The organism is Micromonospora sp. NPDC005206, from assembly GCF_040608175.1.
In the GTDB taxonomy this organism is placed as follows: Bacteria; Actinomycetota; Actinomycetes; order Mycobacteriales; family Micromonosporaceae; genus Micromonospora.
This window is the reverse complement of record NZ_JBEXHU010000023.1, coordinates 54246-110245: the sequence shown is the minus strand read 5'-3', so window position 1 is coordinate 110245 and position 56000 is coordinate 54246. Positions and strand designations below refer to the sequence as shown.

The window sequence follows — 56000 nt, the reverse complement described above, 5'->3', positions numbered from 1 at the left end:
GACCGGGCTGCTGCTCGCCCGGCTCGGCTGGGACCTGCCCACCGCCGCCGGCCCGCAGGCCGCGGCCGCCGGGCAGCCGGTCGGCGCGGGGCAACGCCCCGGTGGTGCGGGCCCACAGCTCCGCGATGCCGGCCGGCAGCACGCCGCTGGGCCGCCGCGCGCGGGCGGCGGCCCGTGGCGGGACGCGCCGGCGCCGCAGCGACGCCGGAGCTCCGATGGCTGACCGGCGCGGCCAACTGGCCGCCCGGGTCCGGGGCACCCTCGCCGAGGCTCTGGGCGCCACCCGTACCCGGCTGTCCGCGGCACAGGCGGAGCTGACCGCCGCGCGGGACCGCCTGGCCCGGGTGCGCCGGGCGGCCGCCGCCGTACCGGATCGGGTCGGCGGCCAGCGGGACCACCGGCTGGCCGAGATCGACGCCCGGCACGCCGCCCGGATCGCCGAGCTGGCCCGCCACGCCGCTGACGCCGCCCGTCGGGAGGCGCCCGGCTGCGCCGGCGCCGACTGGCCGCAGTGGACACCGACGCCCACCCGCCGGGCCGAGTCGCCCGGTGCGCTGCGTGTCGGCACGGTCCGGATCGACGACGTCGACCCGGTGCCCGCGCTGGTACCACTGCTCGACGCCGGGCACGTGCACCTCTCCGGGGACGACCGCGCCGGCTGCGACGCGGTGGTGGCCGCGCTGCTGCTGCGGGCCGTCGGCCGCGCCGACCCGGGCGCGGTACGGCTGATCGGGTACGACCCCGAGCACCTCGGCGGCGGCCTGGCCGGGTTCGCCCCGCTGGGCACGGCGGGGCTGCTCACCTTCGTCGGCCCCGGCGGGCTGGGCCCCCTCCTGGACGGCCTCGTCGAGCAGATCCGCCGGATCAACGAGACCGTGCTGGCCGGCGAGTACGGCTCACTGCGGGAGCTGGCCACGGCGACCGGCCGCCGCCCGGAACCGTGGCGGGTGGCGGTGCTGCTCGGCGGCGACGAGCTGAACCGGCACGAGCGCGGGCAGCTCGACCGGGTGGTGCGGGCCGGCGCGGCGTGCGGTGTGCACCTGGTGGTCCGTGGCGTGCCGCTGCCGGAGGACCTGACGGTGACCCGGGTGGTCGCCGAGGCGTCCGGCGCCCGGATCGGCGGTCCGTCCGGCCTGCCGGTGCGGCTGGACCCGCCTCCACCGGCGGCGCTGGTCACCGAGACCTGCCGGGAGGCTGCCGCGCGGGTGAACGCCGGCCCGCCGCCGGCACCGTTCGCCGACCTGCTGCCTGCGCCGGAGCTGATGTGGCGGGAGGACTCCGCCGCCGGGCTGACCGCCCCCATCGGCGAGGGCCCGCAGGGCCGGCCGGTGCGGTTGACGCTGGGCGACTACCCGCCGCACGCGCTGATCGGCGGGCCGTCCGGCACCGGCAAGACCAACCTGATCTTCGCCTGGATCGGCGCGCTGGCGGCCCGCTACTCCCCCGCCGAGCTGGAGTTCTACCTGCTGGACTTCAAGGAGGGGGTGTCCTTCGCGCGGTTCGCGAAGGGCCGGCGCGACCCGAGCTGGCTGCCGCACATGCGGTTGGTCGGGATCAACGTGAACACCGACCGGGAGTTCGGGCTGGCGCTGCTGCGGTTCCTCGCCGAGGAGCTGCGCCGGCGGGCCGACGCGGCCAAGAAGCACGAGGTGACCAAGCTGGCCGAGCTGCGCGCGGTCGACCCGACGGGGCACTGGCCGCGGATCGTCGCGGTGGTCGACGAGTTCCAGATGCTGCTGGCCGGCCGGGACGTGGTCGCCCGGGAGGCGGCGGACCTGCTGGAGGACCTGGCCCGGCGCGGCCGGTCGCAGGGCATCCACCTGGTGCTCGCCTCGCAGGACGTGCGCGGCATCGAGGCGTTGTGGGGCCGCCCGGCGCTGGTCGCCCAGTTCGCCCTGCGCATCGCGCTGCCCAAGGCGTTACGGATCCTGGCCGAGCGCAACGACGCGGCGCAGTCGCTGCCCCGCTGGCACGCGGTGGTCAACGCCGAGTCGGGCATGGTGGAGGGCAACGAGATCGCCCGGATCCCGGCGGCCAGCGACTGGGACACGTGGAGCGGACTGCAGAACCGGCTGTGGCGGATGCGCCCGTCCGACGCGGCGCCGGCCCGGCTCTTCGACGGCGACGCGGTCCCCCGGCTGGCGGAGGCCCCCGACTTCCGGGCGCTCGCCGCTCCTGCCGACGGGACCGCGCCGCGCAGCCCGGTGGCCCTGCTCGGCGAGATCATCGACGTGCAGGCCCGCTCGGCGGCGCTGCGGCTGCCGCGCGCCCCCGGGCGCAACCTCGCGGTGCTGGGCACCCGGGTGGACGAAGCGTGCGCGGTGCTGGACGCTGCCGCCCGGTCGCTGGCCCGCCAACATCCGCCCGGCACGGCCCGGTTCTCCATCGCCTGTCTGGACCCCGACGCCGACCCGATGGCCCGCGCTCTCTACGACGACCTTGCCGACGACGCCGCCTGGTACGACGAGGAGACCGTCGGTGAGCTGATGGCCGAGACGGCCGATCGGCTGGCCGGCCCCGGCAGCCCGCACTACCTGCTGCTGTTCGCCGTGGACGCGGCGGCCGGGGCGTTGGCCGCGCGGGCAGGCAGCCGGACCGGCCTGGAGCAGCTGCGCCGGGTCCTGCACGACGGGCCGGAACGGCGGACCCACGTGCTGGCCTGGTGGCGGGGGGTGGCCCGGATGCGCGCCGACCTGGGCGGGCCGGCCGCGCGCACCGACCAGATCGGCGCCTGGGTGGCGCTGGACGCGCACGGCGGCGAGCTGGGCGCCTCGCTCTATCCGGGCACCGGCGGCCCGGACTGGTATCCCCGCCCGTGGCGGGGGCTCTTCTTCGACCGGGCGGTGCACCGCACCGGGCAAGTGATCATCCCCTATGGACCGTCACGATGAACCAACCGGTGGCCAGTGAGACGTACGCGGCCCAGCTGCGGCGACTGGCGGAGCTGACCGCCCGGGTGCGCGAACAGCGCGCCGAGGCGCACACGTGGTACGACCGGCAGTGCGCGGCGGCCGACCGGGCTGTCGCCGACGCCGCCGAGCAGGTGCGGCGCGCCGAGGAGGAGCTGGTCGCGGCGCGCGAGCAGCAGGAACGGGTGGACGCGGAGGTGGCGCACCTGTGGCAGCAGTTGCGGGAGCGGCTCGGCGCCGGCGCCCGTCGCCTCGGTGGCCCGCCCACCCCGGTCGACGGTGGCGCGACGGACCCGGTGCTGCTGCTCAGCCGGGCCCGTGACCTGCTCGACCGGGCCGGCCAGCCGGGTGAGCTGCCCGGCTCGGTCAACCCGCTGCTGGCGCTCTGCGGGGTGGCCGGCGCGGTGCTGGCGTACGCGCTGGGCGCCGGCGCGCGTGCGCTCGGCCTCGGGTACGGCGGCGACCTCGCGGTCGGGATGCCGGTGCTGGCGCTGGTGGTGACCCTCCTGGGGCCACTGGTCGGCCTGGTGCCGGCGCGAATGGCGGCGGACCGCCGGCACGCGGTGCTCGGGCCCCGGCCGATCACCGTGGTGCTCGGCGCCGGCCTGCTCACCACCGCGCTGCTGCTGGTGCTCGGCCGCTGACCCGACCAGGCCGGCCCGACCGGGCTGGTGCCCCCGGCGGTTCGCGTTCAGGCCGGGACCAGCACGGCCTCGCGCAGCAGGCGGCGGGCCAGGGTGACCCGGTCGGCGTCGTCGGGCAGCCCGGGCAGGTCGCCAACCCGGGTGACCGCGCCGCTGAGCAGGACGCGGACCGCCGGCTCGCAGTCGGCGGGCAGGGTGATGGTGCGGTCGAACAGCCGCAGCGCCACCGTGTCCGTCCCGTGCGGCCCGAGCTGCCAGCGTAGGCCCGGGCGCAGGGTGAGCAGGGAGTCGGCGTCCAGTGCGGCCAGCGCGCCGGCCTGCGCGAGCGGCCGGATCGGCGCCGGGCGGGCGGCCGGCCAGGCCCGCTGCCGTAGCCGCGCGGCGACGGCGCCCGGATCGACGCGCAGCAGCCAGTCCCGTAGCGCCTCCACCGTCTCGGTCAGCTCCGGTTCGATGGCGTCCGGGTCGGCGACGTCGGTGCCGAACGGCAGGCTCGCCCGCAGCCGCTGGTCCTCGGCTGCGAGGGTGAGCAGCTCCTCGACCAGGGCGTAACGGGTCAGCGCGCGGATGCCGATGGTCAGGTGCAGGGAGCTGGCCTCCTGCGCCTGCGCGCTGTGCAGCCAGCCGCGCGGCAGGTAGAGCGCGTCGCCGGGGGCGAGCACCACGTCCAGCGCGGCGGGGCCCTGCGCGGTGGCGCCGACCTCGTCGGCGCGGCCGCCCCAGGGCTGCTTCTCCAGTGGGTCGGGCAGCACCGGCGGGTGGATTCGCCAGTGCTTGCGACCGTCGACCTGGAGCACGAACACGTCGTGGGTGTCGTAGTGGGTGGCGAAGCCCTGGCTGCCCGCGGGGGTGAGGTAGGCGTTGATCTGCAACGGTTGGCTCAACGCGAGGCCCAGGTCGCGGGCGAAGTCGATCAGCGGCGGCCACATCCGGTGCAGGCCCTGCAGCACCAGGGTGGCGCCGGAGGCGTACTGCTCCAGGACACGCTCGTCGAGCACCTGGTCGCCGATCTCCGCGCCGGCGCCGCCACCGCCGGTCCAGCGCGCCGCCGGGACGAGCTGCCCGTCCCTGGCGACGCGCAGGAAGGGGGTACGCAGACCGCGCCGGCTGAGCAGCTCGTCGGCGTCGGCGGGGCTGAACAGGTCGGTGAAGCCGGCCGGGTCGGGCAGCTCGGCGGCGCGGGACAGCAGCGGGGTGTGGCCCCAGTGCGCGGCGGCGAACTTGGCCGGTTCGACCGAGACGCAGCGGGCCAGCGCGGCGGCGGAGCGCACGGACGGAACCGCCGGGCGACCGTGGCCGCCCGGCGGGTCGAGACGTGTCATGACGCTGCCGTCACCGCGCGCCGCCGTCGGCGCCACCGTCCTGCTGGCCGGGGGTCGCACCGCCGTCGGCCGGGCCCTCCGCGCCACCATCCGCGCCACCGTCCTGGCGACCCGGGGTCGCACCGCCGTCGGCCGGGCCCTCCGCGCCACCATCCGCGCCACCGTCCTGGCGACCCGGAGTGGCACCGCCGTCGGCCGGGCCCTCCGCGCCACCATCCGCGCCACCGTCCTGGCGACCCGGGGTCGCACCGCCGTCGGCCGGGCCCTCCAGGCCGCCGCCGCCCGTGGTCTGCATGTCGTCATCGTTGAGTGCCATCGGTACTCCCTCGGGTGTGCCGCCCCGCCGTACGCCGGGGTTCGTCGTGCTGCGGGTGGTACCCCACGCGCGATCTTCTCTAACCCACACCGTAGACGCCGAACCGGGGCGACACGGGCGGTTCACCGGGCGGCGCGGATCGGTGCCAGGATGCAGGGGTGATCCTGGTGGGCACGTCCGGCTGGCAGTACCGGGACTGGCGCGGCCGCTTCTATCCGGAGGGGCTGCCGCAGCGGCTCTGGTTGGAGCACTTCTCGGCCGGGTTCGCCACCGTCGAGGTCAACAACGCCTTCTACCGGCTGCCCGAGCGGGACACCTTCGCCGCTTGGCGGGCCCGGACACCGGACGACTTCTGCGTGGCGGTGAAGATGAGCCGCTACCTGACCCACATCAAGCGACTACGTGACCCGGCCGAGCCGGTGGCCCGGTTCCTCGGCCGGGCGACCGCGCTCGGTGACCGGCTCGGCCCGGTGCTGCTGCAACTGCCACCGAACCTGCCGGCGAACGTCGACGCGCTCGACGCGACGCTGCGGCTGTTTCCGGCCGACGTGCGGGTGGCGGTGGAACCACGCACCGCCGACGGACGCGGTAGCCGCCCCGCACGGCTGAACCCGCCCGACGGTCGTCGGGCGGGCTCACGGCGTCACGGCAGCATCCGGGCCAGGTCCTTGGGCATGGTGTCCTTGACGTCCTGCCATTCGCCCTGGGTGACGTGCCGGCGCAGGGTGTCGAGCACCACCTGCGTCACCCGCTCCGGACCGCCCTCGACGTCGTACGGGAATCCTTGGCGCACCTCGTAGAGGAAGTCGTCCCGGTTGAGCTTGATCGGGACGTCCGAGGGGTTCCAGCCGTCGAAGTAGATCCCCCGGACCAGGATCGGCAGCTGCTGGGCGAACTCCACGCTCTCGTTCACCGGCAGCCGGTCCCGCAGCAGGTGCAGCACCGTGCGCAACGCCGCGTACGACTGGTTGCGGCGGTCCTTCGGCCAGCCGTAGGCGTTCTCGATGTCCTTGAGGATGAGGTTCGTCTTGTCCAGCGAGGACTCGAACGCCGAGATCATCGTGTCAGCCATCGGTCGACCCCCGTTCCGCGGTGTCCCACCGCTGGTCGTCCCTGCGCCGTGGCGGCCCCGCCGGGCCGCGTCGGGCCCGTATCGGACTGCCCTGCGGCGCGCGCCGGGCGTTGTCGGCCGTACCGACCACGTGCAGGACGGCACCACGCCGTCTATCCGCCACCAGTCGAACCGTCATCCCCGTCACCTCCGTGTCGTCTCCGGCGCCGGCCGCCGTCACGACCGCACGCACCTGCCAGCCTGCCCGTCCGGTGGGTGACCCGGCCCCACCCGGAACGGGTGAGCCGGACGACGCCGGTCAGTCCGTGCCGAGCAGCCCGGCGAGGGTCTTCGCGTTCGTCTGCGCGTAGTCGCGGTAGCAGTTGTTCATGAGCACGTGCGTCTGCCCGGCCTCGTCGGCCAGCTCGCGCAGCTTCGGCGCCCAGTCGGCCAGCTCCCGTTTGGAGTAGTGGTAGCCGAACTTCTCGTGGATGTCCTTGCTGGTCCACTTGTCGCTGTGGCCGTGGAAGCGCATCACGGCGAGGTCCGCGGTCGCGGCCAGCACCGGGGGCAACGACGAGCGATGGCCCTGCGGCATGTCCACACAGACGTACGGCAGCCGGTGCTCCCGCAGGAAGGCGAGCGTCTCGTCGGCGTTGGCGCCGTCGAACCAGGAGGCGTGGCGGAACTCGTAGACCGGCCGCAGCGGCGCGCAGCGCTTCGCCACCTCTAGCAGGTACTGCTTGTTGTCCCGCTTGATGGTGAACCAGGGCGGGAACTGGAACAGCAGCGCTCCCAGCTTGCCCGCCTCGACCAGCGGGTCCAACGCGGACAGGAAGCGCGTCCACACCTCCTCGTACGCCTGCGCGGGCAGGTCGTCGGGGTAGATGTTCTTTTTGTCGGTCTCCGGGCGCAGGTCCTTGTAGAGCGCGCTGACCCGGGTGGGATGACCGGTCAGCAGGCTGAACGCCTTGATGTTGAACGTGAAGCCGGCCGGGGTGCGCTCGGCCCAGAGCCATGCGGTCGCCTCGGCGGGCGGCGAGTAGTAGGTGGCGTCCACCTCGACCAGCGGAAACTGCCGGGCGTAGTACGCCAGCCGCTTCTCCGGCGTGTCCGCGGTCTGCGGATACCAGCCCGAGTCCAGCAGCGTGCGGTCGGTCCAGGACGCGGTTCCCACGAGGATGTCACCCATGGGTGGAGTCCATCGCGTCGTGGACCGACCGGCAACCGCTGGCGTCGCTCAGGCCGCCCGCCGCTCGCGGGTCTGCTTGCAGGCCACGCAGGTGGTGGCGGACGGGAAGATCTCCAGCCGCTCCACGGGGATCGCCGCCGAGCAGCCTTCACACCAGCCGTAGGTGCCCTCCGCGAGCCGGGCGAGGGCGTGCTCGTACTGGGCGCGGCGGTCGAGGATGGTGCGCAACAGGGACTGCGCGGTGTCGCGCTCGGCCGTCTTGGTGCCGCTGTCGGCCTGGTCGTCACCCGCGGTGTCACCGACCTCCACCAGCCGCAGCACCTGGCTCTGCAGCACGGCCTGCTCGTACTCCGCGGACAGCTCGTCGTAGCGCGCCTGGAGGGAGAGCCGGATCTCATCGATCTCCGCCTGGGAACGGCCCGTACCGACCGTGTCGTGGACGAGCATCGCTGCCTGCCTTTCCTGGGCCTGGTCTAGGTGAACCGGGATGCCGGCGGCACCTGGCCCCGGTCACGGTCGCATCTGGTGCGCGGGCGGTCACCCGCGCTCTGTGAGCCGGGCGAGTACCCGCCCGGGCAGTCGAGCAAACCGGCGAATTTGACCGAGACTCCGGGCCGGCGGCGGCAACGTCCGCGAGCGTTATACCTCTGAGGTATATCTATGACTCTGAGGTATAACGCTCGTGAGCGTGTTGGGCTGGCACGAGGTTGGGCCGAGGAAGCAAGGGCGCGTGGCAGCCGGACAGCGATGAGGTGCCGCGGCCGCCGGTTGTCAGGCGTCGGCGCCGGGCTCCACGAGTGCCGGGCGGCGGGGGTCGTCGGCCCGCACCACCACATCGGCGAAGCTGGCCGGGACGACCTCCTCGGCGTACCGGTCGAAGGCCGGCAGGGTCCAGTCCTGGGCCGGTTCGGTACGTCGGCGCAGCGCCGCGGCGGACAGCTCCAGGTGGATGGTGATGTCGAAGGGCAGGCCGCCGCCGAGCAGCAGCGCGCCGCTGACGAGGACCACGCCGCCCGGCGGCAGGTCGACGTAGCGGGCGCGGCTGGCCCGGTCGGCGACGGCGTCCCAGAGCGAGGGGAGCAGCCGCCCGGTGCCGCTGGGGCCGGCCGGGTCGAGGACCTCCCGGCGCAATCCGGCCTCGTCCACCCAGCCCTCGTAGTAGGCGTCCGGGTTGGTCCGGCCGAGTTCGAAGCGCAGCGACGCGGGACGGAGGAAGTCGGTGGCGCGTACGTGCAGCACCGGACGGCCCCGGGCGCGCAACGGTTCGACCAGCGCGGCGGCCAGCTCGTCCGGGCCGGCGGCGGGGGCGCCGTCCACCGCCACGCGCAGGCGCGCGGGCCCGGCGGCGGCGGTCGCGGCGTGGGTCGCGGCGTCGGTCAGCCGGCCGGTCAGCTCGGTGACGAGCAGGTCGGGCGAGATGGGGCGGATGCGCACCCTGACCATCCTGCCCCGGGCCGGGCGGGACGCCGGCGCCGGTCAGCCGGTCAGCCGGTGCGGTCGATGGTGACCCGGGCGTCGTCGGCCAGCCGGTAGCCCACGCCGTAGACGGTGGTGACCAGCGGGACGTCGACGCCGACCTTGCCGCGCAGCCGACGCACGTGCACGTCGACGGTGCGGACGCCGGCGTGCTCGTAGCCCCAGACGGCGTTGAGCAGTTGCAGTCGGGTGAAGACCCGGCGGGGATGCCCCACCAGGTGCAGCAGCAGGTCGAACTCCAGCCGAGTCAGCGGCAGCGGCTCGTCGTCGCGCAGCACCGACCGGGACGAGGCGAGGATGTGCAGGGCGGGAATGGTCGGGCTCAGTGCTCGGGCCGGCGACCGGTTGGCCGGCACCGCGTCGGCGCGGCGTTCGACCGGGACCGAGCTGGTGATCACAGCCTCGCCGCGTTCCAGCAGCTCGCGGGCCGCCTCCAGCAGCCGGCGTGCGGGCGGTGTCAGCGACTCCTCGCAGGCCAGCGGGATGGACAGCGTCACGGTGAGCACGGGCGCGGCGGTGTTCGCCGGGCGGCGCTGGCCGCCCGGCGGTCGACCGGGCACCGCGGGTTGGGACGTATGCCATCCGGCGCGCGACGAGGCGGGGCTGACCGACATGGTCCTCCTTGGCTGGTCCGGGTATCTCCCCACGGCCCGGGACGCCGCTTCATCGATGCTTCCCGGCGCCCGGGCGAGGGTCAAGAGGCGGCTGCGTTGCATGAATGTGACAATTGACGAACACATCGGAGCCACGTGCTCGCTCTGCGTACGAGGCTAGATGATTACAGCAGAGCCGCCCGGATGACCCGATACGGGGGTCCCCGTCCGGTTCACCGCCGCCCGTTCCGCCGCCCGCGGATTTGAAAGTCGAGGGATGTTCAGCGGTTGCGGTCCACGCTGATCCACAACTCGTCGGCCAGCCGGTAACCCACTCCGTAGACGGTGGTGACGACCGGCACCCCGGTCAGCTTGGCGCGCAGCCGGCGGACGTGCACGTCCACCGTCCGGGCAACCGCGTGTTCGTAACCCCAGACGTTGGCCAGCAGCTGGAGGCGGGTGAAGACCCGGCGCGGCCGCTCTGCCAGGAACAGCAGCAGCTCGTACTCGATGCGGGTCAGCGGGACGACCCGGTCGCCACGGCGGACCATCCGCGAGCCGGCCAGGATGCGCACCTGGTCCCCGTCGGCGGCAGACGGCTCCGCGCTGTCGGTGGGGGCCGGTCGCGACGTCGGCGGGACATCGGCGACGGTGCGCAGCCGGCCCTCCCCCGCCTCGGCCAACTCGCCGAGCAGCTGCACCAGCCGGGTCAGCCGGGGGCTCAGCGGCCCCGGGGCGAGGTCGAGGGTGATGGTCAGGGTCGGGCCGGTGCGCGGGCGGGCCGGCGTGGCCCGGTCGGGACGGCGCGCCGGGTGAGGGCGCGCGGGGATGGCGACGACGGACATGGTGCCTCCTGAGATGGCGGTACGCCCGCCACGCCCGGTGCGGCGTGGCGGTCAGCGGCGTGCCGGGCCGGCGGTGACCGGGGACGCGAGGGGGGACGCGCGGTGCAGCGGCGTCGGGCCGAGAGCGGGCAGGCCGGCGATGCGCCAGGCGGCGAAGCCGCCGGCCACGTCGGTGGCCCGGTGCAGGCCGATGTCCTGCAGGGCGGCCGCGGCGAGCGACGAGGTGTAGCCCTCCTGGCAGAGGATCACCACCGGCACGTCGTAGTCGACCGCCTGTGGCAGGCGGGCCGGACAGCGCGGGTCGAAGCGCCACTCCAGCACGTTGCGCTCGACCGCGAGCGACCCCGGCACGACGCCGTGTGCGGCCCGCTGAGCGGTCGGGCGGATGTCGACCAGCAGCGCGCCGGCTCGGTAGGCCAGGTGCGCCCGCTCCGGGTCCAGCCGGTCGAGCCGGGCGCGCGCGGCGGCCAGGATCTCGTCGACGCCCCGGGAGCCCGGCGGCGGCACGGGGGCCGGGCAGCGCTCGGCGGTTACCTGCATTCTCGGTTCCTTCCGGTAATGGGGGTGGATGGTGGCCGTCCGGTCACCAGGACCGGCCGGCCTCGGCGACCTCGGCGACCCGCAGCCGCCCGTCGAGGAGGTGGTAACGGGTCATCCGGCGCGGCGCCGGCCGGTAGACGTGCACGCTGACCGCCGGCGTCGTGCCCCGGTTGGTCACCGTGTGGACGTGGCGGGGGCCGAAGCGGCGACCGGCGCCGGCGGGCAGCACGCGTGGGCGCAGCCGACCGCCGGCGACGATCTCCTCGGTGAGCGCCCCGGCGACCACCCGGAACGCTCCGGCGGAGCCGCCGTGGTCGTGCAGGTCGGTGCCCTGCCCGGGCAGCCAGCTCAGCGCCCACACCTCGTGCTGGGCGTCGGCGGCCAGCCGGGCGTACCAGCGCTCGTCGGGGTCGAACCGCAGCGTCACCGGCCAGTCGGACGGATCGGCCCAACGGGCTGCGAGGGCGAGCAGGTCGGGCTCCGGGCGGCGGTGGGTCATGACGGTCCTCGCGGGTCGGTCGGCGGGTGCCCCCGTACTCTAGCCGGTAAACCCTATAGGTTTAGTAGGTAATTCCAGCAGGCGGGACGCCGGTCACGAGGGCGCCGACTCAGCGCAGGACCGGCGGGTCCACCCGGTAGCCGGGCAGCGACGGCCACCGCACGGTCAGCACCACCGAGGCGTACTCGGCGTACCAGGAGTGGTCCACCCCCCGGGCCCACACCACGTAGTCGCCCGACGCCGCCAGCCGCACCGTCCGATCCGGAAGCTCCACCCGGAACCGTCCCTCGATCAGCACGAGCAGCGTCGTCCGCCGTTCCCCGGTCGCCCACCGCGAGCGGGCCTCCCCGGGCGGGTGCACACCCCACTTCACCTCGACGTCGGCGCTGTGCCGGACCTCCCCCGGCGGCGCGAAGTGCCCGAGCAGCCATCCCGCGTTGCCGGCGCCGTCGACACCGGCGTTGCCCACGTACACCGTCTCACCCATCGGACCCTCCCCCAGCACGCCGGCCGAGCAACCTATCAGGGCCCACGCGACTAACCTGGACCGGTGACCGAGGACCTCGACGCCGAGACGCTGGCGTTCGCGCACCGGATGTTCGACCTGGCCCGCTCGGGCTCAGCCGAGGAGCTGACCGCCCAGGTCGACGCCGGCCTGCCGGTGAACCTGACGAACGACAAGGGCGACACGCTGCTGATCCTGGCCGCGTACCACGCGCACCCGGACACCGTCGCCGCCCTGCTGGCTCGCGGCGCCGACCACTCCAGGATCAACGACCGGGGCCAGACGGCACTGGCCGCCGCGGTCTTCCGCAGCAGCACCGACGCGGTTCGCGCGCTGCTCGCCGCCGGCGCCGACCCCGCGCACGGCAACCCGTCCGCGGCGGAGACCGCGCAGTTCTTCGACCTGCCGGAGATGACGGAGCTGCTGCGGGCCGGCTGACACCGGCCCCGCCAGCCCGGTATACAGGGTCGGTGGAAGATCCCCTGCCCGAGCAGATGCGCGCCGCCGGCTCCGCGCTGCTGGCCGCGCTCGACGCGACGGCCCGTGACCGCGCCGTGCACCCGTTCGACGACGAGACGGCCCGACGCTGGCTGGAGTACCGGCCCCGGCCCCGCCCCGGCGCCTGCCTGGCGGAGCTGGACATCGCCGGGCGCAAGGCCGCGCACCGGCTGCTGGCCACCGCGCTCAGCCCCTCGGCGTACGCGCAGGCCATGGCGATCGTCGCGCTGGAGGAGGTGCTGGACCGGGCCGAGGGCTGGCAGCGGGGGCGGCACAGCGGCGACTACTGGATCGCGGTGTTCGGCGATCCGGAACACGACGACCGCTGGGCGTGGCGGCTGGAGGGCCACCACCTGTCGGTGAGCATGACCGTGGTGGACGACCAGGTCTCCCCCGCCCCGGTCTTCTTCGGCGCCAACCCGGCGGCGGTCCGGTACGCCGGCCGGCCGGTCTCGCGGCCACTCGGCCCCGAGGAGGACCTGGCCCGCGCGCTGCTCGACGCGATCGGCCCGGCCGAGCGGGCCGCAGCGATCATCGCCGACGAGGCCCCGGCGGACATCATCAGCGCCACCCGCGGGCGTGTCGACACCCCGTTGGAGCCGCTCGGCGTGCCGGCGAGCCGACTGGGGCCCACCGGCCGGGCGCTGCTCGACCAGGTGGTCGCGCTGTACCTGGACCGGCTGTCACCGGAGCTGGCGATCCGGGAGGCACGCCGGCTCGACGGCGGCCAGCTGCACTTCGCCTGGGCCGGCCCGACCCGCCCCGGGCAGCGGCACTACTACCGGGTGCAGGGCGACGACCTGCTGATCGAGTACGACAACACCACCGAGAACGGCAACCACGCGCACACCGTGCTCCGCCGCCCGGCGAGCGACTTCGGCGCCGACGTCCTGGCCGCCCACCACCAGACCGACCCCCACTGACCGGCTCTGACCGGTGGTGGGTCAGGGGTGGGTGGCTTCGATGAGGAAGCGGTGGGCGTGGGCCACGAACGGGCCCTCGGTGGTGATCCGGTGGTGCAGGGCTCGCAGCTGTGGCCGGTAGCGGTCCACAGTGAAGTCGGGCACCGTCCAGATCACCTTGCGCAGGAACCAGACCACCGCGCCGATGTCGTGGAAGACCGCCCGCAGTGTGGCCCGGCGCAGGTCCACCACGGTCAGGCCGGCGGCCCGGGCGGCGGCGACAGCCTGCTCGGGGTGCCGCTGGGTCGGCGGCGGCAGCGGGCCGAGCATCGCCTCGCTCACCTCCCGCATGGTGCCCGGCCCGATCTGCTGGGACAGGAACGTGCCGCCCGGACGCAGCACCCGGGCCGTCTCGGCCCAGTCGGTGCGGACCGGGTGCCGGCTGACCACCAGGTCGAAGGAGGCGTCGCGGAACGGCAGCGGCGCGGCCGGGGTCACCGCCACCACCGTCGCGCCGACCCGGCGCAGGGTGCGCCGGGCGACCTCGACGTTGGGCGGCCAGCCCTCGGTGGCCGTCAGCAGCCGTGGTGGCCGGGGGACCTCGGCGAGCACCTCGCCACCGCCGGTGTCCACGTCTAGCGCCGCGTCGGCGTGCGCCATCCGGTCGGCGACCAACCGGGCGTACCCCCAGGGTGGGCGTTCCTCGGTGGCCCGACCGGCCAGCCAGTCGAAGCCCCAGCCGTCGACCGGCTCGGCGGCCGCTTCCGCGATCAGGTCCTCGACGTCGCGCTCAGTTTCCACGCCGGCCAGCCTCGCCGGCCGCCCCCACCGCTGGCAACGCATTTGCCGCCGCGCCGTCCGCTCGCCGCCCGCTCGCCTGGCCGGCCGCGCAACGCGGTGATCCACTCCGTATCGCCGACAGCGGGGCATCCCTCGGGCCGGGACACCGCGACATCGCCGACACCGAGTCGATCATGCCGAGCGCCGTGCGTGCGCGGGTCGCGTCAGGGGCGAGGGCGGACGACCTCGGCGGTGGAGCCGGCCACGCCGCCGAGCGCGTCGAACGTGCCCGCCTCGGTACGGCGCGGCCCGTCGAACTGGCGCATCAGCCGGGCGCCCAGGTGCACGCCGACCCCGCCGACGGCCAGCGCGACCAGCTCGGTGAACAGGATCGCGGCTGACGCGCCACGCTGCGGGGAGTGCGCCCGGATCAGGCAGGTGAGCAGGAACATGCCCGCCATCGTCGCGTTCACCAGGTTGAAGGCGACGGCGGTGCGGCGGGTGCGGTCACCCGGCACGTCCCACAGGTCGACCATTCCGGCGATCGCGGTCATCGCGGCGGCGAACAGGGCGGCGACGCCGGTCCAGTAGCCGACCTCGCCCAGGAAGGCCGGCCCACCGATGACGTCGGTGAGATCGAAGACGGTGGCGCTGACGAAGAGCCCGAGCGGGAACGTCACCAGCATCGGTTGGATGGGGTGCCCCTGCACCCGCAGCCGGCTCTGCATCGGTCCTCCCCCGGGTCGGCGCAGCTCACCAGTACCAGAGTGCTACCCGAGCCTTACAACGGCGAAACAACGCCATCGGACTCGCCACCGACCGGGAGAACGGGCGCCCCGGCCGCGCCCTCGACGCCGGACTGCCGGAAGCAGGCAGGGCGCGGGCCGGCTGGGTCAGGTGTCGCGTTGCCGGGAGACCGTCCGGACCAGGCGCTCAGCGACCTCGCGCAGCGGGATGGCCAACGAGGACGCGGCGGTACGCAACACCTCCAGCGCCTCGGCCGGCGGGCACCCGCGCTGCGTCATGATCACGCCGACGGCCTGCCCCACCACCCCCTCGTGCAGCAGCGCGGCGTCCCGCTCACCGGCGAGGGCGAGCTGGCGGCCCCGGTCCCGGACGGCGGCCAGCAGCAGGCCGGCGTGCTCGGCGAGCAGCATCGCGGTCAACTGGTGCTGCGGGGTGAGCAGGTCCGGCGCGGCGGCGTACAGGTTGATCGCCCCGATCACCTGGTCGTCGATGTCGACCGGCGCGGAGATCACGCCGCGGACCCCGAGGTCGCGGGCGCGCGCCGTCCAGGCCGGCCACCGTGGCTCCCCGGCCAGGTCGACGGCGAGGATCATCTCCCGGCGCCGGATCGCGCTCATCGCCGGCGAGTCGGGCCCGTTCCGCAGGTCGTCCAGGCCGGCGAGCCGCTCGTCGGAGGCGGCCACCCCGGCGGGCTCGCCCGCGCGCAGGGCCGTGAACCCGCACCAGCGCACGCCGGCGACCGCGTCCCGGGTGACCCGGACCAGCGCCAGCAGCGCCTCATCGAAATCGGTCAGCGTGATCAGGCCGGCGGTGAGCTCGCGCAGCAGCACGGCGGTCTCCAGCACACCGAGGCTCTGCAGCACCGGCTCCCGCGTGTCCAGGTTCACCGGTCCACAGCCCCCGTACGCCCCCGCGCACACCCAGCGAGCCTCGTCACCTGTGTCATCGTCTGCTCTCTCCCGGACTGGACCGACCAGCCCTACTACCCTCGCAAACCCGGGTCGAAACGGCGTAAATCGGGGTCCCTGTTGCGCGTACGCGCAACAGGGACCCCGAAAGCCGCTGAGCCGTCGCGTCAGCGCGGAGCGCCGCTGAGCCGCCGCCCGATCGCCGCGATCAGCCGGTCCAGCTCGGAGCCGAACGGGTTGTCGTGCACCAGGTACGTCCAGGTGGCGGTCGGCCGGACCAGCGCGCCGTCGTCCGGGTCCCAGTCCTCGTCAAATTCGGTCTCGGCGAACGTGGCGAGGGTGCGGGCCTCGATCTCCGGCACCAGGTTGTTGAACGCCGGCACCGCGGAGCGGTGGAACTCGTCCAGCGGGTCGAGCCGGCCCAGCGCGCGCAGGTGCACGCCCTCGCGGACCTCGGACAGCTCGGCCAGGTGCTCCGCCCAGAGCCGGTCCAGGTGGTAGAGCGCGATCGACCGGGCCGCCCGGGCGAGCACGTCCTCGTCCATCTCGCCGGCCTTCTCGGGCATCTTGTCGAGCAGCATCAGCGCGGCCACGTCGCTGGTCAGCAGCCGCTCCCGACGCAGGGCGAGGGCCTTGCGCTGCTGCTCGATCACCACGCTGTAGCGCCACGTGTTGCGGTGGATCTCGTGGTTGACGCCCTCGGCGACCCGCTGGGCGTGCTCCACCGCGTAGTCCACCTGGTCGTCGGTGACCAGGCCGTCCGCATTCATCCGCGGCGACGCCGGCACGGCGTCGGCGGCGTGCCGGACGACCAGGTCGTCCTCCAGGCTGACGAAGAAGACCGAGCCACCCGGGTCGCCCTGCCGGCCGGCCCGGCCACGCAGCTGGTCGTCCACCCGACGGCTGTCGTGCCGGCCGCTGCCGATCAGGTATAGACCGCCCAGCTCGGACACCCGCTCCTGGTCAACCTGGTCGCTGCCGCCGAGCCGGATGTCCACGCCACGGCCGGCCATCTGGGTGGAGACCGTCACCGCGCCGTACGCGCCAGCCTCGGCGATGATCGCCGCTTCCTCGTCGTCGTTCTTGGCGTTCAGCACCACGCAGGGCACCCCGGCCGCGTTCAGCCCGGCGGCCAGCCCCTCGGACTCCTTGACGTCCAGCGTGCCGACCAGCACCGGCCGCCCCGCCTCGTGGCAGCGGCGGATCTCGTCGATCAGCGCCTCGTCCTTCTCCGCCCGGGTGGCGTAGATGCGGTCCGGCTCGTCCTCGCGCACGCACGGGGTGTTCGGCGGGATCACCGCCACCTCGAGGCCGAAGAACTCCCGCAGCTGGTCGCCGACCAGCACCGCGGTGGCGGTCATCCCGCAGACCTTCGGGTAGAGCGCGATGTACGCCTGCATGGCGATGGTGCCCAGCACCTCACCCTCGGCGGTGGCGTCCAAGCCCTCCTTGGCCTCGACCGCCGCCTGGAGCCCGTCCGGCCAGCGGCGGCGCTGGGCCACCCGGCCGCGCATCTCGTCGATCAGCTCGACCGAGCCGTCCCGGACGATGTAGTCCACGTCGCGGTGCAGCAGGGCGTGCGCGTGCAGCGCCACGTTGACCGCGGAGAGCTGTGCGACGTGCTCCTCGTCGTACAGGTCGATGCCGAGCTTGGCCTCGACGGCGGCCAGGCCGGCGGCGGTGAACGCCACGCTGCGCCCGTCCTCGGGGATCGTGTAGTGCTTGCCCCTGCGCAGCCCGCGCACCAGCGCGGCGGCGGCGTGCACCGGGTCCTGCTCGCCCGGCACCGAGCCGGCGAGGACCATCGGCACCCGGGCCTCGTCGATCATGATCGAGTCGGCCTCGTCCACGATCGCGGTGGCCAGCGGCGGCTGCACCCGGTCGGCCACGTCGGTGACCAGCTGGTCGCGCAGGTAGTCGAAGCCCGCCTCGCTGACCGAGACGTAGGTGACGTCACAGGCGTACGCGTCGCGCCGCTCCTGAGGGGTGGAGGCCTCGTTGACCCAGCCGACGCTCAGGCCGAGCAGGGTGTAGACCGGCTCCATCCACTGGGCGTCGCGGCGGGCCAGGTAGTCGTTGACGGTGAGCACGTGCACCGGCCCGTTTCCGAGCCGGACGTGCCCGTACGCGGCGATCGCGGCGGTCAGGGTCTTGCCCTCACCGGTGGCCATCTCGGCGACCTTGCCGGACAGCAGCGACATCGCGCCGAGCAGCTGCACGTCGTACGGCCGCTGGTCGAGGCCGCGGCGGGCGGCCTCCCGACCGACCGCGCAGATCTCCTCGTAGTCGGTCGCCGCGCCGGCGGCCTCGGTCAACTCGGCGTCGTCCAGCGCGGCGAGGTCATCCTCGCGCGCCTCGATCGCCGGCAGCAGTTTCTCCAGCGGAGCAAGATCCACCGTCGAGCCCGGGCGCTGGAGGAACCGCCGGAACTTGCTCTTGAACCGTTGCGACACACCCATGAGCGGCAACGGTACGCGATTCGAACCGGCTTTTGCCGCCCGGCCGCCCAGCCACCGGCCGCATGTCGACGCCGACGCCGCCGGGTCAGCCGACCAGCAGCTGATGGGTGGCCAGCTCCCGGTAGAGCGGGTCGGTGGCGGTCAGCTCGGCGTGGGTGCCCACGGCCACCACCCGACCGCCGTCGAGGACGACGATCTGGTCGGCGTCGACCACGGTGGCGAGCCGGTGCGCCACGATCAACAGTGTCCGGCGGACGGCCACCGCGTCGATGGCGCGGCGCAGCGCGACCTCGTTGCGCGCGTCGAGGTTGCTGGTCGGCTCGTCGAGCAGCAGCACCGGCGGGCCGGCCAGCAGCGCCCGGGCGATGGCCAGCCGCTGCCGCTCACCCCCGGAGAGCAGCACGCCACCCTCGCCCACCTGAACCTCCAGGCCCTGCGGGGACCGCTGCGCCAGATGAGCCAGGTTGACCTTGTCGAGGACCTCGTGCAGTCGGTCGTCGGTGGCGTCCGGGGTGGTGATCAGCAGATTCTCCCGCAGCGTTCCGGCCAGCACCGGGGCCTCCTGCTCGACGTATCCGAGCTGGGCCCGCAGCACGTCGCGGGGCAGCTCCCGTACGTCCCTGCCGTCCAGCCGGACGGCACCGGCGCTCACCTCGTAGAAGCGTTCGACCAGGGCCAGCAGGGTCGACTTTCCGGCGCCGGACGGGCCCACCAGGGCGGTGCGGGTGCCGGCCGGCACCGCGAAGCTCACCTCGTGCAGCACCGCTTCGCCGCCCGGGTAGCCGAACCCCACCCGGTCGAACTCGATCATCGGGGCGGGGCGGCGCGGGGTCGCCGTCACCCCGGTTCCCACCGGCCGGTCCGCCCCGCCCTCCGCCGGCACCGCCAGGATCTCCTCGATCCGCTGCAACGCGCCCAGGCCGGTCTGCAACTGGGTGTACGCGCGCAACACCTGGGCCAGAGGCAGGGCCAGGAAGAACAGGTACATGACGAAGGCGACGAGGTCGCCGACGGTGATCGCGCCGGCGGCCACCCGGGCCCCGCCGATGCCGAGCACCAGCAGGAAGGCGCCCTGCACGGTGACCGAGCCGATCGGACCGACCACCGCCTGCACCCGGGCCACCCGCAGCCCCGCCGCGTACGCCGACCGGGCGCTGCCGGTGACGATCTCCGCCTCGCGGCCCTCGGCCCGGCTCGCCCGGATGGTCCGGGCCGCCGAGATGGCCCGCTCCACCGCCGAGGTCATCTCGCCGATCCGTTCCTGGGCGGCACGGGCCAGCGCCCGGACCCGCCGGGCGAAGGTGGCCGCGAAGCCCAGCCCCAGCCCCACACCGAGCAGGGTGACACCGAACAGCAGCGGGTCGAGCAGCACCATCGCCGTGCCCGCGCCGAGCACCATCACCGCCCCGGTGACCGTCTCGAACAACCCGGAGGTGACCACCGCGCGCAGCAGGGTGGTGTCCGAACCCACCCGGGAGAGCAGGTCGCCGGTGCGCCGGCTGTCGTACTCGGCGATGGGCAGCCGCAGCAGGTGCCCGGCCAGCCGCCGCCGGGTGCCCAGCACCAGCCCCTCGGCGGTGCGCTGCAGCAGGTAGTCGCGCAGCCCGCCGACCGCCGCGCCGAGCACCACCAGCACCACCAGCACCGCCACCAGGTCGGTCACCGCGCCGCCGGCGCTCACCCGGTCGAGCACCGACCGGGTGAGCAGCGGCTGGGCGAGCGATGCCGCCGCACCGGCCAGCGACAGGGCGCCCACCACGGCGAGCGTGCCGCGGTGCTCACGCAGGTACGGCAGCAGCGCGGCCAGGCCGACGGGCCGGGCGTCAGGGGTGCTCATGGCGGGAACGGTAGCCCGCCCGGTCACCCGGGAAGCCCGCTCCGGCGCCGGATCAGCCGGTCAGCACCACCTGAAGCTCGTGGCGGCGGCACTCGGCCAGGTCGGTGAGCAGGGTGGGCGCCTCGTCGAACGGCACCACCGCCGAGATCAGGTGCTTGCGGATCACGTCCCCGTACGCCCGGAGCAGGTCGACGGTCTCGGCGGAGAGCCGCTCCCGGTCCCAGGTGGGCGCGAGCCCGCGCGGCACCCGACCGATCTGCGCGCAGCGCAGCGACAGCCCGTTGTGGTGGAACTCCTCGCCGAACCGGACCGCGTCCGCGCCGCCCTGGTAGAAGGCGAGGTCGATCACGGTGCCCTGTGGCCGCAGCAGCCGCAGCGCGAGTTGCAACGCCCACGCCTGCCCCCGGCACTGGAACACCACGTCGGCGCCGCGGTCGCCGGCGGTGTGCGCCCAGCGGGTCTTGAGCACCGCAGCCGGATCGTCCGAGCCCGGGTCGAGGGTTTCCAGGCCGAGCGCCTCGGCGACCTGCCGGCGCTGCGGGGTGGGGTCGAGCACCATCACCGAGGCGGCGCCGTGCCGCCGGGCGAACAGCGCGGTCAGCAGCGCCACCACCCCGGCGCCGACCACCGCGACCCGCCGGCCGCGCACCCCGTCGCCCAGCGAGCGGACGCCCGCGCCGTACAGGTCGGCGGCGGCGTGCAGCAGACCGTTGGCGCAGATCGGGCCCATGTGCGCGACGTAGACGCCGAGCAGCGGGTCCAGGTCGTCGGGGAGCGGCACGAACCGTTCGGCGACCGGGTCGGCCAGCCAGCCGGTGCGGTGCCCGTACGTCATCGCACCCACCACGCCCACCGCGACCGCCGGGGTGGCGCTCTCCACCACCCGGCCGACCTGCATGTAGCCCAGCCGGGTCACCGGGTACGGGGTGCTCGCCCCGCCCGGCTGGAACAGCCCCAGGTCGGCGTTCCAGGTGACGTGCAGGTATGGGTTGGTGCCTTTGACGTAGCTCAGTTCGGTGCCGGCGGAGACGCCGCTGAACAGCGTCTCGACCCGGAAGGTGCCGGGGCGCGGCGGGGCGGCGTCCTGCTCGACCAGTTCCACCCGGCCGGGGGCGGAGACCACCACGACCCTGTCACGCATCGACGGTCACGCCGGTCGCGAGCACCGTCGGCCCGACGGGTGTGGTGAGCCGCACGGTCTCGCCGGTGCGGGCCGAGTCGGCCACCGCGAGGGCCAGCCGCTGGGTGCCCAACGCCTCGGCGTACGGGACGCGCACGTCGTCGCCGATGCCGCGCACCGCGTCGATGAAGGCGCGGTCGACCGCTACCCGGGCGGCCTCCGGACCGGCGGGCAGGTGCCGCTCACCGTCGCTGTCGCGGATCAGCAGGCCGTCCTCGGTGATCGACATAGCCAGCCCGTCGGCGAGGATCTCCAGCCCGGCCCGGTGCTTCCAGCCCAGCACGCAGGCCGCGCTGAGCGTGCCGACCGCGCCGCCGGCGAAGCGCAACGTGGCGGTGGTCACCGAGTCGATGTCGGCGCCGTCCACCGGCGGCGGTGTGCCGTTGCCGTACGCGGTGACCTCGGTGACCTCGCCGACCAGCGCGCGGATCAGGTCCAGCACGTGCGCGGCCTGCTCGACCACCGGGCCGCCGGAGCGGTCCCGCCGCGACCACCAGGCCACCGGCGGCACCTTGTCCAGCCAGGAGCCGCTGACCATCCGCACCGGACGGTCGGCGAGCAGCTCGCGGGCCTGATCGAGCACGCTCAGGTAGCGCCAGTGGTGTCCGACGGCGGTACGCAGCCCGCGCCGGGCGATCAGATCGGCGATCCGCTCGGCGGTCACCAGGTCGATCGCGACGGGCTTCTCCACGAACAACGGCACACCGGCGTCGATCACCGCTTCCTCGGCCGGGCCGTGCGCGAACGGTGGCACGCAGACGTAGACTGCGTCCGGACCGGCGGCCAGCAGCTCGGCGACGTCGGCGCAGGCTCGGCCGGCGTGCTGCGCGACCAGCGCCGACGCCGCCTCCGGGGCCACGTCGGTCACGCCGATCAGCTCGACGTCATCGAACCCCGCGAGCACGCGGGCGTGCCGCTGTGCCACTCCACCGGCGCCCACCAGACCCACCCGGCATACACGCATTCGACAAGCCCTTCGAGAGCGTTTCATCTTCGATGGGAGCAGTCCCCCGGGGTGAGCGCAATCAAACGTTCATCCCCCGGGAACGCGGCGAGGTCACCCCTGTGATCAAGCTGTTCGCTGGAGGCGGTTAGCGCATGGTGGGGAATGGGAACAACCAACCTCGGTTATCCGCCCACGATTCAAAAGGGGTGCCCGTGCGGGATACGACATCGAGCGTGTCACCGGTGGTGGAGGCGTGGGCCACGTACCGGACGACGTCGGCGGCGGCGTGGCCGGCACGCCGGCTGCTGCGTGCCAAGGGGCAGAGCCGGGTCAGCGTCGTGCTGCCGGCGCACAACGAGGAGGCCACCGTCGGTGCGATCGTGGCGACCATCCGGGAGCACCTGATGGATCGGGTCGCCCTGGTCGACGAGCTGATCGTGGTGGACTCGCGGTCGACCGACCGCACCGCGCAGGTGGCCCGGGCCGCCGGCGCGGAGGTGGTCAGCCAGGACGAGATGACCCGGGGGCTGCCTCGGCTCACCGGCAAGGGCGACGCGCTCTGGGCCGGCCTGGCCGCCGCGGAGGGGGACGTGGTGGCGTTCATCGACGCCGACCTGCGGGAGTTCCGGCCGCACTTCGTGAGCGGGCTGCTCGGCCCACTGCTGACCGACCCGTCGGTGGAATTCGTGAAGGGCTTCTACCACCGGCCACTGGTGGGCACCGCCAGCGTCGAGCCGGACGGCGGCGGCCGCGTTACCGAGTTGATGGCGCGACCGCTGCTCAACCTCTTCTGGCCCGAGCTGGCCGGCTTCGTCCAGCCGCTCGCCGGCGAGTACGCCGGCCGGCGCGAGGTGCTGGCCCAGGTGCCGTTCGTCTCCGGGTACGGAGTGGAGACGGCGATGCTGATCGATCTGCTCGACCTGGTCGGCCTGGACGCGTTGGCGCAGGTCGACCTCGGTGAACGCAAGCACCGGCACCAGGACACGGCGGCGCTCGGCCGGATGTCGGCACAGATCATGCTGACCGCCTGGGCCCGGTTGCAACGGCGTGGCTGGGCGATCCCCGGCATGTCACCGGAGGTGCTGCTGACCCAGTTCCGCCGCGGCGGCTCCGACACGCTGCCGAACCTCGACCGCGAGATCGTGGTCAGCGACGTGTCCATCGAGGAGCGCCCGCCGCTGGCCGAGCTGCGCCACCGGGTGCCCCGCCGACGGGTGGCCGCGGCGTGAGGGCCGGGGCGTTCATGTCGGGCGCATGGGAGGGCCGGGACCGATGAGCCTCACCGTGCTGATGAACGCCGGCCCGTGGCTGTCCGTGCCGCCGCCGGGCTACGGCGGCATCGAGAACGTTATCGCCACTCTGGTGCCGGAGCTGCGGCGTCTCGGCGTACGGGTGGTGCTCGCCTCGGTGGAGAGCAGCAGCCTGCCGGTGGACGAGAAGGTGTCGGTGTTTCCCGACGGGCAGTTCGCCGCGCTTCAGCGGCCGTACAACCAGGTCTGCGGGATCGCGCAGGCGCACCTGGCCGGGGTGGTGCGCGAGCTGCACGCCCGCGACGACATCGACCTGGTGCACGATCACGTGGAGGCGGTCGGGCTGGCCACCCTCACGGCGATGGGGCCGAGCGGCCCGCCGACCCTGCACACCCTGCACTGGGACCTGGCCAAGCACCCCGCGCTCTACGGCAGCCTGGACGGCGGCGAGCGGGTCCGCGTCAACGGTGTGTCCGCGTCCCAGCTGGCCCGGGCCCCGCAGGCGCTCCGCGAGCACTCGGTGGGGCACGTGCACCTGTCCACCCCGCTGGCCGTGGACGCCGACCGGCGGTCCCTCCCGGAGAAGGGCGAGCACCTGCTCATCCTCGGCCGGATCAACCCGGGCAAGGGGCAGGACGTGGGCGCCCGACTCGCTCACCAGGTCGGTTTCCCGCTGGTGCTGGCCGGGCCTGTCGGCCCCTACCACCGCCCGGCCGACCTGGCCGCGGCCGGCGACGAGGCCCGGCAGAACCCGGACGTGCGGTTCTTCCTCGACGAGGTGGCGCCCCACGTCGACGGTGACCTGGTCCGCTGGGTCGGCACCGTGGCCGGTCAGGAGCGTGACGACCTGCTCGCCAGCGCCCGCGCCTCGCTGTTCCCGCTGCGCTGGGAGGAGCCGGGCGGCACGGCGGTGGTCGAGTCGCTCGCCCTGGGCACGCCGGTGGTGGCGACGGCCCGGGGGTGCCTGCCGGAGCTGATCGAGCACGGTCGCACCGGGCTGCTCACCGCCGACGAGGAGGAACTGGGTGAGCTGGTGCTGGCCGCCGAGCTGCTCGACGCCGACGAGTGCCGTCGGGTGGCCGCGCAGCGGTTCACCCCGGCGGTGATGGCTCAGCGGTACGTCGAGCTGTATCAGCGGGTCCGCCAGCCGGCCAGCGCGCCGCGCCTGCAACCGGTCTGACCGGCGCCTCCGACGGGTTTGCGATCGGCGGCGACGGGTAGCCCGCAGCGCTCACGCCCGCCCCGCAGCGAGGAGTCGGTGATGGTCGGACCGATGGCGCACTCCCGGGCCCGGCACAATCCGGCCGACGGCAAGCCACCGGTACGACGGGCCGCCGGGACCGTGGCGGTGCTGTTCCTGCTGATCGGCGTGCTCGGCTTCGTCCCGGGGATCACCAGCGGCACGTCCGATCTCCGGTTCGCCGGTCACGGCTCGGGCGCGTACCTGTTCGGCGTGTTCCAGGTGTCGGTGCTGCACAACCTGGTGCACCTGCTGTTCGGGGTGGCCGGCCTGGTGCTGGCCCGGACGGTCGGCGGCGCGCGGGCGTTCCTCGTCGGCGGCGGCGCCGTCTACCTGGTGTTGTGGCTGTACGGCCTCGCGGTGGACCACGACACCGGGGCGAACGTGCTGCCGGTCAACGACGCCGACGACTGGCTGCACCTCGGCCTCGGCGTCGGCATGATCGCGTTGGGCGTGCTGACCGGCCGTGCCCGTCCCTGACCGGCCGCGTCACCCGTGACCTGCCTCGCCCGGCCCGTAGGTCCGGTTTGACCGTGGTGCGCCTCGGGTAGTTCGCAGGTCCCGACACATCAGCGAGGTGAGGGTCCATGTCCAGCCGGATCACCTGGGAGGTGAGCGACACCGCACCGGTGGCGGTCGTCCGGCTCTGCGGTCCGCTGGACCTGGGCACCATGCGGTCGGTGCACCGCGTGTTGGACCGGGTGCTGGCCGCTCAACCGGATGCGCTGGTGGTCGACCTCGCCGAGGTCACCGTCCGGGACCGGCTGGCGCTGTCCGTCTTCGCCGCGACGGCCCGGCGGGCCGCGGAGTGGCCGGCCGTGCCGGTGGTGCTCTGCGCGCCACCGCCGGCCGCCGCGCGTTGGCTGGCCGAGTCGACCGCGTGCCGGGTGGTTCCGGTGTCCCGGGACTGCGAAGAGGCGACCCGGGTGGCCGGCGCCGCCGCCCCGCCCCGGTTGCAGGCCCGGCTGGAGCCGGTGGCCGAGGCCTGCCGGCGGGCTCGGGAGCTGGTCGTCGACGCGTGCACGCGGTGGAACCTTCCCGATGCCGCCGGCCCGGCCGCACTGGTGCTCAGTGAGCTCGTCGGCAACGTGGTCCGGCACGCGGGCACGCCGATGCAGGTGACGGTGACCCTGCGCCGGCCGTACCTGCACCTGGCCGTGGTGGACGGCAGCCGGGCGGCGGCCCGGCCGGCCGAGGCGGACCTGCGCGCCGAGGGTGGGCGCGGGCTGCTGCTGGTTCGGGAGCTGGCTCAGCGGTGGGGCAGCGTGCCGGCCGGCCAGGGCAAGGCGGTCTGGGCGATGGTGCCGGCAACGTGAGCGTTCCGGGTGGTTCCGCCAACCTCTGGCGAACTGACTGAAATTGCCGCTCTGCCCTGGTTTCATGGTCAGAGGGTCGGGTAGGTACACCCGTCCTTTTCTGTCACAACGGCGGGGTGAGCAGCCATGGCCAAGCGGGTAACCACGGAACCCAGTCGCGATCGGGGCCCGGCGATCCTGGCACCGGCCCGCTTCGGGGGCTTCCCCGGGCCACTGCGAACGCCGACCCCCGGCAGCTCTCTGATCAAGTTCCTCGCCACCACCGACCACAAGCAGATCGGTGTGCTCTACCTGCTCACCTCGTTCGGCTTCTTCCTGCTGGCCGGGCTGCAGGCGATGCTGATGCGGGGCGAGTTGGCCCGCCCCGGGCTGCAGTTCCTCTCCTCGGAGCAGTACAACCAGCTGTTCACCTCGCACGGCGCGGTGATGCTGCTGCTGTTCGCCACCCCTGCGGCGTTCGGGTTCGCCAACTTCATCGTGCCGATCCAGATCGGCGCGCCGGACGTGTCGTTCCCCCGCCTCAACGCGCTGGCCTACTGGCTGTACCTGTTCGGCGGGGTGATGGTGGTCGGCGGGCTCCTGACGCCCGGCGGCTCGGCCGACTTCGGCTGGACGGCGTACAGCCCACTGAGCAGCGCCGAGCACTCCCCCGGCGTCGGCGCGAACATGTGGGTCATCGGCCTGGTCATCTCCGGCCTGGGCACCATCCTCGGCGCGGTCAACCTGATCACCACGATCCTGACCCTGCGCGCGCCCGGGATGACCATGTTCCGGATGCCGATCTTCACGTGGAACATGCTGTTCACCAGCCTGCTGGTGATCATGGTCTTCCCGCTGCTGGCCGCCGCGCTGCTGGCGCTGTCGGCCGACCGGCTGCTCAACGCGCACGTGTTCGATCCGGGCACCGGCGGCCCGATGCTCTGGCAGCACCTGTTCTGGTTCTTCGGCCACCCCGAGGTCTACATCATCGCGCTGCCGTTCTTCGGCATCATCAGCGAGGTCATCCCGGTCTTCTCCCGCAAGCCGCTCTTCGGCTACACCGGCATCGTGCTGGCCACCGCCGCGATCACCTTCCTGTCGATGACGGTCTGGGCGCACCACATGTTCGCCACCGGCCAGGTGCTGCTGCCGTTCTTCAGCATCCTGAGCTACCTGATCGCCGTGCCGACCGGCGTGAAGTTCTTCAACTGGATCGGCACCATGTGGAAGGGACAGCTCACCTTCGAGACGCCGATGCTGTTCTCCATCGGCTTCCTGGTCACCTTCCTGCTCGGCGGACTCACCGGGGTGCTGCTGGCCAGCCCGCCGGCGGACTGGCACACCCACGACACCTACTTCGTGGTGGCGCACTTCCACTACGTGGTCTTCGGCACGGTGGTCTTCGCACTCTTCGCCGGCTACTACTTCTGGTGGCCGAAGATGACCGGACGGCTCCTCGACGACCGGATCGGCAAGGCGCACTTCTGGACCATGTTCATCGGCTTCCACGGCACCTTCCTGGTGCACCACTGGCTGGGCAGCGAGGGGATGCCCCGCCGGTACGCCGACTACCTGCCGACCGACGGCTTCACCACGCTGAACACGATCTCCAGCATCTTCGCGTTCATCCTCGGCCTGTCCACCCTGTTCTTCATGTACAACGCCTGGAAGTCCTGGCGGTACGGGGCGATGGTGACGGTGGACGACCCGTGGGGCTTCGGCAACTCCCTCGAATGGGCCACCACCTGCCCGCCGCCACTGCGCAACTTCGACCGGATGCCCCGGATCCGCTCCGAGCGTCCCGCGTTCGACCTGAAGTACGGCCCGCTCGTCGCCGACCTGGGCCGGGACCTGCCACAGCGCACGACCAAGCCGCCACAGCACTTCGCCGAGGAGTTGCGTATGGAGCACCACGTGCCGGAGTCGCCCGCCGCCGAGGGCGCGCACGGCGCCCGCGACGCGACCGAGTTCCAGCCGACCCCGCAGTCCGGTGCCCGGCCCGTGGATGTCCCGGAGCCCGAGGGCATCCGCCGGCCGAGCTTCGAGCAGAGCGACGCGCCCGAGGACAAAGAGGAGGCGCCGAAGCCGCACGAGCGGTGGCGGCACCCGCACAGCGACCAGGACCCGGAGGAGCGCTGACCGGCGGTACGCGCTGACGAGGGCCGACACCCGTGGGTGTCGGCCCTCGTCGCGTACGGTGCCCGGCTGCGCTCAGTCCCGCGCGGGTGCCAGGCCGGCGGCGGTGAGCGAACGGCGTACCGCGGGTTGGACCCGGGTCAGCCGCAGCGGCACCCCGGTCCGGGCGGCCGCGTCCCGTCCGGCCATCAACGCGGCGATCCCGCCGGCGTCGAAGCCGCCCGCGCCGACCAGGTCGACGACCACCTCGCTGGGCTGGCCGGTGACCGCCTCCAGCATCGCCCGGCGCAGCTGGTCGGCACCGTCCCGGTCGATCTCGCCGCCGACCTCGACGACCACCCGGTCGCCGTTCTGCTTCACCGAGATCCGGGTCTTGCCCGGGTCCGGCTCGGCGGCGCCGTTCTGCCAGGGCGGCGGCGCGTCGGCGAGCATCGCCTGCCGCAGCCAGGTCAGCGCCCGCGACAGCAGCCGGGAGACGTGCATCTGCGAGATGCCGAACCGGGCGGCGATCTCCGCCTGGGTCTGGTTGCCGTAGAAGCGCATCGCCAGGATCCGCCGTTCCCGCCAGGGCAGGCGGTGCAGCAGGCCGCTCACGGTCACCCGGTCGTCGACCGATTCCAGCGCGTTGTCCGATTCGCCGACCAGGTCACCGAACTCCGCGGAGCTCTCCCCGCCCACCGGGGCGTTGAGCGAGGCCGGGCTGTAGCCGGCCGCCGACTCCAACGCCGCGAGGATCTCCTCCTCCGGCGTCTCCAACCGCTTGGACAGCTCCGCGACGGTGGGCGCCCGGGACAGCTCACTGGTCAGCGCGGCGGTGGCCTGACCGACCTCCAGGATCAGGTCGCGTAGCCGGCGGGGCACGTGCACGCCCCAGGTGCGGTCCCGGAAGTGCCGCTTGATCTCACCCACGATGGTGATCGCGGCGTACGCGGTGAACGAGCCCCGTTCCGGGTCATACCGGTCGACGGCGTTGACCAGGCCAAGGCGGGCCACCTGCTCCAGGTCCTCCAGTGGCTCCCCGCGCCCCCGGTACCGGCGGGCCAGGCGGCCGGCGAACGGCAGCGCGAAGCGGACCAGGTCGTCCCGTGCCTCCTGCCGCCGCTCCGGCGGCAGCCCCTCAATTCGGGCCGCGTACGCCAGCGCTGCCGCATCGAGGTCCTCCAGACCTCGATCGGTGGGTGGTGGTGTGGTCGTGCTCGTCTGTCCGAACATCCGCGCCTCCCTCAGGAAGGTCCCCCGCCCGGATCGGGAAACCGGTCGTGCGCGTGGTCGAGCCACGCACCGGGCCGGAAAAGTGGGTCAGTGACTGGGATGCCAGCGGGCGACAACGCCTTTGCGCAGCGCAATCAGGCCGTCGCAGTCAGCGATGTTCCCGCTCCGTAGGTACTCAATCACGGGACCCCGGGTTCGCGAGGATGTTTCGGCGTGCTCCGCCTCAGGAGATCAGCAACCCCTGGTGGCCGCCGCTGTCCCGGAGCATGGAGAGCGCCTCGGCGGCCCCCAGCGGGGGCGGCGTGGGCAGGTCGTACGGCTGGGCGCGGAGCACCTCGGTGGCCCGGCGGGTGGGTACCGAGGTGACCGGGTAGCCCCGAGCGGCGGTCCGGTCCAACGCCCGACGACGCCGGCCGAACCCGGCCACGGCCAACCACTGCGGCAGCCCGGCCAGGGCGGGCGAGCGCACCCCGGGCGGCTCGGGCAGCACGTCCACCGAGCTGAACGTCTCGCTGCCGGCCAGCCACCACTCGGCCTCGTCCACGCTGCGCCGGGTGGCGTTCTCGCACCAGTACGGCACCAGCCCCGCGCGCACCACCTGCCACGGATCGATCAACCGGCCGCACTCCACCACCAACCGGTCACCGGTCTTGCCGGCGCCGCGGAGCCAGTGCCGGTACAGGTCGGCCACTGCCGCGCTCAGCGCCGCCGGCCGGGGCACCAGCACCCGGTGCAGCGGGTGCTCCCGGCGGGCCGCCCAGTCCCGCGCGGCCAGCTCGAAGCCCGAGTCCACGCCGTGCTCGGCTGCGCCCGAGGGGACGGACATCTCCGGCGGCTCCCACCGGGCGGCATCCCCGCCGACGGAGCGCAGCACCTGCCGCAGCGCGTGGCTGTCGGGGTGGAAGTCCACCGGGTCCAGCCCGCTGGCCGGGCAGCCGACCTGGAAGCTGTGCCCCGGGCCGCGCTCCAGCACCGGCCAGGTCCGCGCGTCGCGAACCAGCACCACCGGGGCCCCGGTGGTCAGCCGGTCGGCCAGGAACTGCGTGTAGGCCGCCGGCAGCGCCCGCCAGCGGGCGGCCAGCGACACGGTCACCCCGGTCAGCGGGCCACGGCTGGCGGGGCAGTGCACCTGGCGGAGATGCACGTCGGGGTTGCCGGCGAGCAGTCGGGCGGCGAGCGCCTCGCCGTGCTCCAGCGCCGCACCCGGGCGGTCCACCGCGCCGCCGGTCCAGTGCACCGACATCTCGAAGCCGGCCGGCAGCCACGGCACGCCGAGTGCCACCGCGAGGTGGGCCGCCGCGCCATGCGGTGAGCCGATCAGCACGCCCGGGTAGCGCTGGCGCGGGTACTGGTCGACGAACCAGCGGGCGACCCGCCCGGCGTCCACCTCGTCGACCTGAGCCATTGTGAGCGCGACCCGGCCGGCGGCCCGGCTGACCGCTGCGCGACGGACCGGCTCCGGGGCGCCGGGGAACCGCGACACCGGCCCGGCGTGCCCGAGGTCGGCGCAGTCCACACCACGCAGTGCCCGGGCGGTGGCGGCGACCAGCACCCGGGCGGGACTGCTCACGGCCACGACCCGGTCGCCGGCCAGACCGGCACCGTCGGCCGTGAGCCCCTTGCGCACCTTGTGCACCGGCTCTACCTTGCCTCGTTCGCTCACCACGCGGCCCGGCTTCCCGTCCCGATGGGGTTCAAACGGGGCATCACCCACCCGGCGGCACAATCCGCTGGTCGGCGGGGGTCCACGGTCATCACCGGCGTTCCACGACGATCCGCCGTGGGCGGCGGGAGCGGGTCGCCGGGGGCGAACGGGCCGGGCACGGTGGCCCGGGTTTCGCCGGGGCCAGGGCGGGCACTTCCGGGCTCATGCGCACCGACGACACGAGCGAGCCGGCCGCCGCGACGATCACCCCGTACCAGGACGGACCGCTGCTGGTCCGCGGCGACTTCGCCCTGGTCACCCCCGACGGTGAGCGGATCGACGCCCGCCGGGGCACGGTGGCGCTGTGCCGGTGCGGCAGGTCGGCGCTCAAGCCGTTCTGCGACGGCACCCACAAGATGGTGAACTTCCGCGCGGGAACCGCCCGGGAGGGGTGACCGCCGCGGTCAGGCGACGCCGGCCAGGGGTCCCGCGGCGGCGGTCGCGGTCGCGGTCGCCGGCAGCGAGACGGTCAGCGCGGTGCGCGCCCGCAGCGAGCTGCGGCCGGCGGCCCAGCTGTCCAGCAGGTGCGCGGCGAACAGCCGGTCCACCGCGAGCGCGGCCGCCGCGCCGAAGAGCACGTCACCGGCCAGCGCCGGCTCGGCGCGGACCAGCCCGCCGCACAGGTCGTGCGCGGCGATCTGCTCGTGCACCGCGTCGGCCTCGACGTGCTCGTCGTAGAAGCGGGTGGCGACCTCGTCCAGGCCGAGCCGGCGCAGCCCGTTGCCGTAGCGGCGGTTCGGCACCGACGAGGTCATCTCGAAGGCGGCCAGGTGACCGAGCAGCGCGCCACGCAGGCGTCGGTGCAGCCCGAAGAGCGACATCAGGTTGTTGGTCGCCAGCGTCACCGCGGGCACCACGTCGAGGTGGGCGCCGTAGCCGGTAACCAGGCCCAGCCGGTCGAGGGTGCGCCGGAACAGCTCGGCGTGCATACGATCCAGCCGGCCGTTGCCGTACTCGTCGGTCTGGATCTCCACCAGGGCGGCCTTCGCCGGGCCGCCGAGGCGGGGCAGCGCCCAGCTGTGCGGATCCGCCTCGCGCAGGTGGTAGACCGAGCGGTGGGCGACGAACTCGCGGAACTGGGCGAGGTCGGCACGCCGCTGGAGGGTGGTCGCCAGCGGAGGCCCGTCGTCGGCCGCGACCAGCTCGGCCAGGGCCGCCGCCACCCCGGCCGGCGGCAGCGGCGGCGGGGCGGACAGCCGGCGCAGCGCCGCCTCGAAGGGCCGCTCGGCACGGGCCCGCAGGGCCAGCAGCGTCGGCTGCCACTCCCAGCTCTCATCCACCCCGCGCCAACCCCGGTAGTGCAGCTCGTAGCAGAGGAACAGGGTCAGCTGGAGATCCTCGTCCGCGAGCGGGTCCGCCGGGTCCAGGTCGGCACCGAGGCCCGCCGGCAGATCGTGCGGCGGACGCCGCAGGGCCCCGGCCACCGCCGCGGAGAGCGGACCGCGCGGCTGCGGTAGGGCCGCGGGACCGTAACGACGGTCGGCGGGCTCCAGCATGTGACCTCCAGCGTCCTCGGGCCGCTACTGATGCCCAGGCGGGCCACCCCTAAACGAGGCCCTCCGCGTTCACGGTGAGCTCCACCTGCTCGCGGACCCGCCGGGCGGCCTCCCCGTCGGCGTACAGGCCGCGCAGGTCGGCGAAGGCCGGCTGCGGCGGCGCCAGTGGCACGGCGGCGTCGACCACCGCCTCCAGCACACACGGCCGGTTCGCGGCGAGCGCCTCGTCCCAGGCCGCACCGACCAGCTCCGGGCGGTCCACCCGGACGCCGTGCAGCCCGAGCAGCCGGGCCCAGCCGGCGTACGGCACGTCCGGGCGGCGCTGCGCCGGGTCGGGCGACGTCTGCCGCCCGCCGCCCATGCCGGACTGGTCACGGTTGTTGAGCACCAGCACCACCAGCCGCGGATCGCGCCACTTCTGCCAGAGGTGCGCCACGGTGATCAGCTCAGCGAGCCCGTTGAGCTGCATGGCGCCGTCGCCGACCAGCGCGAGCACCGGCTGGTCGGGGGCGGCGAGCTTGGCGGCCACCGCGTACGGCAGGGCGCAGCCCATCGAGCCGAGGGTGCCGCACAGCTGCGCGTTCACCCCGGGCGGCAGGACGAGGTGCCGGGCGTACCAGTAGAGGACCGACCCGACGTCCACCGCGACCGCGCCGACGGCCGGCAACCGGGTGGACAGCTCCTGGAGCACGAGCTGCGGGTTGACCGGGTCGGCCGGCGCGGCGGCCCGGTCGGCCGCGGTCGAGCGCCACCGGTCCACCGAGCTCTGCACCGTGGCGCGCCACTGCTGGTTGGGCCGGTGCGGCACCCGCGCCAGCAGCGCCCGCAGCGTCTCGGCGGCGTCACCGACGAGCGGCACGTCCGCCGGGTATCGGGTGCCGATCCGCCGTCCGTCGATGTCGATCTGGACGGTCCGGGCCTGACCGGGCATCGGGAAGTAGTCCGTCCACGGATCGTTGGTGCCCACCATCAGCAGCGTGTCGCAGCCGCCCATCAGCTCGGCCGCGGCCGACGTGCCGACCTCGCCGAGCACCCCGGCGTGGTAGGGCAGCCGCTCGTCGAGCACCGGCTTGCCCAGCAGCGAGGTGGCCACCCCGGCGCCGAGCCGGTCGGCCAACTCGGTGATCTCCCCGGCCGCGTCCCGACCGCCCTGGCCGACCAGGATCGCCGTGCGCTGGCCGCTGCCGAGCAGCTGCGCGGCGGCGTCGAGGTCCATGTCGTGCGGCAGCACCCGGGCCAGCGGCACGCCCGGGGTCGCCGAGATCACGCCGACCGACTGCGGCTGCAGGTCGGGCACCACGGCCTCCTGCAACTGCCGGGGCAGCACCACGCAGGTCGGGCTGCGGGTCGCCGCCGCGGTGCGGAACGCCTGGTCCAGCAGCGCGGGTACGTCCTCGGGCCTGCGGCCGTACTGCACGAACTGGTTGCACACGTCCGCGAAGAGCCGGCTGAGCCCGATCTGCTGGTGCGCGCCGCCGAGCGGCCCGGAGATGTCCTCGCCGATGATCGCCACCACCGGCGTGCTGTCCAACTTGGCGTCGTAGAGGCCGTTGAGCAGCTGGACCGCGCTGGGCCCCTGGGTGGCCAGGCAGACCCCGATGCCGCCGGTGAACTTGGCGTGCCCGGTGGCCATGAAGGAGGCGGTCTCCTCGTGCCGGGCCGGGACGAACGCCGGGTCGCCGCCCGTGCGGTCCAGCGCCCGGACCAGCGGGGCGATCGCCGCGCCCGGGTACCCGAAGGCGCGTGGCACCCGCCAGGCCAGGAGCCGCTCCACCACCAGGTCGGCAACGCTGCGCTCAGCCATTGCCGCGCCCGGGCGTGCTGGCATCGACGTACCGCAGGACCGCGCCGACGCCGTCGCTGAGCTCGGGCGCCTCGTCCGGGCCCAGCACGGTCAGCGCCGCGTCGGTGCCGACCAGCGCCCGGACCAGGGCCGCGTCGGCGCGAACCCGTTGCGGGTCGGTCACCGACATCGCCGCCAACTGCCCCGGGTCGACGGCGATCTCGGTCGGCTCGGGGCCGACCCACAGCTCGCCGTTGGCCGACGGATCGTCCACGATCAGCATGGTGTCCACCTGGTTGCGTTGCAGGGCCGAGACGACCGCGTCGAGCCCGGCGCCGACGTCCTCCTGCACGCCGAACCGGTCCAGCGCGGCGCTGATCCGCTGATCGGCGACCTCCGCGATGGTCTGCACGGTGAGGTCGTCCAGCAGCGTCTGGTCCGCGCCGCCGGCCCGCGAGCCCGCGTCGGTGCGCACCATGAGGTCCTGCCAACGCTCCGGCATCTGGGCGGCGATCATCCCGGTGGCCCGAACATCGCCGGCCACCACCACCACCTCCGCGCCGACCTTCTCGGCCAGCTCCACGGTCGCCGCGGTGACGTCGCCGGCGTTGCGGTGCCAGGCCTCCATGGCGGCCTTCTGGTAGATGTCCTGAGACCAGCCGCCGGGCTGCACCCGGCGCACCTGGAAGGTCTCCCGGCCGACGACGTGCGCCTTCCGGGGCACACCGCCGGCGCTGATCGCGATCGCGTCCGCGCCGGTCCGGTCGGCCAGCACCCGCACCCACGCCACCTGCTCGCCGCGCTGGGCGAGCAACGGCATCACGTGCGGCAGTGGCGCGTAACTCGCCAGGTCGCTCAGTGGTGGCGCGGAGAGGAACTCGGAGAGCACCACCCGGCCGCGGGTGGCGAAGACCGCGAGGCCGTAGTCGCCGACCATCGGGTCGTGGCCACGGATCACCCGGTCCAGCGCGGCGACGGTCGCCTCGTCCGCGCCCTGGTCGGTTAGTTGACGCGCCAGGGCACGCCAGCGCAGTGCCAGCGCCTGGTGGGCGTCCTCCGTGTCGGCGGAGGCGTCCAGGTACACCGAGCACCACGGCCCGGGTCGGTCGTAGAGCGGGCGCAGGAAGGACAGCTGCATGCTCGACCCCTTTCCAGCTCGGCCCCCCGCTTACCCGGGTCGCCGGGGATGTCACCTCGCGGCCGTGAGCCCGTGACCAGGTTTCATTCACGTCGTTCAACCGGGGACGTCGATACGATGCGTGAACAGAAGCGGACTCTCGGTGGTGGAGATGGACAGCGGACTCGATACCAGACGGATCGTGCACCCGACGGAGCGGATCGTCACCGGGCGGTTGGTCCGCCTGCTTGACGGCTACACGCGCGAGGTGCGCATCGGCCAGCCGGTGCTGGTCGTGGTGCTCGCCGCAGCCGCGTTCGCCGCGCTCCCCGCCCTGCTGCTGCGCTCGCTCTTCTCCGCCGGGGGCGGCGGCGCCCGGCGGCGCTGGAAGGAGCTGAAGCAGGGCCCGGAATACCTGGTCATCCCGGTGCGGCTGCGCAACACCGCCGGCCAGCTCTGCGAGGTGGAGCTGCACGGCCACCTGCCGCAGAGCGCCCTGCACCCCGCCGACCAGGTGCAGCTGACCCTGCGCCCGCAACGCGACCCGGAGCTGCCGCCCCGGATCGAGCGGATCGTCAACCTCACCACCGGGCAGCTGCTCACCCCACGTACCGCGACGCTCTGGTCGCATCTCGGCCCGCCGCTGCTGTTGCAGGCGGTGCTGGGCGCGCTGCTGCTCGCCGGCGTCGCGGCCTGCTCCGCGCTGACCTGACCGGCCGGGCCCGGGTTTCCGCGCCCGGCGGGGTGGGCACCGGCATCGGCATGTTTCCCGGATTCACCCTCGACGAGATCGACGTCGGCCCGGTGCGCCTGCGGGTGCGCCACGGCGGGTCCGGCTCGCCGGTGGTGCTGCTGCACGGCCACCCCCGTACCCACGCGACCTGGCACCGGGTGGCGCCGCTGCTCGCCGAGCGACACACGGTGATCTGCCCCGACCTGCGCGGGTACGGCGGGTCGACGAAGCCGGCGGAGACGGCCGACCACTCCGCGTACGCCAAGCGGGCGATGGCCCGCGACGTGGTCGCGCTGCTCGACGCGCTCGGCCACGAGCGGGCCGCGGTGGTCGGCCACGACCGCGGCGCGTACGCGGCGGTGCGCACCGCGCTGGACCACCCGGATCGGGTCAGCCGGCTCGGTGCGCTCGACGGGGTGCCGATCGGTGCCGCACTGGCCAGCTGCGACGCCCGTTTCGCCGCCCGCTGGTGGCACTGGTTCTTCCTCGGCCAGACCGACAAGCCGGCGGAACGGGTGATCAACGCGGATCCGGACGCCTGGTACGGCGGCTCCCCCGCCGAGATGGGCGAGGAGGCGTACGCGGACTACTCCCGGGCGATCCACGACCCGGCCACGGTCCACGCGATGTGCGAGGACTACCGGGCGGGCCTCGGCCCGGACCGGGCGGCCGACGACGCGGACCGCGCCGCCGGGCGGAAGATCGGCTGCCCGGTGCTGTTCGTCTGGGCCGAGCGCGACGACATGGTGGAGCTGCACAGCGACCCGGCGGCGATCTGGCGGGAGTGGGCCGACGACGTCCGGGCCACGTCGATCGACTCGGGCCACCACATGGCCGAGGAGGCGCCGGAGGCTCTCGCCGCCGTACTCGCCGACTTCCTGGCCGACTGACCGGTCAGCACGGCTGGCGGATCAGCGCGACGTGCCGCTCAGCCGACCGGGGCGGGCTCGCGGGCCGGTCGGCGGGCGGACTCGAGCATGCCCCGACGGCGGGCCCAGCGCTCGAAGACCAGGGTGGCGAACGGCGGCACCGCGCAGGCCAGCGCCACGACCGTGGCCAGCAGGCTCCACCGGTGCAGCCGGGCCACCGCCAGCACCAGCAGGACGTACGCGACGAACAGGCCGCCGTGGATCGGGCCGAAGATCTTGACGCCCAGCTCGTTCTCCGGCGGACCGTACTTGACCACCATGCCGATCAACAGGGCCAGCCACGAGCACGCCTCGGCGATCGCCGCCGCGACGAAGAGCCGGGTCACCTTCTCACGCATTCCCACGCCACCACCTCTCGGGCGGCAATGCTAGCGGTGCGCGCCGGCCGCGCCGGAGCGGACCACGCGGGCGCGACAGGGATCACCGGGCTCACAGGTGGGTAGGAAGGGACCATCGGGTCTTCCCCGCTCGCTCGACACGTGCGAGGTTAGGGGGACCAGCGGTGACAGGGTGGTGACCATGGGCGAGGATGTCGGCGTACGGACCTTCAGCCGAGAGGACCGGGCCCGCTACCGGGACAAGGTCCGCCGTTGCCTGGACGTCTTCGCCGAGATGCTGCGCGAGTCGCGGTTCGACATCGACCGGCCACTGACGGGGCTGGAGATCGAGCTGAACCTGGTCGACCAGGCGTCGATGCCGGCGATGCGCAACGCCGACGTGCTGGCGGAGATCGCCGACCCGAGCTTCCAGACCGAGCTGGGCCAGTTCAACATCGAGATCAACGTGGCGCCCCGCCGGCTGACCGGCACCGGCACCGCCGAGTTCGAGGAGCACGTGCGGGCCAGCCTCAACGCCGCCGAGGAGAAGGCCCGCGCGATCGGCGCCCACATGGTCATGATCGGCATCCTGCCGACGTTGCGCCCCGAACACCTGACCGCCGAGACGCTCTCGCACAACCCCCGGTACGCGCTGCTCAACGAGCAGATCTTCGCCGCCCGTGGCGAGGACCTGCCGATCGCCATCAGCGGGGTGGAACGGTTGGCGGTCACCGCCGACACGATCACCCCGGAGGCGGCCTGCACCAGCACCCAGTTCCACCTCCAGGTGAGCCCGGCCCAGTTCGCCGACTACTGGAACGCCGCCCAGGCGATCGCCGGCATCCAGGTCGCCCTCGGCGCGAACGCGCCGCTGTTCTTCGGCCGGGAGCTGTGGCGCGAGACCCGCATCCCGCTGTTCCAGCAGGCCACCGACACCCGGTCGGAGGAGATCAAGGCGCAGGGCGTACGGCCCCGGGTCTGGTTCGGCGAGCGCTGGATCACCAACGTGTTCGACCTGTTCGAGGAGAACGTGCGCTACTTCCCGGCGCTGCTGCCGGTCTGCGACCCGGAGGACCCGGCGCAGGCGCTGGCCGCCGGTGAGGTGCCCCGGCTCGCCGAGCTGCGGCTGCACAACGGCACGGTCTACCGGTGGAACCGGCCGGTGTACGACGTGTCGCGTGGCCGGCCGCACCTGCGGGTGGAGAACCGGGTGCTGCCCGCCGGGCCCACGGTGCTGGACACCATCGCCAACGGCGCCTTCTACTTCGGACTGGTCCGGGCCCTGGCCGAGTCGGACCGGCCGTTGTGGTCGCAGATGTCGTTCAGCGCCGCCGAGGAGAACTTCACCAGCTGCGCCCGGTACGGCATCGACGCGCAGGTCTTCTGGCCCGGCCTCGGCTACCTGCCGGTCACCGAGCTGGTGCTGCGCCGGCTGCTGCCGATGGCGCATCACGGCCTGGACCGCTGGGGGCTCGACCCGGGCGAGCGTGACCGGCTGCTGGGCATCATCGAGCAGCGCTGCCTGACCGGCCGCAACGGCGCGACGTGGCAGGTGGAGACGCTGCACCGGCTGGAGTCCGCCGACCACCTGGACCGGCCGGCGGCGCTGCGCGAGGTGGTCCGGCACTACGTGACGCTGATGCACAGCAACCGGCCGGTGCACGAGTGGCCCATCCCCTGAACCGGCCCATCCCCTGAACCGGCTCGGCCCCTGAGCCGGCGTCACTCCCCCGGGCGGTCCCAGGGTGACGGGTCGTCGCGCAGCCGGCTGTAGAGGTACCCGTCGCGCCACCGCCCGGCCCGAAACTCGCAGGCCCGCACGACGCCTTCGAGCTGGAAGCCGGCCTTCTCCAGCGACCGCTGCTCGGCGACGTTCTCCGGGTGGGTGCCGGCCTGGATGCGCTGCGCCGGGCTGTGCTGGAACAGGTAGTCGCAGAGCAGCGCCTGGGCTCGCCAGCCGATGCCGCGTCCGCGCCACGCCGGCAGCAACACGATCCCGATCTCCCAGTACGACGCCCTGCCGCTGTAGCGCCCGGAGACGTAGCTGACCAAGCCGGCGGCGGCCTGGTCCGGCTCGACCTGGACGATGAGCCGCCCGTCGTCGGCGCCCAGCCAGCCGTCGGCGGCGAACCGCCGCGCCGGTGCGCCCGAGTCCCGGAAGCCGGACCAGTCCAGCCCGATCAGCCCCGGCTCGGTGCAGAACCGTCGGAACATCTCCAGGTCGGCCTCGGCGACCGGCCGCAGTCGCACCGTGGGTTCCCCGCCCGCGTACGTCGCGCCAGGCGCTGACTGTCGCTCGTTCTCCATCACGCCGTTTCCCTCCTCGGTGGCGGCAAGGACGTTGTGGCCGGGGCCGTCAGCGGCTGTCATGCGCGGCGACCAGGCGCTTCGGCGCCCGGTTGCGCCAGGCGTGCTCGATCAGCTCCCGCATGCGCTCCTCGGTGACCGTGGACAGGTCGACGCGGAGGCCGACGAAGATCCGGCCGTTCCGCCACACCTCCTCATAGGTGTCCGGCTGGTCCGCGGGCGCCGTGCTGGCCTCCGCCTGCCCGACACACACGATCGCGTGCGCGTCGCCCTTCTCCAGGTGAGCGAGGAGCTTGTCCGCGACGCGGAAGCCGGGCAGCCGGAAGTGTGGCTTCTCGACGACCTCCGGCAGAGCCATCGCGTAGCTACGGATGTCAGCAAGCCTGATCATGGGTCGAGGACTCCTCGTTGTCGTCGCGGTAGTCGAACCCGTGCTGACGTCAGGTTACGGCTGGCGACGCCGCCGGTGCTGCGCACGCGTCCTTTTTGGACACCCATTGCCATCGACGTGTGTCGTAGGCTGGTGCGGCGCGGACATCGATGTCAATGAGGGGACCGCCTGTGAGTGCTTCCGGAACGGACCGCACCCTGTCCCGACGGCACGTGCTGGGTGTCGGGGCCGGCGCTGCCGGTGCCGCGTTGCTTGCCGGCACGGCCGAGGCGGCGTCCGCCGCGCCGGGTGGCCCGAAGCGCGCGTTGCGTGCGCCGGTGCTGGTGCCCGGTGACCGGGTCCGGGTCGTGTCGCCCGGCGGCACTCCCAACCCGGACAACATGGCCCGCGGTGTGGAGATCCTGCGGAGCTGGGGCCTGGTGGTCGAGCTGGGCACGCACGTCTTCGCCAGGTACGGCTATCTGGCCGGCACCGACGCGCAGCGGCTGGCCGACCTGAACGCGGCGCTCAACGATCCCGGGGTCCGTGGTGTCTTCGGCGCCCGTGGCGGCTACGGCACCCAACGGATCGTCGATCGGATCAGTGTGGCCGGGCTCCGTCGCGATCCCAGGGTGGTCGTCGGGTTCAGTGACATCACCAGCATCCACGGCCGGCTCTGGCGCGAGGCCGGGCTGGTCACCTTCTACGGCCCGATGGTCAACTGGAGCGACAGCCGCACCGGCCCGGAGTCGGCCGAGTCGCTTCGCCGGGCGGTGATGACGACCGCACCCGTCACCATCGCCCGGGATCCTGCCGAGACGGCGGCGCCCGTGCTGGTGCCGGGCCGGGCGACGGGTCCCCTGCTCGGCGGTTGCCTCACCCTGATCTCCACCTCGCTGGGCGCCGCTGACGCCCCGAAGTTCGACAACGCCATCCTGTTCTTCGAGGACGTGGACGAGGCGCCGTACAGCATCGACCGGATGCTGACCGAGTTGCGCCGGGTGGGCGTGCTGTCCCGGGTCGCCGGGGTGGCCATCGGGCAGATCACCAACAGCGTCGGTGGTCCGAACGAATGGGACGCGGCGGCGGTCCTGAAGGACCGCCTCTACGACCTGGGCGTACCGGTCCTCGGCGGGCTCCGGCTGGGCCACGGCAACGGTCAGCTCACCGTTCCGCTCGGTTCGCAGGCCACGATCGACGCCGTGGCGGGAACGCTGACGGTCGAGCCGGGAGTCCGTCCCCGGTAGCCGGCGCAGCGCCGGCTGGTCCGAGGCGTCGTGCGGGGCTCGCCGGAGGGCGGGTCCGGGGGCGATGTCCCCGGTGAACGTCATACCTCACAGTCATATTTATGACTCACAGTCATATCCCCTACGAGTACGCCCGCCGCGGCGACCGCCGGGGCAACGGCCTGGTCGTCGACCTGACCGATCTCGCCGACGTGTGGGCGTGGCACGACCGTCTTCCGGCCGAGCCGCGTCGTGGCGCCGGCCGCTCGCGTACCTGTCGTTGATGATGGGTGCCATGACGTCAGTGGGCGCGCAGCGGGTGCGGGATGCGAACGGCGCGACGCACAGTCCTGTGGAGCAGCGACTGATCGAGTCCGTCGCCCGCGGCGAGGTGCTGGATCTGGCCGGTGACGGGCCGGTCGGTGATGCGGCGATGCGGTCCTGGGGCGACGATCGGACGATCTCCGCTTCGGTCATCCGTGACCTGGTCCGCGGCCGGGTGGTCGACGCGCCCGACCCGCACGGCCTGCGGCTGCGCGGAGCACGGATCGCCGGCCAGATCGATCTGGAGAACATCGCCAGTGAGCTGGCGCTGGAGCTGCGCGACTGCCTCCTGCCCAGCGGCGTGAACCTTCGCAACGCCCGGCTGGCAGCGGTGGCCCTGACCGGGTGCCGCATCGAGCAGGCGCCCGGTTCCGCGGACGCGGCACTCGACGCCACCCGCTGCACCGCGTGGGTGCTCTCACTCGACGGGAGCACGGCCACCGCTGATGCCGCCGCCGGCACCGTTCGGCTCGCCGGCGCACGCGTCGGCACGTTGGACTGCCGCGGAGCGCGGTTGGCCAACAGCTCGGGCCCCGCCCCGCCCTGGACGCCGACGGCCTCCGGGCCGACCAGAGCGTGTTCCTCAATGACGGGTTCGCCGCCAGCAGTCCCAGCGCACGCGGCACTGTCCGGCTGCTCGGCGCCCACATCAGCGGGCAGCTCAACTGCCGTGGGGCACGGCTGGAGAATACCGCCGGGCCGGCGCTCAACGCCGACAACCTCCGGGTCGACCAGGACGTGCTGCTGTCGAACGGCTTCACCGCCAGCAGCGCCAGCGAGCAGGGCACCGTCCGGCTGCTCGGCGCCCACATCGGCTCGTTGAGCGCCGGCGGTGCGCGGCTGACGAACACCGCCGGACCGGTCCTCGACGGCGACGTCCTCAGGGTCGACCGGGACGTGGCCCTGGACGACGGTTTCACCGCCACCAGCACCAGCGAGTGGGGCACCATCGGCCTGGCCGGCGCACACATCGGCGGAATCCTGGCCTGCGGCGGCGCGCGACTGGAGAACACGATCGGCCCCGCCCTCGACCTCAACAGCGTCCGGGTCGACCAGGACGTGCTCCTGGATGACGGATTCGACGCCATCAGCGGCGGTGACGAGGTGGCGGTGCTGGCGCTGGCCGGAGCGAGGATCGCCGGCGGTCTCCGCTTTGACACCGATCGGATGACGCGCACGGCGCCCGGTCCGGGACCGCTGATCGAATTGGACGGGCTCACCTACAGCGGCCTGCCGCGCCCCGCGTCACTGCCGGGCTGGTTGACCCTGCTGCGCGAGCACACGCCCCGTTACAGCGCCCAGCCCTACCAGCACCTCGCCGCCGCCTACCGGGCCGTGGGCCACGACCGCGACGCCCGCACCGTCCTCATCGCCCAACGCCGCGACCAGATCCAGCGCGCCGGGCTGACCGTCGCCGAACGGGCGTGGGGTCGTCTCATCGGCATCACCCTCGGCTACGGCTACCAGCCCTGGCGTGCCCTGCTCATGCTCCTCGCCACACTGGCGCTCGCCGTCACCCTCAGCGTCATCGGCGGCCACCACGGCGGCCTCGCGCAGAAGCCGGTCACCAGCGCTGCCGCCGGCTGCACGACCATCGACCAGATCGGTGTCGGCCTCGACCTCGGCACCCCACTGCTCAGGACCGGCGCCCGCGACCGCTGCCAACCCACCGACGCCGCTGCCGGTCAGATCCTTATCATCGCCGGCTGGATCCTGCAACTGCTCGCCTGGAGCTTCGCCACCCTCTTCATCGCCGGCTTCACCAGCGCGGTCCGCAAGACCTGACCTGCTCCGCCGGCGGGCGCGGCTCTGCGGTGCTCAGCCGCGCGGGGTGGGAACTCCGAAGAGATCGGTGATGCCGCCGGGAAGCTGGGCGAGCAGGTCGTGACGCTGGTCGTCGTCGAGCGCCTCGGCCACGGTACGCAACACCGCCTGGGCGTGTTGACGTACCTGGTCCGCGTTCGCGACCTGCTCCCGGTCACCGACGTTCTTCAGGAACTCGCCGACGTCCCACCGACGGCCCTGCGGGTTACGGGTGACCGACGCGTCCAACCCCTTCGGTAGCTGTGCCGCGAGGTGGTCGGCCTCCTGTCCGGCGAGTCGTTCGCCGAGCACCGACAGGACGGCCTGTATGGACCGCACGGCCTCGTTCTCGCCGAGGCCCGCGCGCTTCCGTACCGTGGCGATCATCTGCTCGTACTCCATGACCCGCTCCTTCCGTCTTCTCGACCGGCCGTCAGGCCTGCCGGCGGACGAACGGGGCGAGTTCCCAGGCTCCCTGACCGCAAACGGGGTCGCCCGTCGACCCGGACACCCGGCCGTCGGGCGGGAAGGACCTCACATCTCGCCGCGAACCATGCGGATCAGCCGGTCGAGGACGCGGCCCTCGCTCACCCGCAGGCCGTCGTGCTCGTACTCGTTGGTGATCCAGGGGCGCAGGCCGCGCACCGCTCGCGCCGTGGCCAACGAGTCGTCGGTGTCGACGTACATGTCGTCGTGGTAGATCGCGGCGGCGACCGGCACCTCGTTGCGGGCCAACTGCTGCGGGTCGTACAGGTCCGGCCAGTCCGTGCGCCGCGCCAGCAGCTCCGCCGCCTCGCCCAGCGGTTCCAGCGACGGATCGGTGCCAACCATCCACGGGTAGATCATCTCGCCGGTCAGCAGCACCGGTCGGCCCTCCGCCAACGCCCGGTCGGCGTCGAACTGCGGGAACTCGGCCCGTACCGTCTCGGCCGCCCACCCGGTGGCGGCCGGCGACACCGAACGCTGGCCGTAGATCGACTCGTGCAGCAGCGCGTAGAGCGGGCGGCTCGCGTACGACAGGTGGCCCTGGACCTCGGCGAGGAACGGGTCGGAGAGCTGCGGGCCGGGCACCCCGGGCAGGAAGGCGTCTTCGAGCAGGTAGTGCAGGGTGTGCGACCCGTTGCCGGTGCCCAGCGTGATGCCGATCGCCTGGAACGCCTCGGCGGTCAGCAGCCCACCGCCGGGCAGGCGCACCTCCCGCTCCCGCAGGTGCCGCACGACGGCCCGGACGGTCTCGACGTCCTCCGGGTAGCGCGTGTAGTGCGCCTCGACCTTGCGCTGCACGCGTGGGTAGGCGGCCCGGTAGACGTGCTGAGCCGTGCTGCGCAGGCCGGGCAGACCGCCGGTCACGAGGGCCTCGCCGACGCCCTGCGGCGCGTACGACAGGTAGGTGAGGGTGCAGAAGCCGCCGTAGCTCTGGCCGAGCAGGCTCCACCGCCCGTCCTCGCCGAGGAGTTCGCGGCGGATCAGCTCGCAGTCGCGGACGATCGAGTCGGCCCGGAAGTGCGCCAGATACCGGGCCTGCGCGGCGGCGTCTCCGCGCCGCGGCAGCGTGTGCCGGTCGGCGGAGGTGGACCGGCCGGTGCCGCGCTGGTCCAGCAGCAGCACCCGGTAGTCGTCCAGCGCCCGGTCCAGCCAGCTGTCCCGGCCCACCGGGCGCGGTGACCGGCCGCCAGGCCCGCCCTGTAGGAAGAGCAGCCAGGGCAGCGGCTCGTGCTGCTTGCCGGCGGCCACGACCTCGCGGGCGTACACCTCGATCCGCTCGCCGGCCGGGTCCGCGTGGTCGAGCGGCACCTGGAAGCGAAGGTCGGTGATGACGGTGCCTGGTTGGCGGTAGGTCGGCACGGGTGGTCCCTTCCCGGAGGTTGTCCCTGACCGGACATATTCTGACCGGCCACCGGAACCTTCTCCCCGCCCGTTGGTGGAACTGGTGGAAGAAGGGGGGTGGCGGTGTCCGACGGTGATCTGATCTCCGAGCTTTACGCCAGCTGTTTCCGGCGTCTGGTGGTCCAGTTGTACGCGGTGACGGGCGACCTGAACGAGGCGCAGGAGGCGGTCCAGGAGGCGTTCAGCAAAGGCGCTGGCCGCGCCCCGACGTTTCGCCGAGCTGGAGAACCCGGAGGCGTGGCTGCGCCGCGTCGCGGTGAACGTGGCGCGCAGCCGGTACCGGCGTCGGCGCGTACTCGATGGGCTGCTGCGTCGGATCGGTCCACCGCCGGCGGTCGCGGACCACTCGCCGGAGCACCTCGCCCTGCTCGCCGCGCTGCGCGGGCTGCCCGAGGGGCAGCGTTCAGGCTCGCACCCTGAGCAGGGGCGGACGTGTGCCGGCAGCCCCGCCACACGTCCGGCCCATTGACAGTCTCCTCATCGAGGGCCTACACAGGAGTTCGACGCCCATCTATGACAACGATGTCATCCGGGCGTCGTCACCTCGAAGGAGGGTCCGCCTCATGCCCCGATCAGGCCCGTCCCGTCTGCTCAGCCTGCTGGCGACAGCCATCACCGGCACGTCCGTCCTCGTCGCCGTCGCCGCGCCCGCCGCCGCGGCGCCGCTCAACCTCACCTCGTACGTCAACCCGTTCATCGGCACCGACGACAGCAACGCACCGAACCCGGTCGGCGGAGGCGCCGGCGGCAGCACCGTCCCCGGCCCGATCCAGCCGTTCGGGATGGTGCAGCTCAGCCCGGACACCCCGACCGCCTCACCGTCGGGGTACCGGTTCAGTGACACCCAGATCGAGGAGTTCAGCCTCACCCACTTCAACGGGGCCGGCTGCGCCAACAACGAGGACCTCGGCATCCTCCCGATCACCGGCGCCCTCGGCTCCTCGCCGGGCACCGCCTGGACGTCCTACCGCGCCACCCAGAACAAGAGCCAGGAGCAGGCCCGGCCCGGTTTCTACCAGGCGGTGCTCAGCAACTACGGCAACACCAGGGTGGAGGCCTCGGCCACCACCCGCACGGCCGCCCTGCGACTGACCTACCCGTCCACCACCAGCGCCCGAGTGCTGATCAACACCAGTCGCAGCGCCACCGGCAACCGGGCCGGCTCGCTCGCGATCAACGGGTCGACCGTGACCGGCAGCGTCACCGGCGGTGGATTCTGCGGCAGCTCGAAGACGTACCAGATCTTCTACCGGATGGAGTTCGACCGCGCGCCGAGCGGCACCGGCACCTGGCTCGGTGGCACCGTCACCGCCGGCGGCACCAGCGTCAGCGGCACGAACTCGGGCGGCTATCTCACCTTCGACACGTCCGGCAACGCGGTCGTGCAGGTCAAGATCGGGATCTCCTTCGTCAGCCAGGCGGGCGCCGCCGCCAACCTCGCCGCCGAACAGTCGGGCTTCGCCTTCGACACCGTCCGCACCAACGCCGACGCCCAGTGGAACAGCGTCCTGAACCGGATCCAGGCCACCGGCGGCACGGCCGCCGACCTGCAGAAGTTCTACACCGCGCTCTACCGCGTCTTCATCAATCCCAACATCTCCAACGACGTCAACGGGCAGTACCGCGGCTTCGACAACGCCATCCACAGCGCGAGCCATCCGGTGTACCAGAACTACTCCGGGTGGGACATCTACCGCTCGTGGGCGTCGCTGATCGCCTACCTCGCGCCGCAGGAGGCCGCCGACATCGCGAAGTCGATGGTGCTCGACGGCCAGCAGGGCGGCCTGCTGCCGAAGTGGTCACACAACCACAACGAGGCGTTCGTGATGACCGGCGACCCGGGGCCGATCATCGTGGACAGCATCTACCAGTTCGGTGTCCGTGACTTCGACACCGCCGCGGCCCTGGCGCTGATGAAGAAGAGCTCGGCCGGCGGCACCACCCAGGGCAGCCCGATCCGGGGCCGCCAGAGCGGCTACGTGCAACGCCAGTACATCGACGGCGATCCGTCCGACTCGTTGGAGTACTCGGCGAGCGACTTCGCCGTCGCCCAGTTCGCCCGCGCGCTCGGCGACACCGCCACGTACAACACGCACATGACGCGCGCCCAGTGGTGGCGCAACACCTTCAACACCGAGTCGAGCTACGTGCACCCGCGCAACGCCGACGGCACCTGGCCCTGGCCACTCGACCCGGCCAGCCAGTCGAACTTCGTCGAGGGCAACGCCTCGCAGTACACCTGGATGGTCCCGTACAACTTCGCCGGCCTGATCAACCTGATGGGTGGGCGGCAGACCGCGATCCAGCGGCTGGACCACCACTTCACCCAGACCAACGGCGGGCAGTCGCAGCCGTACTTCTACATCGGCAACGAGCCGGAGCACGGCGTGCCGTGGGCGTACCACTTCGCGGCGGCGCCAGCCGGCACGAGCGCCGCCGTACGACGGATCATGAACGAGTCGTTCACCACCGGCGCCGGCGGACTGCCCGGCAACGACGACCTCGGCGCCACCTCGGCGTGGTTCGTCTGGTCGGCGCTCGGCATGTACCCGCCGACCCCGGGCGCGGACACCCTCGCCCTGCACGGCCCGCTCTTCCCCTCGATGCTGGTCGACCGGCCCACCGGTGATCTCCAGATCACCGCTCCCGCCGCCAGCCAGGGCAACCAGTACGTCCAGGGCCTCTCGGTGAACGGCACATCGACGCAGCGGACCTGGCTGCGGTACGAGGACATCGCCGGGGGCGGCACCCTGGCGTACACGATGGGCGGTGCGCCGTCGGCCTGGGGCACCGACCCGGCCAACGTGCCGCCGTCGTTCAACGACGGGTTCACCCCACCGCCGGCCGCCCCGGACCTGGGCACCAACCTCGCCGCCGGCAGGCCCGCCACCGGCTCCGCCGCCTGCAACAGCGCCGAGGGCCCGGAGAAGGCGTTCGACGGGCGGCTCGGCAGCACCAGCAAGTGGTGCTCCCTCGCTGCCGGCACGAAGACCCTCCAGGTCGACCTCGGCGCCAACCAGACGGTGCGGTCCTTCGTCGTCAAGCACGTCGGGCTCGGCGGCGAGACCACCGGCTGGAACACCGGCGCCTTCACCATTCAGACCAGCTCCGACGGCACCACCTGGACGACCCGCGCGACGGTGACCGGCAACCGGTCCAGCCGCACCTACCACCCGATCGGGGCGGTGACCGCCCGCCACGTCCGGCTCGCCATCACCACCCCCACCAACAACGGCAACGGCGCCGCCCGCATCGCCGAGTTCGAGGTGTACGGCGGCGCGGCGGCCACCAACCTCGCGCTGAACCGGCCGGCCGTCGCCGACTCCCAGTGCGCCAGCACCGAGGGGCCGGAGAAGGCCGTCAACGGCAGCACCTCGGGCGGCAACACCGACAAGTGGTGCTCGACCGGCGCCAGCAAATTCCTGCGGATCGACCTGGGCGCGACCCGCGCGATCACCAGCATCCGCGTCCTGCACGCCGGGGCGGGAGGCGAGAACCCGGCCTGGAACACCCGGGACTTCGACCTTCAGGTGTCCCCTGACGCCGCCACCTGGACGACCGCGGCGCAGGTTCGGGGCAACACCGCCGACGCCAGCGAGCATCCGGTCTCGGCCAGTGGCCGGTACGTACGGGTGAACGTGCTCACCCCGACCCAGACCACCGACGGGGCCGCACGTCTCTACGAGGTGGAGGTGTACGGGTGAACACCAGATTCCTCTCCGCCGTACTGGCCGCCGTGCTCGCCACCGGCCTGTCCGCCGCCGGTGCCGGGCCGGCGGTGGCCGGCCAGACCAGCATGCGGGCCGCCGATCCGAGCGTGATCCGCGTCGGCAGCACGTACATCTCCGTCCAGTCGCTCGACGGCGGGATCGCCGTCCGCCAGGCATCGTCGACCGACGGGCTGGCCGCCGCTCCCGCCCACCGGGTGTGGTCGGACACCCGCAACCTGGGCGAGGTCTGGGCTCCGGAACTCGTCACCGACGGCGGCCGCTACTACATCTTCTTCTCGGCCGGGCGCGGCCCCGCACACCGCATGTACGCGATCAGCTCGGCGTCGCCGGCCACCGGCTACACGGCCGAGAGGCAGCTCGCGCTGCCCGGCGGCAAGTGGGCCATCGACGGCAGCCTGTTCACCTTCGACGGGCAGCGGTGGTTCGTCTGGTCGGGGTGGGCCGGCGACACCAACGTCGAGCAGAACATCTACCTCAGCCGGATGAGCGACTCGCTCACCCCGACGGGCAACCGGTTCATCATCTCGCAGCCCCGGGAGAGCTGGGAACGCGTCGTCGGCAACCCGTACATCAACGAGGCCCCCGAGGCGATCAGGGACCCCAACGGGCAGCTGCACATCGTCTACTCCGCCAACGGCAGTTGGAGCAACCAGTACTGCCTCGCGGACCTGCGCCTGCGGGCCGGCGGCGACCCGACCTACGTGTGGGACTGGTACAAGTCGAACGGCTGCCTGTTCGGCTCGAACCGGGCCACCATGATGGCCGGCTGGGACCCCACCCTGCACGTCGACGGCCCCGGCCACCACAGTTTCGTCCTGCTCAACGGCGACATCGCCACGAGCCCGCCCGCTGGGCCTAGGTTCCCGCTGATGTTCCACGCCGTGCCGAAGGGCACCCCGTACTCGTGGGCGAACCGCTACTGGTACACCGGCACCTTCTGCTGGTGGGGAAACACCACCTACCGCCGCGCCAACGTGCCCGGCCCGACGACCGACACCGGGTTCAGCATCAAGTTCTTCGAGTGATCCGCACGCTTCAACGGCCGACGCCGGCCAGCGTGGCGAGACGCGCCACGCTGGCCGGCGTCGGGTGAGCGACGACGGTCAGAAGGTCACGCTGACGCCGGCCGCCTTGCACGCGGCGGTGATGTCCGCGCCGGCCGTGTTAGCGTTCCATCGCGCCCCAGATGGGCCTACCCCCCGGAGGTTGTGGCTACTTCAGCCGCCACGCCGAGATCAACACGACGTACGTGTGTCTCGCGCGGAGTCCGGGGCGTCGGCGCCCTCGGGGCTTTGTCATCGGTGCGGTTGGTGGACGCCGCGGGCTTCCGGTCGGGTCTTCGGATCGACCGGGAAGACGGCACACATGGCAGTCACGTTCAACCACACCATCATCGCCACAAAGGACACGAGCGCGTCGGCCGCGTTCTACCGGGAGCTGTTCGAGCTGCCGGAGGCGCCATCGTGGGGGCCGTTCGCCAACGTCCTGCTCGACGAGGGCGTGCTGCTCCAGTTCGCCGAGCCGCCGGTGGACATCCAGATGCAGCACTACGCGTTTCTCGTCGACGACGAGTTGTTCGCGCGGTGCTTGGCGCGCATCGAGGGGCGCGGCATCACGTACTGGGCCGACCCGCAGATGAAGCGGGAGGGCGAGACCAACACCGAGCACGGCGGGCGGGGCTTCTACTTCTTCGACCCGGCGGGGCACGCCATCGAGATCATCACGCGGCCGTACCTGTAAGCCGCACGGGATGCCACTTTAACCCGCCATAGACATAGGCGCGCACGCATAGCCGGCTAATTCCGGCGGGACTTCGAATAGAGACCCTGGTGGATATCTTAGCGAAATATTTGTTCGGGACGCATAGACGGAGGTGTCGGTGAGACACAGAAGACGATTGCGGTCAAGACTCGCCGCAGTGGTTGCGGCACTGGTCGCCGCACAGGTGGGGCTCGTCGCCGCCCCGGCGTCGGCAGGGGAGAAACGCCTGTGGGAGGTGGAGGTCGCCAAGATCCCCACCGCCAAGTACACCCGCGACGCGAAGGTCTACATCACCGAGTCCGTCCAGGCCCTACGGCCGTACGTGGATGGCGGGCTGGGAGACAGCCGGATCGCCCCGGTGCTGGCGGACGTCGAGAGCCGGTATTTCGACGGCGCACGGCTCAAGAGCGCCGGCGACGGTGCGACGGTGTTCGACAACCTCCAACATCTGGAGTCGTTCCTCAAGAGCCGGCTCACCGGCGCGAGCCCGCCCAACGGCGAGGCCGAGCAGGCACATGTGGTTGCGCTGGTGGAGACCTTGTCCGGGTTGCGCCTGCTGGCGGACGCCGCGATCCAGGATGCCGAGGCGACGATCGGGCCATTCCGGGCCAGCCCGCCGCCCGCGCCCGCCCCGGCTGGCCTGGCCCAGGCGTTCGCGGACCTGGACGCGGCCAAGGTCAGCCTGGCCAAGGCCGACACCATGCTGGCCAAGGCCAATCCGACCCCGGCGACGGTCCATGCGGCGAAAGCCTGGGACAACGGCTTCCGCGTCCTGACCCGGCTGGGCATCACCTACAACGGCGACCACGATGACGACGGGGTCATCGATGTGATCGAGCTGCGGTTCGGGTCCAGCCCGCTGCTGGTCGACTCCGACGGCGACGGGTTGACCGACAAGTTCGAGATCACCGAGTTGGCTGGCTGGACCCGACCCAACGCCGTCGACAGCGATCAGGACGGGGTCGCCGACGGCGCGGAGGACGTCGACGGCGATGGCCTCACCAACCTCGACGAGCAGCGGCTCGGCACCTCGCCCACCAACCCGGACACCGACGGCGACGGTGCCACTGACGGTGCCGAGGTGGCCCAGGGCAGCAATCCGCTCGTCGCCGACCAGCCACGCGCTCCGCCGACACCCGGCGACGTCCCGCCAATCGTCCCCGTCCCCACGGACACCGACACCGACGGCGACGGCCTGCCGGACCTCGTGGAGGAGGACGGCCTCACCGATCCCGCCAACGTCGACACCGACGGCGACGGGCTCTCGGACTTCACCGAGGACGACCTCTCGATCAACCCCCGTGTTCAGGACACCGACGGGGATGGTCTACGCGACGACTACGAGGTCGCCAACGCCGAGTCCCATGGCCTCGACCCTGGCCGATTCGACGAGCAGATCAGCAAATGGACGTACGTCTCCGATTTCCTGCTCGGCATGTTCGCCGGCGACTTCGCCGAGAAGGACTCGATGGCGTGGCTCGCGGGCAACCTGTGTGGCGGCGGGCTGAGCGTCATCCCGGTCGTCGGCTGGATCCTTGGCGGGCTCGCCGACATCCGCGACACCATCGCCGCGCTCATCCACGGCGAGTGGGTCAGCGCGGGTCTCAGCATCCTCGGCGTCGTCCCCTACGTCGGTGACGCGGTCGCGCTCCCCGCCAAGGTCGCGAAGTTCGTCCTCAAGTACACCCACCGCCTCATGCCGGCGGCCCGGTTCGTCGCCAAGTACGACAAGATCCCCGACACCGTTAAGGAGCTCACCTACGAGCTCATCATGCCGGAGGTCTGGGCAGCCCTCGTCGAACCGGAGGGTATGGCGGCCGCCGCCAGCGGCAAAATCAGCAAGGGCAACTTCGATCGGCTGCTCAGAGGTGAGCGCACCGATCTCCAGAAGATCCACTTCGCGCTCAAGGCGGTGGGCAGCAACGGGCGGAATCTGCACGTCCCCGGCCCCGACGTCAGGTGGGCCACGGGCCGTAACGACGGTCAGAACATCTTCGTCGACGAACTCATGGGATACCGTGACGACACCACTCGCGGCCGGCCCCAACTCTGGCTGAGGCAGGCCGGCGTGCCAGGGCAGTTCGAGCCCAGCGGCCGGTCGACCGACTATGGCGAGTACAGCCCTGAAGGCTGGGTCATCCACGAGGTCAAGACCGGCGTCCCGACCGAACACGACCGCCACAACCTCGTTCAGTGCGATGAGGACAGGTGGTACGCCGACCCGGCCAACCAGGACAAGATCCTGGCGGACAACAAGATCAACCCACAGTTCCGAGACACAAAGATCAAGGGAGCACAATGGCACTTCATGCCACACGGTGGGTATAACTCACTCGGCCCATCGGATCTTGTGCTCGATTGTCTGAAGAAGAACAACATCCCCTTCACCATTCACTTCCCGCTGAGCTAGCCGGGTTCGTCGGGGGCCGGGCCGCCAGCCCGGCCCCCGACGCGTTCACCACGAAGGAACATGCGCCCATGACAGTCGAACCACCTCCCTACGCGGTGCCCGACGTCGAGTCCGAGGACCCCACCGGCGACCCGGGCTACGTCCTCTACCGCGTCGACCGACTCGCCGGCTTCCCTCCGGTCGCCGCGGCCACCGGCCGCACCCCGAGCGTCATTCCGGCGATCTGCTCGGACGACAGCGTGATGCGGGAGGTTTTCGCCCAGAGCCGCGACGCGCTCTCCCGGCAGCTCTGGGTCGGTACCGACGACGGGCTGCGCTGGGAGTTGAGCTTCGGCGACGGTGTCAAGTTCATCGTCGACACCGGGGACGAGCCCGTGGATCTGCTCCGGGACGCTCTGGAGGCGCAGCCCTGCGTCCGCAACGCCGAACGCTACTGCGACGAGAACTTCAAGGTCGAAACGACCCGGGTGCTGCGGGCCGACGAGATGGCTGCCTCCTTCATCGACACGGTCGTCACCGCCCACCGCGAGTTCGCCCGTCGCCAGGGCATCGATCTGCCGTACTGAGGCCAGCACGGTGCTTTACGGTGCGGGTCGACGGCACACGAGGAGGAACGACGATGGCTGCGTCCGTACGACGTCTGGCGACCGCGGTGGCCACGGCGTCGACCCTGGTTTCGTTGGGGGCGTGCAGCACCGGTGACGCAGCCGAGGTGCGGACGCCGGGCACGGAGGTGACGGTCACCCCGTCGCCGGCCGCCCAGCAGGAGTTCCAGCGGTTGGAGAAGACGTTCGAGGCGCGGCTGGGGATCTACGCCGTCGACACGGGCACTGGTCGCAGGGTGGAGTACCGGGCCGACGAGCGATTCGCGTACGCCTCGACGTGGAAGGCGTTGGCCGCCGCCGAGGTGCTGGACGAGACCACGGACGCCGAGCTGGATCGTGTCGTGCGGTACTCGGCGCAGGACCTGGTGTCGTACTCACCGATCATCGAGAAGCACGTCGCCGAGGGCATGAGCCTGCGCGCCGTCGCCGACGCCGCCGTGCGCTACAGCGACAACACGGCCGGCAACCTGCTGCTGCGTCACCTCGGGGGGCCGCAGCGGTTCGAGAAGGAGCTGCGCGAGGTCGGTGACACGGTCACCGACGCGGCCCGCTACGAGACCGAACTCAACGAGGCGACGCCGGGTGACACGCGGGACACCAGCACCGCGCGGGCTCTGGCGGACGACCTTCGGGCGTACGCCGTGGGGGACGCCCTGGAGCCCGCGGACCGCGACCTTCTGTGCGGCTGGCTGCGGGGTAACACCACCGGTGGGGCGCTGATCCGTGCCGGGGTGCCGGCGGGCTGGGTCGTCGGGGACAAGACCCGCACCGGGGGGTACGGCACCCGCAACGACATCGCCGTGATCTGGCCGCCCGACCGCGCCCCGATCGTCCTCGCCGTGCTGTCCAGCCGGGGCGAGAAGGACGCCACCCACGACGACGCTCTCATCGCCCAGGCCACCAAGGTGGTCGTCGCCCAGCTGTGACTTCCGGCGGTCACTCCACCGTCCAGGCGATGGCGGGAGGGTGGACCCGAGCGCACAGCGGCCCGCCTGCGGCATCGGTCAAGCCGACTCGGCCGACCAGCGTCCCACTGCCCTCGTGTGCGGCGCGGAGCAGCTCGGTCGGGATGTCGGTGAACATCAACTTCGCCCGTCTGAACATCGCGAAGCCGTCCTCGGTCACCGCGCCCCAGCTCAGGTACAGGAACCGTGCTCCGGGACGCCCGTGCACCCACGGCCCTCCGACATCCAGCATCCCGTCGATCTCCCGGCTGGACACCTCGAAGCGCCAGGTCGTCGTCGCCGCGTCGGCCGGCACCTGATCGACCACCTCGGCCTTGCGCTGGACCCCGACGTGCACGTTGCCGAGCCGCAGCGCGTCGGCTTCCGCACTGGCGCGCCGCCCCGGAAGGTCGCTGCCGTCGATCCGGATCCGCATCCCACCGACTCTAGTGCGGCGGCCGCCGTTCGATATTCCGCTGGTGGGAGCGGATGGACGTGGCGCGGCGCTAGAGCGTCGCCGATGCGCGCGGCGTCAACCGGCCGACGAGAAGGTTCCGCCGGCCACCGCGAAGCTCACCAGAATCGCGCCGGCCAGTGGCACGGCCACCGCGACGGCGAGCGCCCGCCGACGATGCGACCCGCCGGTCAGCACCACGATCAGCAGGCCCAGCGCAAGGTCGATGGCCACGTTCCACCACGCGCCGGGCGGGTAGTTGGGGTCGGTCGCCTTGCCGGCGAACCGGGCCGCCTCCTCGAAGAACACGGCGGCCGGCAGCGCGGTCCCGACGACCTGCCGCCACCCCGCGCCGCGCGCCCAGGTCCCGCCGGTGCCGAAGACCACTCCGGCGAGCACGCCGAAGAGCATCCAGACCAGCGACGACGGCGCCCAGAGCATCGCGAGGTCGTCGCCTTGCAGGAGTGCCGCCGCGAGGTAGTAGCTGGGCACCGCGACGACGAGCAGGACGGCGGCGCCGAGTGCCGAACGCAGCCGTCCGGACCGCGCCCAGTAGCCGAAGAAGGCGGCGACGGCCCAGGTCGCGGTGGAGTTGCCGAGTTCGGCGATGGGGTACGGCAGCCAATTGATCCAGCAGAAGTCGAGGAAGCCGAGCAGGAATCCGCCCGCCACGGAGGCGAGCGCCACCGTCCGGTCACCAGGTCGCATGGCCGCAGAGCATACCGAGTATGCCCCGGCCGGCCTGGTCGGCCCTCGTCTGCGCGATCGGTCTGACAGAGGCCGGATCTAGGTTGCCGTGTTGTCGTACTCCGTCTG

54 protein-coding genes and 1 pseudogene (2 of these 55 cut by a window edge) are annotated in these 56000 nt (G+C 72.9%); 24 read left to right on the top strand and 31 right to left on the bottom strand.

Annotated elements, in window-relative coordinates:
• The 3 genes in view from ABZU69_RS30110 to ABZU69_RS30100 are tightly spaced (each overlapping or abutting the next) and all read left to right on the top strand, a layout consistent with a single transcriptional unit that may run on beyond the window.
• Positions 1-223, top strand: partial view of a hypothetical protein gene (locus tag ABZU69_RS30110; RefSeq protein WP_354967686.1) — the 3' end only. It extends 791 nt beyond the left edge of the window; only the last 223 of its 1014 coding nucleotides appear in the window; its start codon lies off the left edge, out of view; its stop codon occupies positions 221-223.
• The gene (locus ABZU69_RS30105) at positions 216-2891 is read left to right on the top strand and encodes an FtsK/SpoIIIE domain-containing protein (RefSeq protein WP_354967685.1); all 2676 of its coding nucleotides are present in this window, start codon (positions 216-218) and stop codon (positions 2889-2891) included. Before ABZU69_RS30110 ends, ABZU69_RS30105 begins: the two co-directional genes overlap by 8 nt.
• Entirely contained in the window at positions 2888-3553 is a 666-nt protein-coding gene (locus ABZU69_RS30100) for a hypothetical protein (RefSeq protein WP_354967684.1), read from the top strand. Before ABZU69_RS30105 ends, ABZU69_RS30100 begins: the two co-directional genes overlap by 4 nt.
• 47 nt (positions 3554-3600) lie before the next feature.
• On the opposite strand, the gene ABZU69_RS30095 is transcribed toward ABZU69_RS30100, so the two are convergent.
• Entirely contained in the window at positions 3601-4875 is a 1275-nt protein-coding gene (locus ABZU69_RS30095; RefSeq protein WP_354967683.1) for a cupin domain-containing protein, read from the bottom strand.
• Between the two features lie 10 nt (positions 4876-4885).
• Positions 4886-5191 (bottom strand): hypothetical protein, encoded by a 306-nt coding sequence (locus tag ABZU69_RS30090; RefSeq protein WP_354967682.1) that lies wholly within the window; start codon positions 5189-5191, stop codon positions 4886-4888.
• Positions 5192-5349: 158 nt separating this feature from the next.
• On the opposite strand from ABZU69_RS30090, the pseudogene ABZU69_RS30085 reads away from it, so the two are divergent.
• A pseudogene (locus tag ABZU69_RS30085) lies at positions 5350-5757 on the top strand (DUF72 domain-containing protein); the annotation flags it as partial.
• 77 nt (positions 5758-5834) lie between these two features.
• Here the strand turns inward: ABZU69_RS30085 and ABZU69_RS30080 are convergent.
• From ABZU69_RS30080 to ABZU69_RS30040, 9 genes are all read right to left on the bottom strand, one after another.
• The gene (locus ABZU69_RS30080; protein ID WP_354967681.1) at positions 5835-6263 is read right to left on the bottom strand and encodes a DUF2267 domain-containing protein; all 429 of its coding nucleotides are present in this window, start codon (positions 6261-6263) and stop codon (positions 5835-5837) included.
• Positions 6264-6561: 298 nt separating this feature from the next.
• Complete coding sequence (locus ABZU69_RS30075; protein WP_354967680.1) at positions 6562-7434, bottom strand: DUF72 domain-containing protein; 873 nt, start codon at positions 7432-7434, stop codon at positions 6562-6564.
• Positions 7435-7482: 48 nt separating this feature from the next.
• The gene (locus ABZU69_RS30070; RefSeq protein ID WP_089021162.1) at positions 7483-7881 is read right to left on the bottom strand and encodes a TraR/DksA C4-type zinc finger protein; all 399 of its coding nucleotides are present in this window, start codon (positions 7879-7881) and stop codon (positions 7483-7485) included.
• A gap of 324 nt (positions 7882-8205) precedes the next feature.
• Entirely contained in the window at positions 8206-8868 is a 663-nt protein-coding gene (locus ABZU69_RS30065; RefSeq protein ID WP_354967679.1) for a uridine kinase, read from the bottom strand.
• A 50-nt stretch (positions 8869-8918) separates the two neighbouring features.
• Positions 8919-9524 carry a winged helix-turn-helix domain-containing protein gene (locus ABZU69_RS30060; protein ID WP_354967678.1) on the bottom strand — a complete coding sequence of 202 codons (606 nt, stop codon included), beginning with the start codon at positions 9522-9524 and terminating at the stop codon, positions 8919-8921.
• 260 nt (positions 9525-9784) lie between these two features.
• A complete protein-coding gene (locus ABZU69_RS30055) occupies positions 9785-10348 on the bottom strand; it encodes a winged helix-turn-helix domain-containing protein (RefSeq protein WP_354967677.1) in 564 nt (187 codons plus the stop codon).
• Between the two features lie 51 nt (positions 10349-10399).
• Complete coding sequence (locus ABZU69_RS30050; RefSeq protein WP_354967676.1) at positions 10400-10888, bottom strand: rhodanese-like domain-containing protein; 489 nt, start codon at positions 10886-10888, stop codon at positions 10400-10402.
• A gap of 43 nt (positions 10889-10931) precedes the next feature.
• Positions 10932-11387 (bottom strand): cysteine dioxygenase family protein, encoded by a 456-nt coding sequence (locus ABZU69_RS30045; RefSeq protein ID WP_354967675.1) that lies wholly within the window; start codon positions 11385-11387, stop codon positions 10932-10934.
• Between the two features lie 109 nt (positions 11388-11496).
• On the bottom strand, positions 11497-11874 hold the full coding sequence (locus ABZU69_RS30040; protein WP_354967674.1) for a signal peptidase I: 378 nt from the start codon (positions 11872-11874) through the stop codon (positions 11497-11499).
• 63 nt (positions 11875-11937) lie between these two features.
• Here ABZU69_RS30040 and ABZU69_RS30035 point away from each other — a divergent pair, with 63 nt between their 5' ends.
• Positions 11938-12330 (top strand): ankyrin repeat domain-containing protein, encoded by a 393-nt coding sequence (locus tag ABZU69_RS30035; protein ID WP_354967673.1) that lies wholly within the window; start codon positions 11938-11940, stop codon positions 12328-12330.
• Positions 12331-12362: 32 nt separating this feature from the next.
• Positions 12363-13313: a DUF3500 domain-containing protein gene (locus ABZU69_RS30030; protein WP_354967672.1), complete on the top strand. Its 951-nt coding sequence runs from the start codon at positions 12363-12365 to the stop codon at positions 13311-13313.
• A gap of 21 nt (positions 13314-13334) precedes the next feature.
• On the opposite strand, the gene ABZU69_RS30025 is transcribed toward ABZU69_RS30030, so the two are convergent.
• From ABZU69_RS30025 to ABZU69_RS29995, 7 genes are all read right to left on the bottom strand, one after another.
• On the bottom strand, positions 13335-14093 hold the full coding sequence (locus ABZU69_RS30025) for a class I SAM-dependent methyltransferase (protein WP_354967671.1): 759 nt from the start codon (positions 14091-14093) through the stop codon (positions 13335-13337).
• Positions 14094-14296: 203 nt separating this feature from the next.
• Complete coding sequence (locus ABZU69_RS30020; protein WP_354967670.1) at positions 14297-14800, bottom strand: DUF2231 domain-containing protein; 504 nt, start codon at positions 14798-14800, stop codon at positions 14297-14299.
• 165 nt (positions 14801-14965) lie between these two features.
• On the bottom strand, positions 14966-15706 hold the full coding sequence (locus ABZU69_RS30015; RefSeq protein WP_354967669.1) for a GAF and ANTAR domain-containing protein: 741 nt from the start codon (positions 15704-15706) through the stop codon (positions 14966-14968).
• A 188-nt stretch (positions 15707-15894) separates the two neighbouring features.
• On the bottom strand, positions 15895-18186 hold the full coding sequence (gene secA2, locus ABZU69_RS30010) for an accessory Sec system translocase SecA2 (RefSeq protein WP_354967668.1): 2292 nt from the start codon (positions 18184-18186) through the stop codon (positions 15895-15897).
• An 85-nt stretch (positions 18187-18271) separates the two neighbouring features.
• Positions 18272-20023 (bottom strand): ABC transporter ATP-binding protein, encoded by a 1752-nt coding sequence (locus tag ABZU69_RS30005; protein ID WP_354967667.1) that lies wholly within the window; start codon positions 20021-20023, stop codon positions 18272-18274.
• A gap of 52 nt (positions 20024-20075) precedes the next feature.
• A complete protein-coding gene (locus tag ABZU69_RS30000; protein ID WP_354967666.1) occupies positions 20076-21164 on the bottom strand; it encodes a zinc-binding dehydrogenase in 1089 nt (362 codons plus the stop codon).
• Complete coding sequence (locus tag ABZU69_RS29995) at positions 21157-22167, bottom strand: Gfo/Idh/MocA family oxidoreductase (protein ID WP_354967665.1); 1011 nt, start codon at positions 22165-22167, stop codon at positions 21157-21159. Before ABZU69_RS29995 ends, ABZU69_RS30000 begins: the two co-directional genes overlap by 8 nt.
• Before the next feature lie 194 nt (positions 22168-22361).
• Here ABZU69_RS29995 and ABZU69_RS29990 point away from each other — a divergent pair, with 194 nt between their 5' ends.
• From ABZU69_RS29990 to ctaD, 5 genes are all read left to right on the top strand, one after another.
• Complete coding sequence (locus ABZU69_RS29990; RefSeq protein WP_354967664.1) at positions 22362-23378, top strand: glucosyl-3-phosphoglycerate synthase; 1017 nt, start codon at positions 22362-22364, stop codon at positions 23376-23378.
• A gap of 43 nt (positions 23379-23421) precedes the next feature.
• A complete protein-coding gene (locus ABZU69_RS29985) occupies positions 23422-24579 on the top strand; it encodes a glycosyltransferase (RefSeq protein ID WP_354967663.1) in 1158 nt (385 codons plus the stop codon).
• A gap of 81 nt (positions 24580-24660) precedes the next feature.
• Complete coding sequence (locus ABZU69_RS29980; protein WP_354967662.1) at positions 24661-25119, top strand: DUF4383 domain-containing protein; 459 nt, start codon at positions 24661-24663, stop codon at positions 25117-25119.
• Positions 25120-25226: 107 nt separating this feature from the next.
• Positions 25227-25955: an ATP-binding protein gene (locus tag ABZU69_RS29975; RefSeq protein WP_354967661.1), complete on the top strand. Its 729-nt coding sequence runs from the start codon at positions 25227-25229 to the stop codon at positions 25953-25955.
• A gap of 126 nt (positions 25956-26081) precedes the next feature.
• Complete coding sequence (ctaD, locus tag ABZU69_RS29970) at positions 26082-28073, top strand: cytochrome c oxidase subunit I (RefSeq protein ID WP_354967660.1); 1992 nt, start codon at positions 26082-26084, stop codon at positions 28071-28073.
• Between the two features lie 72 nt (positions 28074-28145).
• Here the strand turns inward: ctaD and ABZU69_RS29965 are convergent, their stop codons facing one another.
• Positions 28146-29282: a SigB/SigF/SigG family RNA polymerase sigma factor gene (locus ABZU69_RS29965; RefSeq protein ID WP_354967659.1), complete on the bottom strand. Its 1137-nt coding sequence runs from the start codon at positions 29280-29282 to the stop codon at positions 28146-28148.
• Between the two features lie 223 nt (positions 29283-29505).
• On the bottom strand, positions 29506-30909 hold the full coding sequence (locus ABZU69_RS29960; RefSeq protein WP_354967711.1) for a hypothetical protein: 1404 nt from the start codon (positions 30907-30909) through the stop codon (positions 29506-29508).
• Positions 30910-31151: 242 nt separating this feature from the next.
• Between ABZU69_RS29960 and ABZU69_RS29955 the strand changes: the two genes are divergently transcribed.
• Positions 31152-31382, top strand: coding sequence for a CDGSH iron-sulfur domain-containing protein (locus ABZU69_RS29955; RefSeq protein WP_354967658.1), 231 nt, complete (start codon positions 31152-31154; stop codon positions 31380-31382).
• 9 nt (positions 31383-31391) lie between these two features.
• Here the strand turns inward: ABZU69_RS29955 and ABZU69_RS29950 are convergent, their stop codons facing one another.
• Genes ABZU69_RS29950 through ABZU69_RS29940 form a run of 3 tightly spaced genes read right to left on the bottom strand, consistent with a single transcriptional unit; the run spans position 31392 to position 35404 of the window.
• Complete coding sequence (locus ABZU69_RS29950; RefSeq protein ID WP_354967657.1) at positions 31392-32483, bottom strand: iron-containing redox enzyme family protein; 1092 nt, start codon at positions 32481-32483, stop codon at positions 31392-31394.
• Between the two features lie 49 nt (positions 32484-32532).
• Positions 32533-34287: a thiamine pyrophosphate-binding protein gene (locus ABZU69_RS29945; protein WP_354967656.1), complete on the bottom strand. Its 1755-nt coding sequence runs from the start codon at positions 34285-34287 to the stop codon at positions 32533-32535.
• Positions 34280-35404: a Vms1/Ankzf1 family peptidyl-tRNA hydrolase gene (locus ABZU69_RS29940; protein ID WP_354967655.1), complete on the bottom strand. Its 1125-nt coding sequence runs from the start codon at positions 35402-35404 to the stop codon at positions 34280-34282. The genes ABZU69_RS29945 and ABZU69_RS29940 overlap by 8 nt, the downstream gene beginning before the upstream one ends.
• Before the next feature lie 142 nt (positions 35405-35546).
• Between ABZU69_RS29940 and ABZU69_RS29935 the strand changes: the two genes are divergently transcribed.
• Positions 35547-36095, top strand: a complete 549-nt coding sequence (locus tag ABZU69_RS29935) for a hypothetical protein (protein WP_354967710.1) — start codon at positions 35547-35549, stop codon at positions 36093-36095.
• Between the two features lie 50 nt (positions 36096-36145).
• Positions 36146-37006, top strand: a complete 861-nt coding sequence (locus ABZU69_RS29930) for an alpha/beta hydrolase (protein ID WP_354967654.1) — start codon at positions 36146-36148, stop codon at positions 37004-37006.
• 38 nt (positions 37007-37044) lie between these two features.
• Here ABZU69_RS29930 and ABZU69_RS29925 read toward each other — a convergent pair whose 3' ends face one another.
• On the bottom strand, positions 37045-37383 hold the full coding sequence (locus ABZU69_RS29925) for a DUF3817 domain-containing protein (protein ID WP_354967709.1): 339 nt from the start codon (positions 37381-37383) through the stop codon (positions 37045-37047).
• A 181-nt stretch (positions 37384-37564) separates the two neighbouring features.
• Between ABZU69_RS29925 and ABZU69_RS29920 the strand changes: the two genes are divergently transcribed.
• Entirely contained in the window at positions 37565-39043 is a 1479-nt protein-coding gene (locus ABZU69_RS29920) for a glutamate--cysteine ligase (protein ID WP_354967653.1), read from the top strand.
• Between the two features lie 41 nt (positions 39044-39084).
• Here the strand turns inward: ABZU69_RS29920 and ABZU69_RS29915 are convergent, their stop codons facing one another.
• A complete protein-coding gene (locus ABZU69_RS29915) occupies positions 39085-39732 on the bottom strand; it encodes a GNAT family protein (protein ID WP_354967652.1) in 648 nt (215 codons plus the stop codon).
• Positions 39719-40060 carry an MmcQ/YjbR family DNA-binding protein gene (locus ABZU69_RS29910; protein ID WP_354967651.1) on the bottom strand — a complete coding sequence of 114 codons (342 nt, stop codon included), beginning with the start codon at positions 40058-40060 and terminating at the stop codon, positions 39719-39721. The genes ABZU69_RS29915 and ABZU69_RS29910 overlap by 14 nt, the downstream gene beginning before the upstream one ends.
• A gap of 305 nt (positions 40061-40365) precedes the next feature.
• On the opposite strand from ABZU69_RS29910, the gene ABZU69_RS29905 reads away from it, so the two are divergent.
• The 3 genes from ABZU69_RS29905 to ABZU69_RS29895 all read left to right on the top strand — a co-directional run bounded on the left by ABZU69_RS29905 (position 40366) and on the right by ABZU69_RS29895 (position 43374).
• Complete coding sequence (locus ABZU69_RS29905) at positions 40366-41286, top strand: LD-carboxypeptidase (RefSeq protein WP_354967708.1); 921 nt, start codon at positions 40366-40368, stop codon at positions 41284-41286.
• 101 nt (positions 41287-41387) lie between these two features.
• Positions 41388-41549: a hypothetical protein gene (locus ABZU69_RS29900; protein ID WP_354967650.1), complete on the top strand. Its 162-nt coding sequence runs from the start codon at positions 41388-41390 to the stop codon at positions 41547-41549.
• Between the two features lie 616 nt (positions 41550-42165).
• Entirely contained in the window at positions 42166-43374 is a 1209-nt protein-coding gene (locus ABZU69_RS29895; RefSeq protein ID WP_354967649.1) for a hypothetical protein, read from the top strand.
• A 33-nt stretch (positions 43375-43407) separates the two neighbouring features.
• Here ABZU69_RS29895 and ABZU69_RS29890 read toward each other — a convergent pair whose 3' ends face one another.
• Together ABZU69_RS29890 and ABZU69_RS29885 are read right to left on the bottom strand one after the other, a co-directional pair.
• The gene (locus ABZU69_RS29890) at positions 43408-43794 is read right to left on the bottom strand and encodes a DUF2267 domain-containing protein (protein ID WP_354967648.1); all 387 of its coding nucleotides are present in this window, start codon (positions 43792-43794) and stop codon (positions 43408-43410) included.
• A gap of 132 nt (positions 43795-43926) precedes the next feature.
• Positions 43927-45237 (bottom strand): alpha/beta fold hydrolase, encoded by a 1311-nt coding sequence (locus ABZU69_RS29885; RefSeq protein ID WP_354967647.1) that lies wholly within the window; start codon positions 45235-45237, stop codon positions 43927-43929.
• Positions 45238-45842: 605 nt separating this feature from the next.
• Between ABZU69_RS29885 and ABZU69_RS29880 the strand changes: the two genes are divergently transcribed.
• The 6 genes from ABZU69_RS29880 to bla all read left to right on the top strand — a co-directional run bounded on the left by ABZU69_RS29880 (position 45843) and on the right by bla (position 54712).
• Positions 45843-48983 (top strand): GH92 family glycosyl hydrolase, encoded by a 3141-nt coding sequence (locus tag ABZU69_RS29880; protein WP_354967646.1) that lies wholly within the window; start codon positions 45843-45845, stop codon positions 48981-48983.
• A complete protein-coding gene (locus tag ABZU69_RS29875) occupies positions 48980-50035 on the top strand; it encodes a glycoside hydrolase family 43 protein (RefSeq protein ID WP_354967645.1) in 1056 nt (351 codons plus the stop codon). The genes ABZU69_RS29880 and ABZU69_RS29875 overlap by 4 nt, the downstream gene beginning before the upstream one ends.
• 340 nt (positions 50036-50375) lie before the next feature.
• Complete coding sequence (locus ABZU69_RS29870) at positions 50376-50750, top strand: VOC family protein (protein ID WP_354967644.1); 375 nt, start codon at positions 50376-50378, stop codon at positions 50748-50750.
• A gap of 178 nt (positions 50751-50928) precedes the next feature.
• Entirely contained in the window at positions 50929-53181 is a 2253-nt protein-coding gene (locus tag ABZU69_RS29865) for a hypothetical protein (protein WP_354967643.1), read from the top strand.
• 68 nt (positions 53182-53249) lie between these two features.
• Positions 53250-53747 carry a hypothetical protein gene (locus ABZU69_RS29860; protein WP_354967642.1) on the top strand — a complete coding sequence of 166 codons (498 nt, stop codon included), beginning with the start codon at positions 53250-53252 and terminating at the stop codon, positions 53745-53747.
• Between the two features lie 53 nt (positions 53748-53800).
• Positions 53801-54712, top strand: a complete 912-nt coding sequence (bla, locus tag ABZU69_RS29855; RefSeq protein WP_354967641.1) for a class A beta-lactamase — start codon at positions 53801-53803, stop codon at positions 54710-54712.
• A 10-nt stretch (positions 54713-54722) separates the two neighbouring features.
• On the opposite strand, the gene ABZU69_RS29850 is transcribed toward bla, so the two are convergent.
• The 3 genes from ABZU69_RS29850 to ABZU69_RS29840 form a co-directional block, all read right to left on the bottom strand.
• Complete coding sequence (locus ABZU69_RS29850) at positions 54723-55166, bottom strand: DUF5990 family protein (protein ID WP_354967640.1); 444 nt, start codon at positions 55164-55166, stop codon at positions 54723-54725.
• A gap of 96 nt (positions 55167-55262) precedes the next feature.
• Positions 55263-55892 (bottom strand): DUF6518 family protein, encoded by a 630-nt coding sequence (locus tag ABZU69_RS29845; protein ID WP_354967639.1) that lies wholly within the window; start codon positions 55890-55892, stop codon positions 55263-55265.
• Positions 55893-55970: 78 nt separating this feature from the next.
• On the bottom strand, positions 55971-56000 hold the end of the coding sequence (locus tag ABZU69_RS29840) for a helix-turn-helix domain-containing protein (protein WP_354967638.1). The gene runs 399 nt beyond the window's last position; only the last 30 of its 429 coding nucleotides appear in the window; its start codon lies off the right edge, out of view; the stop codon is at positions 55971-55973.

Excerpts from the sequence above, each read along its gene's own strand:
- ABZU69_RS30105 (WP_354967685.1), top strand. The coding sequence starts at position 216 with ATGGCTGACCGGCGCGGCCAACTGGCCGCCCGGGTCCGGGGCACCCTC.
- ABZU69_RS30100 (WP_354967684.1), top strand. The coding sequence starts at position 2,888 with ATGAACCAACCGGTGGCCAGTGAGACGTACGCGGCCCAGCTGCGGCGA.
- ABZU69_RS30095 (WP_354967683.1), bottom strand. The coding sequence starts at position 4,875 with ATGACACGTCTCGACCCGCCGGGCGGCCACGGTCGCCCGGCGGTTCCG.
- ABZU69_RS30090 (WP_354967682.1), bottom strand. The coding sequence starts at position 5,191 with ATGGCACTCAACGATGACGACATGCAGACCACGGGCGGCGGCGGCCTG.
- ABZU69_RS30080 (WP_354967681.1), bottom strand. The coding sequence starts at position 6,263 with ATGGCTGACACGATGATCTCGGCGTTCGAGTCCTCGCTGGACAAGACG.
- ABZU69_RS30075 (WP_354967680.1), bottom strand. The coding sequence starts at position 7,434 with ATGGGTGACATCCTCGTGGGAACCGCGTCCTGGACCGACCGCACGCTG.
- ABZU69_RS30070 (WP_089021162.1), bottom strand. The coding sequence starts at position 7,881 with ATGCTCGTCCACGACACGGTCGGTACGGGCCGTTCCCAGGCGGAGATC.
- ABZU69_RS30060 (WP_354967678.1), bottom strand. The coding sequence starts at position 9,524 with ATGTCGGTCAGCCCCGCCTCGTCGCGCGCCGGATGGCATACGTCCCAA.
- ABZU69_RS30055 (WP_354967677.1), bottom strand. The coding sequence starts at position 10,348 with ATGTCCGTCGTCGCCATCCCCGCGCGCCCTCACCCGGCGCGCCGTCCC.
- ABZU69_RS30050 (WP_354967676.1), bottom strand. The coding sequence starts at position 10,888 with ATGCAGGTAACCGCCGAGCGCTGCCCGGCCCCCGTGCCGCCGCCGGGC.
- ABZU69_RS30045 (WP_354967675.1), bottom strand. The coding sequence starts at position 11,387 with ATGACCCACCGCCGCCCGGAGCCCGACCTGCTCGCCCTCGCAGCCCGT.
- ABZU69_RS30040 (WP_354967674.1), bottom strand. The coding sequence starts at position 11,874 with ATGGGTGAGACGGTGTACGTGGGCAACGCCGGTGTCGACGGCGCCGGC.
- ABZU69_RS30020 (WP_354967670.1), bottom strand. The coding sequence starts at position 14,800 with ATGCAGAGCCGGCTGCGGGTGCAGGGGCACCCCATCCAACCGATGCTG.
- secA2 (WP_354967668.1), bottom strand. The coding sequence starts at position 18,186 with ATGGGTGTGTCGCAACGGTTCAAGAGCAAGTTCCGGCGGTTCCTCCAG.
- ABZU69_RS30005 (WP_354967667.1), bottom strand. The coding sequence starts at position 20,023 with ATGAGCACCCCTGACGCCCGGCCCGTCGGCCTGGCCGCGCTGCTGCCG.
- ABZU69_RS30000 (WP_354967666.1), bottom strand. The coding sequence starts at position 21,164 with ATGCGTGACAGGGTCGTGGTGGTCTCCGCCCCCGGCCGGGTGGAACTG.
- ABZU69_RS29995 (WP_354967665.1), bottom strand. The coding sequence starts at position 22,167 with ATGCGTGTATGCCGGGTGGGTCTGGTGGGCGCCGGTGGAGTGGCACAG.
- ABZU69_RS29985 (WP_354967663.1), top strand. The coding sequence starts at position 23,422 with ATGAGCCTCACCGTGCTGATGAACGCCGGCCCGTGGCTGTCCGTGCCG.
- ABZU69_RS29980 (WP_354967662.1), top strand. The coding sequence starts at position 24,661 with ATGGTCGGACCGATGGCGCACTCCCGGGCCCGGCACAATCCGGCCGAC.
- ABZU69_RS29975 (WP_354967661.1), top strand. The coding sequence starts at position 25,227 with ATGTCCAGCCGGATCACCTGGGAGGTGAGCGACACCGCACCGGTGGCG.
- ctaD (WP_354967660.1), top strand. The coding sequence starts at position 26,082 with ATGGCCAAGCGGGTAACCACGGAACCCAGTCGCGATCGGGGCCCGGCG.
- ABZU69_RS29965 (WP_354967659.1), bottom strand. The coding sequence starts at position 29,282 with ATGTTCGGACAGACGAGCACGACCACACCACCACCCACCGATCGAGGT.
- ABZU69_RS29955 (WP_354967658.1), top strand. The coding sequence starts at position 31,152 with ATGCGCACCGACGACACGAGCGAGCCGGCCGCCGCGACGATCACCCCG.
- ABZU69_RS29950 (WP_354967657.1), bottom strand. The coding sequence starts at position 32,483 with ATGCTGGAGCCCGCCGACCGTCGTTACGGTCCCGCGGCCCTACCGCAG.
- ABZU69_RS29945 (WP_354967656.1), bottom strand. The coding sequence starts at position 34,287 with ATGGCTGAGCGCAGCGTTGCCGACCTGGTGGTGGAGCGGCTCCTGGCC.
- ABZU69_RS29940 (WP_354967655.1), bottom strand. The coding sequence starts at position 35,404 with ATGCAGCTGTCCTTCCTGCGCCCGCTCTACGACCGACCCGGGCCGTGG.
- ABZU69_RS29930 (WP_354967654.1), top strand. The coding sequence starts at position 36,146 with ATGTTTCCCGGATTCACCCTCGACGAGATCGACGTCGGCCCGGTGCGC.
- ABZU69_RS29925 (WP_354967709.1), bottom strand. The coding sequence starts at position 37,383 with ATGCGTGAGAAGGTGACCCGGCTCTTCGTCGCGGCGGCGATCGCCGAG.
- ABZU69_RS29920 (WP_354967653.1), top strand. The coding sequence starts at position 37,565 with ATGGGCGAGGATGTCGGCGTACGGACCTTCAGCCGAGAGGACCGGGCC.
- ABZU69_RS29915 (WP_354967652.1), bottom strand. The coding sequence starts at position 39,732 with ATGACAGCCGCTGACGGCCCCGGCCACAACGTCCTTGCCGCCACCGAG.
- ABZU69_RS29910 (WP_354967651.1), bottom strand. The coding sequence starts at position 40,060 with ATGATCAGGCTTGCTGACATCCGTAGCTACGCGATGGCTCTGCCGGAG.
- ABZU69_RS29900 (WP_354967650.1), top strand. The coding sequence starts at position 41,388 with ATGACTCACAGTCATATCCCCTACGAGTACGCCCGCCGCGGCGACCGC.
- ABZU69_RS29890 (WP_354967648.1), bottom strand. The coding sequence starts at position 43,794 with ATGGAGTACGAGCAGATGATCGCCACGGTACGGAAGCGCGCGGGCCTC.
- ABZU69_RS29880 (WP_354967646.1), top strand. The coding sequence starts at position 45,843 with ATGCCCCGATCAGGCCCGTCCCGTCTGCTCAGCCTGCTGGCGACAGCC.
- ABZU69_RS29870 (WP_354967644.1), top strand. The coding sequence starts at position 50,376 with ATGGCAGTCACGTTCAACCACACCATCATCGCCACAAAGGACACGAGC.
- ABZU69_RS29860 (WP_354967642.1), top strand. The coding sequence starts at position 53,250 with ATGACAGTCGAACCACCTCCCTACGCGGTGCCCGACGTCGAGTCCGAG.
- bla (WP_354967641.1), top strand. The coding sequence starts at position 53,801 with ATGGCTGCGTCCGTACGACGTCTGGCGACCGCGGTGGCCACGGCGTCG.
- ABZU69_RS29850 (WP_354967640.1), bottom strand. The coding sequence starts at position 55,166 with ATGCGGATCCGGATCGACGGCAGCGACCTTCCGGGGCGGCGCGCCAGT.
- ABZU69_RS29845 (WP_354967639.1), bottom strand. The coding sequence starts at position 55,892 with ATGCGACCTGGTGACCGGACGGTGGCGCTCGCCTCCGTGGCGGGCGGA.